The following is a 57,671-nucleotide window of genomic DNA, read 5'->3' as shown; positions in this document are numbered from 1 at the left end:
GACCAGCGGCCCGCACGGCTGGGGCGGCTACGAGACGCCGTACAGCTCGATCGACCTCGCGGGCGGCGACGAGGTGGTCCGCGCGGCCCGGGCCGGCACGGCGTACACGATGTGCCGGGGGTGGATCCGGGTGATCCACGACCGCGGCTACTCCACCGACTACTACCACCTGTGGAGCAGCATCTCGGTCAACGGCGCCGCCGTCGGCCAGGGCGCCTACCTGGGCTACACGGGCACCGACGTCACCTGCGGCGGGGCCGCCTACGGCCGGCACGTCCACTTCGGGCTGCGGCAGAACAGCGCCTACGTGCCCATCGCCGGCCACGGCCTCGGCAAGTGGGTGTTCGAAAACGGTGCCTCGGCCTACCAAGGCGGCGCGCGGCACGGCTCGACCTGGCGGGGCGCCGGTAGCGCGATCTACAACTACGGCGCGCTGGGCTTCAACCAGGCGGTCGTCGACGCCAACGGCGGAGGCTCGCTGACCAAGCGGTCCGGCCCCGGCACCGGCTACGCCGTGCTCGGCTCGGTGGGTGACGGCGCGACGGTCACCGTCTCCTGCTCCGCCAACGGCACCTCCCACACCGGGCGGTACGGCACCACGTCGCTGTGGAACCGGCTCAGCGACGGCACCTGGGTCTCCGACGCCTACCTGTGGACCGGCGTGAACGGCCCGATCAGCGGCTGGTGCTGACCGGCCCGGTCTGACGGCAGTAAACGGGGCCTCCGCCATGTCGGGCGGAGGCCCCGCGCGTGTGCGGGGGCGGGAGTGCGACGCACACCCGCCCCCGCGTTCAGCGGGTCACGCCGCGCGGCACGAGGCGAGCACGCCGACCACGCCGACGCCCGGTTCGCGCAGCGGCAGCCGGGTCGACGCCGCCGGGCACCGCGGCACGGTGAGGTCGTGGACACCCCGTCCGAACGTCGCGGCGGTGAGCTGCCGGGTCGGCTCGTGGTAGCGCAGGTACATCACGGCCGCCGCCGGCAGTTCCCCGCCGAGGGAGGCCCACTCGCCGCCGTTCCACGCCGACACGAACACCCCGACGTCGGTGCCGACCAGCAACAGGCCGTCGGCGGTCGGCACCACGGAGTTGACCGGCGCGTCGGGCAGCCCCCCGCCGATGTCCGTCCAGGTGCGGCCGCCGTCGCGGGTCATCATGACGTGCGCGCGGTCGCTGCCGGAGCGGAACGCGGAGAACGTGGCGTAGGCGATGTTGGCGTCCGTGGGGTGCGCCGCCACCCGGGTCACCCACGTCCCGGGCAGTTGCGCGGGGTCGACCTGGGTCCAGGTGCCCCCGAGGTCGTCGGTCCACCACAGCCTGCCGTCGTCCGTGCCGACGTAGAGCTTGTCGCCGTCGGTGGGGGCCGCCGCGATCGTGGTGATCGTGCCCCACGGGTAGCCCGACGGGTCGTTCGGCCCGCCGCCGGTGAGGTCCGGGCTGATCGCCGTCCAGGTGCGGCCGTTGTCCGTCGACCGGTTGACGACGTTGCCCGCGTAGTACATGACGTCCGGGTCGCTCGGGTCGAACTGCAGCGGGGTGAGCCAGTTGCGCCGGTCCGAGGTCGTCTGGCCGGGGCCGATGGACTGGCGCGGCGCGGCGCCGGCGTTCTCCGAGCGGTAGCAGGAGCCGTACTGGCTGCAGCCGAAGACGATGTTCGGGTTCTCCGGATGGATGATCACCTGGAGGCCGTCGCCGCAGCCGATGGCGTTCCACGGGCCGCCCACGCCGTTGTAGCCACGGTTGCAGCCGTTGTCCTGGGCGCCGCCGACCTTCAGCGCCGGGTCGGTCTGCGCGACGTCCACCGTGTAGAACTGGGTGTACGGCTCGTACGTGGACTTGACCCAGCCGCTCACCCCGTTGGCGTCGGAGCGGTAGAAGCCGCCGTCGTTGCCGAGGTAGGCCCGGCCCGGCACCTTGGGATCCCAGCGCAGCACGTGCTGGTCGGCGTGCACGCCGCCGACGTTGCCGAAGCTCTGCCCGCCGTCGGTGGAGCGGCGCAGGTTGACCCCGGTGAGGAACACGTGGTCGGCGTCGGCCGGGTCGACGAACAGCTTGCCGAACCACCAGCTGAAGGTGGACTGGGACGCCTGGTTGGCGTTGACCGGGGTCTGCGTCCAGGTGTCGCCGCCGTCGTCGGAGCGGTAGAAGGCGCGGAACGGGCCGAGGGCGGTGCCGACGTACGCGTACAGCCGGTCCGGGTCGCTCGGGGCGAGGGCGAGACCCCAGCGGCCCTGGTCGGCGTCGGTCGGCAGCCCGGTGGTCATCCGCTCCCACGTCCGTCCGCCGTCGTCGGAGCGCCACAGGCTGGAGCCGGGCCCGCCGTAGGTGCGCTGGTGCGGCTCGCGCAGGTGGTCCCACATCGCCGCGTACACCCGGTTCGGGTTCCGCGGATCGATGAGGACCTCCGTCGCGCCGGTGGTGGCGTTCGGCGGGGCGAGGGCCTGCCGCCAGGTGTCGCCGCCGTCCTCGGAGAGGTAGACGCCCCGCTCGCCGCCCGGCACGAACAGGTTGCCGGCGGCCGCGGCGAAGATCCGGTCCTGGTTGCCCGGGTCGATGGCGAACCGGGCGATGGCGTGGCTGTTCGCCAGGCCGACGCGCTGCCACGTCCGGCCCCGGTCCCGCGACCGGTAGACGCCGTCGCCGCCGAAGGTGATCGAACCGCCGCCCGGCTGCGCCTCGCCCGTGCCGGCGAAGAGCACACCGTCGGTGGTCATCGCGACCGCGCCCATGCTCTGCATCCCACCGTCGGGCCAGGCCGGCTCGAAGGTGGCACCCGCGTCGGCGGAGCGCCAGATGCCGCCGGAGGCGGCGGCGATGAAGATCTGGTCGGCGACCTGCGGATCGACGGCGATGTCGACCACCCGGCCGCCGATGTTGCTCGGGCCGAAGAAGCGCCACTGCTCCCCGGCGAGGTCGCGGTAGGCGCTGCGGGTGCGGGCGGCGAGCTGGTTCGCCTCGCCGCGGGCCTTCGCGTACTTGGCGGCGGACAGGTCTGTGCTGCCGTCGCTGAGCCGCTGGGCGGTCATCCACTCGGCGGGCAGCTCCATCGGCCCGGTGGGGCTGCTGGTGGCCAGCGACTCCTCGCCGCGGGCCGACGGTATCGAGGTCGTCAACGCGGCCGCCGTCAGCAGCGCCAGGGCTGCTGCCACCGGCAGGACGCGTCTACCTCGGACGAGGGTGGGACTCATGCGGATCTCCCGTCCGTGTGCGGGTGCGACCGAGATCCGGTCGTGCGTCGCACGGTAGACAGCACGGTGACCGGCGTCACCCGGCAACTGTTGGGATTCCGGTCGTCGGGTTAGGACACCTGTCGAGCGCCGTCGCTATCCGCGCTGGAACTCCGGCAGTCCCGCGTCCTCCGAGTCCGGCCCCACCACCGCGGTCAGCGTGGTGCCGTCGGCGCAGAGCGCGCCGGCCCGCAGGTACATCCGCCGCTGCTGCGCCCGGGTCAGCACCTCGGCCTCGAAGACCTCGTCCTCGACGCGCAGCAGCTCGACGTCGGTGCGGCCCTCGTATTGGGCGCGTACGTCCAGCGGGGTCATCCGGACGGTGGCCTCGACCGTCGTCAGGGCGCCCTGCGCCACCACCGAGGTGACGCGCGCGCCGTCGGGCAGCACCAGGCCGGTGACCCGGGCGTCGACCTCCGGCTCGGTGTCCAGCGGCACCCGGTCGCAACTGGGCAGGTTCGCCAGCATCCCGGGGCCCCGCCCCGTCGCCTGCGGGGCGTCCGTCCCGCCGCAGGCGACGAGCAGCGGGATCGTGGCGGCGACCGCGAACACCCGGAGTCTCATCGCAGCAGGATGCCACCTCACCGCAGCACCCGCCAGCGGCGCACCATCAGCAGCAGGGCGGCGATGACGACCGCCGTGAGCGCCATCAGCGCCGTCGAGATGAGCGCGCCGTACGCGAAGCCGGAGAACTCGAAGGCCTGGTCGAAGATGTAGACGGGCAGGTAGAGCGTGGCGTTGGCGGGCCGGCCGTCGGTGAGCACGTACGCCGGGACGAAGTTCACCTGGAGGGTGAGGATCGTGTCCCGGACCGCCAGCAGCACCAGCACGGGAGCCAGCAGCGGCAGCGTGAGCCGGCGTAGCTGGCCGAGCGGGCCGCAGCCCTCCAGCGCCGCCGCCTCGTAGAGCCGGCCGTCGAGCATCCGGCGGGCGGCGAGGACGACGACGAAGCCCTCGCCGATCGGGAACGCCAGCATCAGGACCACCGCCACCCGTGCCGTGGTCGGGTCCGACAGCCAGGTGAAGCCGGGATGGCCGAACAGCCCGAGCACCTGGTTGAGCGGGCCGTAGAGCGGGTTGAGCACCCACAGGAACAGCACGGCCAGGGCGACGTCGGGGACGACCGTCGGCAGGTAGACCGCGACCCGGAACCATCGGCCGCCCGGCCGGGGGGCGGCGAGCAGCAGGCCGAGCCCCACGGCGGCGAGCAGCCGGACCGGCACGGCCAGCGCCACGTGCGTCAGGGACGCCTGCACGCTGTCGAGCAGGAAACCGTCGGCCAGCATCCGGCGTACGTTGGCCAGGCCCACGAACTGCGGGTCCCGGGTGAGCCCGGTGTGGTCGGTGAACGCGTACCCGACGTTGAGCAGCGCGGGCAGGGCGACCAGCAGCGCGACCGCTACGGCGTACGGGGCGAGGAACGCCCAGGCGGTGAGCTGCCGGCCGGCCCGGACCGCCTTCACCGGCGCCGCCCGGTGGCGGTGTCGAAGCGGTGGATCCGGTCCGGGTCGGGGCGTAGCCGCACCGGGTCGCCCGGCCGTACGCCCGGCCGCGGCCCGGTCCGCACGACGAGGCGGGTGCCGTCGGGGCACCGGGTCAGCAGGACGGCCTCGCTGCCGAGCGCCTCCACCGCCTCGACGGTCGCCTCGACCGGGCCCTCGGTGTCGAGCGCCAGGTCCTCCGGCCGTACGCCGAGGGTCACGCCGGGCTGGCCGCCCAGCGTGCCGCCGCCGGGCACCAGGTTCATCGGCGGGCTGCCGAGGAAGCCGGCCACGAAGGTGTCGGCGGGCTCGTCGTAGACCTGCTGCGGCGGCCCGACCTGCCGGATCCGGCCGCCGTCGAGGACGACCACCCGGTCGCCGAGGGTCATCGCCTCGGCCTGGTCGTGCGTGACGTGGACGGTCGTGGTGCCGAGGTCACGGTGCAGGGCGAGCAGGTCGGCCCGGGTGGCGAAGCGCAGCGGCGCGTCCAGGCTGGCCAGCGGCTCGTCGAGCAGGTAGACGCTGGGCTCGCGCAGCAGGGCGCGGGCCAGGGCGACGCGCTGGCGCTGCCCGCCGGACATCTCGTCGGGGTGCCGGTCGAGCAGGTCGGCGATCCCCAGCCGCTCGGCGGCGGCGTGGGCCCGCCGGTCGGCCTCGGCGCGGGGGACCCGGCGCACCCGCAGGCCGAACGTCAGGTTGCCGAGCGTGGTGAGGTGTGGGTAGAGGGCGTAGTCCTGGAAGACCATCGCCACGGCCCGCCGGTGCGGCGGCACCAGGGCGACGTCCCGGCCGTCGACCACGACCCGGCCGCGGTCCGGCCGGTCCAGCCCGGCGATCAGCCGCAGGACGGTGGACTTCCCGGAGCCCGACGGCCCGACCAGGGTGATCATCTCGCCGGCCCGCACGTCCAGGTCGATCCCGTCGACGGCGATGGTCCGCCCGTACACCTTGGTCAGCGACTCCAGCCGGATCGCCCCGCGTCCGGTCACCCGCCCGCTCCCGTCGGCAGGGCGAACAACGGCCGGCTCTGCTCCTCCAGCCGGCGCAGCCCCTCCTCGCGCCCGACCCGGCCGTAGAACACCTCCTCCAGCAGCGTGCCGGCCTCCCGTTCCACGCGGGACCAGGTGGCGGTGCGTGGGGTGGCGCGCAGGTGCGGCGCGGCGTCGAGGTAGACCCGCGACGACTTCGGCGGCGCGGCCGGGTCGAGGAACGCCGGTGAGTTGGCGACGTCGAGCCGGGACGGCACGGTGCGGCCGGACTCGGCCAGGATCCGCTGGCCGGCCGGGCCCATCGCGAACTCGATGAACCGCCAGGCGTCGCCGTGGTCGGGCAGGCCGGCGGCCATGCAGTAGGCGTCGCTGTGCAGGATCGACGCGGGCACGCCGCCCGGCGCGACCGGCAGCGGCGCCACGTCCCAGGTGAAGCCGTCGATGGTGCGCAGCGTCGGCACGGCCACCCGGCTGTTGAGGTACATGCCCAGGGTGCCGCGCAGGAACCGGGCCTCGCTCGACTCGCTCTGCTCCTCGGCGTCCGGCGGCACGACGTGGTGCGTGAGTTGCAGGTCGAGGAACCAGTCGACGGCCCTGCGGGTGGCCGGGTCCCGGGTGAGGGTCAGGGTGGTGGGGCGGGCCGGGTCGTCGACGAGCTCGCCGCGGTTGGACCAGACGAACGGCGCGAGCCGGGGCACGGACGGCTCCACGCCCACCCCGTAGCGGCCGTCGCGGGTCAGCGCGCGGGCGGCGCCCAGGAAGTCGTCCCAGGTCCAGCCGGCCTTCGGCAGCGGCACGCCGGCGGCGGCGAACAGGCCGGCGTTGTAGTAGACGACCAGCGAGGAGAGGTTCTGCGGCAGGCAGGTCAGGGCCTTGCCGTCGAAGCGGAAGGCGTCCAGCGCCTGGGGGCTGAAGTCGCTCTCCTTGAGCACGGTGCTGCGCTCCAGGTAGGACTGCGCCGGCTCGATCGCTCCCTGCGCGGCGAACTGCCCGTAGCGGCGGTAGTTGAGCAGGAACACGTCCGGCGGCCTGCCCCCGGCGAACGAGGTGGTCAGCCGGGCCATCAGCTCGTCCTGGCCGGCGACGGGGGAGAGGTTGACGTCGACGTCGCGGTGGGCCTCCTCGAACGCGGCCACCATGCGGCGGTAGCCGGCGACCTCCTCGGCGTCGCCGAACAGCACGACGGTGATGCCCGACGCGTCGTCGGCGCGGTCCCCGCCGCCGCAGCCGGCGGCGTAGCCGGCCAACAGGACGGCCATGACCAGGCCGATCCACCGTCGTGCCCGGGTGTTCGTCACCTGCGTCCTCCAGATCTCAGCGCGGCCAGGGGGTCGTCGTGCAGCAGGATCCGCTGGGCCAGCAGGAACACCAGCACGCACGGGACGGTCGCGACCACGCAGCCGGCCATCAGCAGTGGCCAGTCCGTGGGGTTCAACAGCCGCAGGAACTGCAGGCCGAGCGGATAGGTGTACCGGTCGCCGCTGTGCAGGTACAACAGCGGGTCGATGAAGTTGGACCAGTGGAACGTGAAGGCCAGCACGGCCACCGCGAGGGTCGCCGGGCGCACCTGGGGCATCGCGACGCGCCGCCAGACCGTCAGCCACCCGGCGCCCTCCAGGCGGGCCGCCTGGAGCTGGGTCTCCGGCACCCCGCCGAAGCTCCAGGCGTAGAGCAGCACCAGGAACGGGCTGCCGGCGAGCACCGCCGGGGCCAGCAGCGGGACGTACGTGTCGACCACGCCGGCCAGGCGGAACAGCTCGAAGCGGGTCGCCCAGACGGCGGTGGCCGGGACGAGCAGCACCGCCAGCAGGCCGAGGACCACCCGCCGACGGGCCGTCGGCGCGAGCAGCCGCAGCCCGAAACCGGTCAGCGACGCCACGGCGACGGTCAACGGCACGGCGAGCGCCACGACCAGCGCCGAGTTCGCCAGGTAGCGGAACAGCGGGATCAGCTCGGGCAGCCGGGCGTAGGCGGCCACCGTCGGCTCGGGCGGGAGGAGTTCGAGGGTACGCGGCGGGGGCAGGCCGGCGGGGCGCAGCGAGCCGACCACCATGAACCACAGCGGGGCGGCGAACAGCGCCGCGAACAGGGCCGGTACCACGAAACGCCCGATGATCCGCGGGATCGTGGCGCGACCCGACAACCGCACGTCGCCGAACCTATGGCCGGCGCGCCGTCCGGTCATCGGGCACCTGTTGGAATCGCGTGCCGCCGCCTCCTACGCCTGTCGTACGCCGACGGCGGCCGGCGGGGGCCGGGGTGCCTGCGACAGACGTAGGAGCCGGGGAGGCGCACCTGCCACACGTGTCCGATGACCGGCCGCGTTCCCATTCGTACGCTTCGATCAAGCTGATGGCCCGGCGACCTCCTGGTCCTCCCGCCGGAGCGCGGCGGGCCGACGGCGGGTGCCGGAACGGGAGGAGCGCGATGCGAACCACGAGAACCTGGTGGCGGGCGGCGGTGGTGGTCGTGGCGACCGTGGCCGTCGGCCTGCCGGCGGCCACCGCGACGGCGCGGCCCGCCGCGGAGAGCATCGGGCCGGTCGTCGAGGCCGGGGTCACCCAGCCGGTGTTCGGCTACGGCGACGCGATCCGCGAGCGGGTCTTCGTCACCTCCGACGTCGACACCGACGCCGACGGCGCGCGCGACGTCGTCGCGATGGACATCATCCGGCCCCGGGCCGGCGACGGGCTGCGCGTGCCGGTGGTGATGGACGCCAGCCCCTACTACTCGACGGTGTGCCGGGGCAACGAGGGGGAGTGCAAGGCCGACCTCGACGGCGACGGCCTCAACGACCGCTGGCCGCTGTACTACGACAACTACTTCGTCCCGCGCGGGTACGCGGTGGTGCTGCTGGACATGATCGGCACCAACAACTCGACGGGCTGCCCGGTCACCGGCGGCCGCGCCGACAACGTCAGCGCGCCGACGGCGATCGACTGGCTCAACGGCCGCCGCCCCGGCCGGGACGCCGCCGGCCGCGCCGTCGTCGCCGACTGGCACAACGGCCGGACCGGCATGATCGGCAAGTCGTACGACGGCACGCTGGCCAACGCGGCCGCGGCCAGCGGGGTGGACGGGTTGGCCACCATCGTGCCGATCTCGGCCATCTCCAGCTGGTACGACTACTCGCGCAGCAACGGCCTGGTCACCCGGGCCAACAACTACTCGGGCAGCCTCGCCAACACCGTCACCGACCCCGACCGCAGGGCGCACTGCGCGCCGGTGCGGGACCGGCTCGGGGACGGCGTCGACGACGTCACGGGCGACTACAACGACTTCTGGGCCGAGCGGGACTACGTGCCGCACGCCGGCCAGGTGCGTGCCAGCGTCTTCGTCGTGCACGGCCTCAACGACAACAACGTCCGGCCGGACCACTTCAGCACCTGGTGGAACGCCCTGGCGGCGCACGACGTCCCCCGCAAGCTGTGGCTGACCGGCACCGGCCACGTCGACCCGTTCGACTTCCGCCGCGCCAGGTGGGTGGACACGCTGCACCGGTGGTTCGACTACTGGCTGTACGGCATCGACAACGGCATCATGGCCGAGCCCGCGGTCGACGTCGAGCGCGCACCGGACGTCTGGGAGTCCCACGCCACCTGGCCGCTGCCGGGCGCCCAGCCGACCCAGGTGTTCCTGCGGCCCGGTGTCGACGGCGCGGCCGGGGGCCTGTCGGCGGGTCCGCACCCCGGCAACGCCTCGGCGACGTTCCAGGACACGCCCTCGATGAGCCAGACGAACGCCATCCGGCACCCGTCGGATCCGCTGGCGAACACGGAGAACCGGCTGGTGTTCCTGTCCGCGCCGCTGCGGGCGCCGCTGCACGTCTCCGGCTCGCCCGTGGTGAAGATCAACGCGTCGGTCGACGGCACGGACACCAGCTTCGCCGGCCTGCTCGTCGACTACGGGACGCGGCCGAGGTTCAGCACCTCCGGCGACGGCATCCGTACCCTGGCCGGGGAGGACTGCTGGGGCGGCGAGGCCACCTGGGGCGGGCACGCCGAGGAGGCCTGCTACCGGCAGACGGAGAAGACCGTGGCCAGCAACCCGCAGGAACTGGTCACCAAGGGCATCCTCGACGGCCACAACCTGACCTCGCTGACCGCGTCGACACCGCTGGTGCCCGGCGTCAAGACGGCGGTCGACGTGCGGCTGCTCCCCGAGGACTACGTCTTCGACGCCGGTCACCAGATCGGCGTGGTCCTGCTCGGCTCGTACTCGGGCTACAGCAGCCGGGCGAAGCAGAACCGGGCCGACATCACCGTGCACTTCGACCGCAGCCGGATCGAGCTGCCCGTCGTCGGCGGCCGGCCGGCGGCGGTGCGGGCCGGCCTGTAGGAGGCCCGGGGACGGGACGCGCGGTGCGCCGGGCGTCCCGTTCCGCCCGTCGCCACCGGGCCCGCGTCCCGGCGGGCCGCTCGGCCGCAGCCCTCCGCCCGGCCTTGGCGCGGCCTCGGCCTTCCGGCCGGTCTCAGCGGGGCCTCAGCCCTCCGGCCGGTAGTGGCCGGTGAGTCGGCCCAGCTTCAACGCCAGGTGCAGGCAGAGTCGCTCGTTGCCGTCCTTCAGGTCGGTCTCGGCGAGTTCCTCGATCCGCTGCAGCCGGTAGTACAGGGTGGTGCGGTGCAGCCGCAGCTGCTCGGCGGTGGCGTGGGCGTTGCCGGCCAGGTCCAGATAGCGTTCCAGGGTGTCCAACAGCACCGGGTTCGCCTGCTCGCGGAGCAGCCGCTCCAGCCCCGGGTGCACGTCGGCGATGTCGAGGTGCCGGTCGTCCAGTCGCGACAGCACCCGGTAGATGCCCAGGGCGGACCAGGAGACCACGCGGCCCAGGGCGGGCAGCCGGACGCCCACCCGGGCGGACTGCAGCGCCTCCGCGTACGACCCGACGGCGTCGGCCAGGCCCGAGCGTGCCTGCCCGACGCCGACGACGGTGCGCTCGACCGAGGCGAGCCCACGGATCGCCTGCTGGAGGTTGTCGTCCAGGAGTTTGGCGGCGACCTCGGGGGAGGGGCGGCCGGCCCCCCGGTCGCCGCAGAGCAGCAGCACGCCGTGGTCGTCGCGCACCACGTGCAGCGCCTCCCGGGTGCCGATCCAGCGCCGGGTGCTGACCAGCGCCTGCTCCAGCGCGAAGCGGGCCGTCTCGTCGGGCGCCTGGCCGCCGGGCGTGACGAGCTGCGCGACGAGGGCGGTCGCCGGCCCGTCCCCGACGATGAGTCCGGCCTCCCGCAGCGCCCGCACCGACCGGTCACGGGTCGTCTCGTTGTCGGACAGCAGCGTGCGCGCCGCCTCCGTCTCGCGTCGGGAGGCCAGCTCGCCGAGCAGGTTCTCCCGGTAGAGCGCCAGCGACAGCTCGCTCACCAGCCCGGTGGCCTCGATGTCCGCGCCGGTCATGGTGCCGTCCGGGTCGATGAACCACACGAAGCCCAGGAGCAGGTCGTGGTGCCGGACGGGCACGCAGACCCGGGGCAGGAGGTCGAGTTCCTTCGACGGCGGCGTGCGCACCGGCTCCCGGGCCTCCAGGATGCCGACATCGCGGAACCAGGCCATCACCTCGGGCGTGGTCTGCCGGCGCAGGATCGACGCCTTGCGGACGTCGTCCATCAACCCGGTGTGTTCGCTGTAGACGACCAGGCGCTGACGCCGGTCCTCGATCAACGCCGGACGCCCGACGTGGGCGGCGAGAGCGTCGACGATGCGCTGCAGCTCACCCTGCATGTGCTCCTCCGGTCGCCCGACCCGCGCCACCGGTGCCCCGCACGGGCGTGCGCCCTGTCCGTGGTGTCTCCGTGCCGCCTCGAATCGTTTCCTCGTCGACCGGACTCGATCATGATCTGACCAGCTCGTCAATGGATGAGCGCGGTCGGTGGTCCTTCTCGTTACAACGGCCGCTGTGCGGCGTCCCGGCGGCGGTGTCGATCACCTTGTGCAGGTGCTGCCCCCGGTCCGCGGACCGGGCGAGGAGCGCCGCCGCGTCGGCCTGGCCGCCGAGCAGGACCGTCCGTCGGGGCCGTGCGGCCGGCGCGGCCGATCGGGCGCGGGATCGGGGTGCCCGGAGCGGGGATGCCCGCGGACGAAGGCCAGTGCGTCGGTCACCGAGGCGGTGGCAGCCGCCACCCCATGCCCCACCAGCGCGTGCAGCGGCGTGAACGGCGGACGCGGCCGGCCGGGCGGCGCGTCGGCGACGAAGACCGCCCACAGTCGATCGCCGGTGCGGCTCCACGCTGACACCTGGACCACCTCCCGGTGCACGTCCCCCACCCGGAACGGACCCTCGGACGACACGCTGCAGTCCCAGTCGGCCTCGTCGATCGCGCCGACCACCGCCCGGAACAGGCCGGGCAGCCGGGCGGCGGGGTCAGGGTGCGGGTCAGGCAACAACAGGATCACCCCATCCTCGGTAGTGCGCAGTGATCGAGGGCCGCCATCGAACGAGGGCGCTCCCATGTTGTTGTCGGCACGGCGCCGCGATTCGTAACAGCCTTCGGGTATGACGAATCACACAGAAACCGGTCCCTGCCCTTGCTGGCTCGGGAGATCGACGGCGGCAGCGCACGCTGACCGGAGCCCGCCATCCCCGGCTGCTGCCTGAGCCCGGCAGCCGGCGTGGGCGAGCGGCCATGCCGCCGCTCGGGCCGGCGCCTAGCCCAGGATTCGGCCGGTGGGGAGGGGCAGCTCGGGCAGGGGTGGCAGGCGCGTGGGCGGACCCGGGTCCGGCCGCAGTGTGGGCAGCCCCGGCAGGGGGACGACGAGGCCGGGGGCGGGGGATCCGTCAGGGGTGGGTTTCTCGGGCTGCGACGGGGCGGGCCGGGTGGGTGTCGTCGGCCCACCGTCACCTGTGGGCGCCGGGGGCGAGGCGGCCGTCGACGGCGCGGCGGGCGTCGCCACCGGTTCGGGCAGTGCGTGTTGCAGGGAGTCGAGTTCCGCACTCAGACGGCGGACGGCGGTCGGGTCGTCGATCGCGGCGAGCTCTGTCCGCGCCTCCTCGATCAGGGCCCGGGCCTCGTCCACCCGTCCTGCGGTGGCGGCGGTACGGGCGCGCTGGATGGTGCGTTCGACCAGGCGCACGTCCGCCTGTTCCGGATAGAGCAGCTTGGTCAGGGACCACAGGGGGCTGGTCGGTCCGGCGTGCCTGCTCCCCACTCCGAGTCCGGTGGAGATGACGACGACCGCGATGACGGCGGCGGCGAGGCGCAGCACGCCCTGGCCCAACATGGCCGGCCGGGCCCTCCTCGTCGGCGCGGCGTCGACGGCGGGCCGGAGGGCGTGGTTGTCTTCGGCGGCGGGCCGGGGGCGGTCGTCATCGTCGTCGACGGCGTAGACCTCGGTGCGCCAGGCAGCCAGCATTGCGGCGAGGTCGTCGCCGGCCGGCCCCGGCTCGCCCCGGCCGAGGGCGTCGAGCAGTTGGTCGTCCCGGGCGATCGTCGCCAGGTCCAGCTCCTCGCGGCCGTCGCCGCTGTGCTCGCTCATGCCGCCACCTCGTCGAGTGTGTCGCCTGCCAGGGTACGGAGGCGGGCCAGGGCCCGGGACTGGCTCACCCTGACGGCGGCGGCGGACATGCCGACGATGGTGCCGACCTCCTCGGCGGAGAGACCGACCGCCACCCGGAGGAGGACGATCTCCCGCTGCGCGTCGGGCAGGCGGTCGAGCAGCACTGACAGTCGGCGGGCGAGGTCGGTCGCCACGGCCTGCTGCTCCGGCCCGGGCTCGGCGTCCGGACGGTCGAGAGGCGTGTCGGTGACGGTGACGGAGGCTGCCCGTACGGCCGCGCGCTGCGCGTCGGTCACCTTGTGCCCCGCGATGGCGTAGACGAACGCCGCGAAGGGCGTGCCCTGCTCCCGGTAGCGGGGCAGCGCCCGCAGCACCGCGAGGCAGATCTCCTGGGCGACGTCGTCGGCGGTCACGTACGCGCCGCCGATCCGGCCCAGCCGCGCGCGGCAGTATCGCACCAGCCCCGGACGGACGTCGCTGAGCAGCGTCGCGACGGCTGCCCGGTCGCCCTGGGCAGCCCGGCGGACGAGCTCGGGCTCGATCGTTGTGGTCATCGCGTCGCGGAACACCTTCGTTACCTGCGGATTACGGCACGCTATCGAGCCCGACGCTGTTTGCCTAGCGCACGTTCCGTGCCCGGGGCCCGTCGGAAAGTAGTTGTTACGGTCGGGTCGGTCGCGGCGATGTCCCCAGTAGGCAGTCAGGGGAGGCAACCGTGGGCGTCGAGGTGACGGTGCAGGGGCTGACGAAGTCCTTCGGCAGCCAGCCGGTCTGGTCCGACATCAGCCTGACGCTGCCCGCCGGAGAGATCTCGGTGCTGCTCGGCCCGTCCGGCACCGGCAAGTCGGTCTTCCTCAAGACCCTGGTGGGGCTGCTGCGACCGGACCGCGGGGACGTCTGGATCGAGGGCAACAACCTTCCCCGGCTCTCCGAGCGGGATCTGTACGAGGTGCGCAAGCTGTTCGGGGTGCTGTTCCAGGACGGCGCACTGTTCGGCTCGATGACCATCTACGACAACGTCGCGTTTCCGCTGCGCGAGCACACCCGCAAGTCCGAGTCCGAGATCCGTGCGGTGGTCGACGAGAAGCTCGACATGGTCGGTCTGGTCGGCGCGGAGAAGAAGCTGCCCGGCGAGATATCGGGCGGGATGCGCAAACGGGCCGGGCTGGCCCGGGCGCTCGTCCTCGACCCGCAGATCGTCCTGTTCGACGAGCCGGACTCCGGGCTCGACCCGGTCCGCACCGCCTATCTGAACCAGCTCATCGTCGACCTCAACCAGCGGACCGAGGCGACGTTCCTGATCGTCACGCACGACATCAACACCGCGCGTACCGTGCCGGACAACATCGGCCTGATCTACCACGGGCACCTGGCCATGTTCGGGCCCCGGGAGATGCTGCTGTCCAGCACCGAACCGGTGGTGCGGCAGTTCCTCAACGCCCAACGGATCGGCCCGATCGGCATGGCCGAGGAGAAGGACGCCGAGGAACTCCAGGCCGAGGCCCGCTCCGGTGCGGAGCTGCCGCCGCTGCCACCGATTCCCGCCCAGCTGCAACCCTCCGACGGCCGGCCGCGCCGCGCGGAACGGCCACCCGGGCAATGGTGCCGGGAGCACGGCGTCGCCCCGCCGCCCGGGTCCTTCGAGGACCGGTCTGTCGCCGATCCCTCGCCGGCCGGGCGGTTCGCGCGCTGGCGCGAGCAGGACCGGCAGGCGCCGCGATGAGGACCGTCATGCGCGAGTCCGGGCACTTCTTCGCGTTCTGCCTGGACACCCTGCGCGGCATCGGACGGCGGCCCGTGCAGGTCCGGGAGTTCGTCCAGCAGGCGTGGTTCATCAGTTCCGTGTCGATCCTGCCGGCGGCGCTCGTCTCGATCCCGTTCGGCGCGGTCATCGCCCTGCAGCTCGGCTCGCTCGTCCGTCAGCTCGGCGCGCAGTCGTTCACCGGGGCCGCGTCGGTGCTCGCCGTCGTCCGCGAGGCCGGGCCGATCGTGACCGCGCTGATCATCGCCGGCGCCGGCGGCTCAGCGATCTGCGCCGACCTTGGCTCCCGCAAGATCCGCGAGGAGCTGGACGCGATGCGGGTGCTCGGCATCGATCCGATCCAGCGGCTGGTGGTGCCCCGGGTGCTCGCCTCGATGCTGGTCGCCGTCCTGCTCAACGGGCTGGTCAGCGTCGTCGGCGTGAGCGGCGGCTACCTGTTCAACGTGGTCATGCAGGGCGGCACCCCCGGCGCCTACCTGGCCAGCTTCCAGGCCCTGGGTCAACTGCCCGACCTGCTGGTGGGGGAGGTGAAGGCGCTGCTGTTCGGCGCCGCCGCCGCGCTGGTCGCCGCGTACAAGGGGATGACCGCCAAGGGCGGCCCGAAGGGGGTCGGCGACGCCGTCAACCAGAGCGTCGTCCTCACGTTCATGCTGCTGTTCGCGCTGAACTTCGTCGTCACGGCCGTCTACTTCCAGGTCGTACCGCAGAAGGGGACGTGACGTGTCGGTGCTGCGACATCTCGACGACCTGGGCGGGCAGCTCGCCTTCTACGCGCGGGCCGTGGTCTGGGCGCCGCGCACCGTCCGGCGCTACAAGCGCGAGGTGGTGCGGCTGCTGGCCGAGGTCAGCTTCGGCAGCGGCGCCCTCGCCGTGCTCGGCGGCACCGTCGGCGTGATCTGCTTCCTGACCTTCTTCACCGGCACCGAGGTCGGCCTGCAGGGCTACCAGGCGCTGAACCAGATCGGCAGCAGTGCCTTCACCGGCTTCATCTCGGCGTACTTCAACACCCGGGAGATCTCACCGCTGGTGGCGGCGCTGGCGCTGTCGGCCACCGTGGGGTGCGGGTTCACCGCCCAGCTCGGTGCGATGCGCATCTCCGAGGAGGTGGACGCCCTGGAGGTGATGGCGGTGCCGTCGCTGCCGTTCCTGGTCACCACCCGGATGATCGCCGGGTTCGTCGCGGTCGTCCCGCTGTACGTGGTGGGCCTGCTCTCCAGCTACCTGGCCACCCGCACCATCGCGGTGTACTACTTCGGACAGTCGGCCGGCACGTACGACTACTACTTCCATCTGTTCCTGCCGCCCGAGGACGTCCTCTGGTCCTTCGGGAAGGTGCTGGTCTTCAGCGTGATCGTGGTGCTGGTGCACTGCTACTACGGCTACACCGCCAGCGGCGGACCGGCCGGCGTCGGCATCGCGGTCGGCCGGGCCGTCCGGCTGGCCATCGTCGCCGTCAACATCGTCGACTTCTTCCTGTCGCTGGCCATCTGGGGCGCCACGACCACCGTCCGGATCGCGGGGTGAGCATGAGACATCGCATCCTCGGCATCGTCTTCGTCGTCGTGGTGGCCACGGCGCTGACCGCCGCCGTCCTGCAGTACCGCCGGGCCTTCACCCCGACCGCCTGGGTCACCCTGCACACCGACCGCGCCGGGTTGCAGCTCGGCGACGGCGCCGACGTGAAGGTACGGGGGGTGCTCGTCGGCGACGTGCGCTCGGTACGCAGCGACGGGGCGGGCGCGACCCTCCGGCTCGCGCTGGACCCCGCCCGGACCGCCCGGATCCCCGCCGACGTCAGCGCGCGCCTGCTGCCCAAGACGCTCTTCGGCGAACGCTACGTCGAACTCGTCCCGCCGGCGGCGAGCACCGCAGGGCCGATCCGCGACGGCGCGGTCATCGGCCAGGACCGCAGCCACACGGCGGTGGAGCTGGAACGGGTCCTCGACGAGGCGCTGCCCCTGCTCCAGTCGATCCGCCCCGACCAGCTGGCGGCCACCCTCGGGGCCCTGGCCACGGCGCTGGAGGGGCGGGGCGAGCAGCTCGGGGCGAACCTGACCCGACTGGACGCCTACCTGCGGCAGCTCAACCCGGCCATGCCGGCCATCGCGGAGGACGTCCGCGCCCTCGCCGTCGTGGTGGACAGCTACGACGCGGCACTGCCCGACCTGCTGGCGCTGCTGCGGGACGTGACGGTCACCGCCCGGACCGTCACCGACCAGCGCACCCAGCTGGCCGCGTTCCTGGCCCAGAGCACGGACACCGCCGAGGTCACCCGGGGTTTCCTCGGCCGGCACGGCGACCAGCTCATCCGGCTCGGCGCGGTCAGCCGGCCGGTGCTCGAACTGCTCGCCACCTACGCGCCCGGGTATCCGTGCCTGATGAGCGGCCTGGTCGCCCTGCAACCCCGCGTCGAGGAGGTCTTCGCCGGCGGGCGGATGCACATCACCCTCGAGGTCACCCGCGACGGCGGCAAGTACGAGCGCGGCCGCGACGAGCCGGTCTACGGCGCGGACGGCGGCCCGCACTGCCACGGGCTGCCCCGGCCCGCCCGGCCGGCGCCGGAGGTGCCGGTCGACGACGGGTACGACTACTCGGGCGCCCGGAACCCCGTCCCGCTGCCCGTCGGCGTGGCGGCCCCGCCCCCGGCGGCCGCGGCGTCCCCGGCGATGGGGCGGGCCGCCACCGGCGAGGAACGGGCCCTCGTCAAGCCCCTCGTCGGCGCCGTCACCGGCACCCCGCCCGCCGAGGTGCCCGACATCGCGGTCCTGCTGTGGGGGCCGCTGCTGCGCGGAGCGGTGGTGAACGCCCGATGACCGGAAAGACGACGCTGCCGCTGGTCAAGCTGGCCGTCTTCGCCGCCGTGACGCTGCTGCTGACCGGGCTGCTCGCGCAGACCCTCGGCGCCTTCCCGACCGACGGCGTGACCTACCGCGCCCGCTTCACCGACGCCACCGGCCTGCTGCCCGGCGACGACGTGCGTATCGCCGGGGTCCGCGTCGGTAGGGTCAGCGACATCCGGGTCGTCGACGACACGGTCGCCGAGGTGTCCTTCACCGTCCGCGACGAGGTGCCGCTGGCCACCAGCGTCCGTGCCAAGATCCGGTACCGCAACCTGGTCGGCCAGCGCTACCTGGCGCTCGCCGAGGGGCCGGGGGACCGCCGCCCGCTGCGGCCGGACGGCCTCATCCCCGTCGGCCAGACCACCCCGGCGCTGGACCTGACGGTGCTGTTCAACGGCTTCCGGCCGTTGTTCACCGCGCTCGACCCGGCGGACGTCAACAAGCTCGCGTACGAGATCATCCAGGTGCTCCAGGGCGAGGGCGGCACGGTGGCCAGCCTGCTGCGGCGCACCGCCTCGCTCACCAACACCCTCGCCGACCGCGACGCCGTCATCGGCCGGGTCATCACCAACCTCAACACCGTCCTGGCGACCCTCGCCACCCGGGACCGCGACCTCGACCGCGCGATCCAGCAGTTGCAGCAGTTCGTCTCCGGGCTGGCCACCGACCGCACCGCCATCGGCGAGGCGCTGGTCAACCTCGGCGACCTCACCGGCGCGACATCTTCACTGCTGCGGGAGGTGCGGCCGCCGCTCGCCGCGGACGTCCGCGCCCTCGACCAGCTCGCCGGCACCCTCAACCGCAACTCGGCTGTCATCGACAGCACCCTCGGCCGGCTCCCCCAGCGCTACGAGTCCCTGACCCGGGTCGCGTCGTACGGGTCCTGGTTCAACTTCTACCTCTGCGATTTCGACGGGCGGGTGGCCGCCGCCGGCCAGACGCTCGACCCCGTGACGTTCAGCGCGCCGGCCGCCCGGTGCGCCACCGGAGGCACCCGATGAAACCCTTCCGCGAACGCAACCCGGTGGTCACCGGCACCGTCGGGTTGACCCTGATCGCCGCGACGCTGCTCGGCGCCTTCCAACTCGACCGGCTGGCCGCGCTGACCGGCCGCGCCTACCAGGCGGCCTTCTCCGACGCCAGCGGTCTCGCCGTGGGCAACGAGGTGCGGGTCGCCGGCGTACGGGTGGGCAAGGTGACCGCCGTGGAACTCGCCCGCGACAGCCGGCCGTACGTGCGGATCCGGTTCCGGGTCGACGACGACGGCGTACGCATCGGCGACCGCACGGGCGCGACGATCCGGATCAAGACCGTCCTCGGCCAGAAGTACCTGGCGCTGTCCCCCGCCGGGGCCGGCCGGCTGCCCGAGGGCGGGCAGATCCCCCTGGACCGCACCGCCGCGCCGTTCGACGTGGTGCAGGCGGTCACCGGGCTCGCCGACACCCTCGACAAGGTCGACACCGACCAGCTGGCCGCCGCCTTCGCGACCCTGTCCGAGACGTTCGCCGACACCCCCGCCAGCGTCAGCTCCTCCCTGGTCGGACTGTCCCGGCTCTCCCGGACCGTCGCCGAGCGCGATGCCGAACTCCGGTCGCTGCTGACCCGGGCGCGGCAGGTCACCGGCGTGCTCGCCACCCGAGACGAGGAGTTCCGCAAGCTGGTCACCGACGGCGGGGCGTTGCTGGCCGAGGTGAAGCGCCGCCGCGACGCCATCCACAAGCTGCTCGTCGGCACCGACCAACTCGCCACTCAGCTGTCCGGTCTCGTCGCCGACAACCGGGCCAGGCTCAACCCCGCGCTCAACCAGCTGCGCAAGGCGGTCGCCATCCTGCAGCTCAACCGCGACGACCTGGAGCTGACCATCGAACGGATGGGTCCCTTCGTCACCGCGTTCGCCAACGTGGTCGGCAACGGCCGGTGGTTCGACTCCTACGTGCACGGGCTGGTGCAGCCCTACCAACCCACGACCGGAGGCCGATGATGCCGGGGCCCGTACGGCGATGGCGACGCCCTATCGCCGCCGCGACCGTCCTGCTGACCGCCGTCGCCGCCGCCGTGGTGACCGTGCGGTCCGACCCACCGCACCGCCGGCTGGTCGCCCACTTCACCCGCGCCGTCGGCGTGTACCCGGGCTCCGACGTGCGGGTGCTCGGCGTCCGGGTGGGCGAGGTGGTCTCGGTGGCCCCGCAGGGGCGCACGGTGCGGGTGACGATGGCGTACGACCCGGAGGTGGACGTCCCCGCCGACGCGCAGGCGGTGATCGTCCCTCCCAGCGTCGTCAGCGACCGCTACGTGCAGCTCACCCCCGCCTACACCGGCGGGCCCGCCATCGCCGACGGCGCGGAGATCCCGCTGGCACGCACCGCCGCGCCGATGGAGATCGACGACATCTACCAGGCGCTGGACGAGTTCAACCGCGCCCTCGGACCGCAGGGGGCGAACGCCGACGGCGCCCTGTCCGGCCTCGTCGCCACCGGCCGCGCCAACCTCGAAGGCAACGGCGCCCACCTGAACGAGACCCTCACCGGGCTGTCGCGCGCCCTGTCGACACTCGCCGACGGGCGGCAGGACCTGTTCGGCTCGGTGGTCAACCTACAACGGTTCACCACCACCCTGGCCCGCAGCGACCAGCAGGTGCGCGCCTTCAACCAGCAACTGGCCGACGTGGCGCAGCAGCTCGCCGGGGACCGCGACGAACTCACCGCCGCCCTGCGCAACCTCTCCGTCGCGCTGGCCGACGTCACCACCTTCGTCCGGCAGAACCGCACCGTGCTCACCGCCGACGTGGCCGCGCTGGCCGACATCACCCGCGTGCTCGTTCGCCAGCAGCAGGCGGTCATCCAGATCCTCGACGTCGCGCCGCTCGCGCTGAACAACCTCGCGCTCGCGTACAACCCCCGCTCGGGCACCCTCGACACCCGCGCCAACGCGACCGGCCCGTACGACCCCGCCGGCTTCGTCTGCTCGCTGCTGGTGGACCAGTTGCCGGCGGCGAAGGTGCCCGCGAAGTGCCACGCCCTCGCCCAGACCCTGCACGCGCGCAAGCTGCCGATGACCGACCAGCTACGCAAGCTGCTCAAGCTGCCGCCCGGCGCCCCGGTGGCCGGCCCGGTCCCACCGGGTGGCCCGCCCTCCCCGGCACCCGGCGCGCCGGTCACCCACCCGGCGCCGGGCGGCCCCGACCTCGCCCCCGACCTGACCCTCGGCGGGATCCTGCGGGGGCCGGCGTGAGCGCCCCGCTGCGCCGCGCCCTGGCCGCCGCCGTCGTCGCGGTGCTGCTGCCCGCCGGGTGCGGCCTGCCCGAGGTGACCGACCTGCCGCTGCCCGGCGGGGCCCCCGATGGGACCGGCTACCGGGTGACGGCCGAGTTCACCGACGTGCTCGACCTGGTGCCGCAGGCCGCCGTCAAGGTCGACGACGTCACCGTCGGCAGCGTCGAGAGGATCTCGCTGGCCGGGTGGACCGCCCAGGTGACCCTCCGCATCGACCGCGAGGTCAGGCTGCCCGCCAACGCCACCGCCGCCGTCCGGCAGAGCAGCCTGCTGGGCGAGAAGTACGTGACCGTCGCGACGCCGTCCACCGAACCGGCCCGCGGCCGGCTCGCCGACGGCGACGTCATCCCGCTGGCACGCACCGCGCGCGGCGCCGAGGTCGAAGAGGTGCTGGCCGCCCTCGGGTTGCTGCTCAACGGCGGCGGACTGGCCCAGCTGCGCACCATCAACCAGGAGTTGGCGAAGGCGCTCGAAGGCCGCGAACCGGCCGTCCGCGACTCACTGCGCCGGCTCGACACCTTCATCGGCGGGCTGGAACGGCAGAAGACCGACATCGTCCGGGCAGTCGAGGCGCTCGACCGGCTGACCGGGCGGTTGGCCCGACAGCGACAGGTGGTCGGCGACGCCGTCGAGTCGCTCGCTCCCGGCCTGACCGTCCTCAACCGGCAACGCGCCCAGCTGACCAAGGCGCTGACCGCCCTCGGCGAACTCGGGCGGGTCGGCACCCGCGTCGTCGAGCGCAGCCGCGACGACACGCTGGCCAGCGTACGGGCGCTGCAACCGATCCTGGAGCAGTTGGTCCGCGCCGGTGACGACCTGCCGAAGTCACTGGACTTCATGCTGTCCTACCCGTTCCCGCCCAACGTCACCGGCGCGATCGTCGGGGACTTCGTCAACCTCTCCGTCACCGCCGACCTGGACGTGGCGAGCATCCTGGCCAACCTGCTCGCCGCCGCGCCCGCGCCGGGCGGCCCGGCGGCCCCGCCGACCGGCCCCGCCGCCCCGCGGCCACCCTCGGCCGGTGGACCGGCGACGCCCGGAGCGCAGCCAGGCGCGAATCCGCTGCCCGAACTCCCGCTGACGAAATGCCTGCCCGACCCGAAGAACTTCCCGGCGACCTGGACGCCGCCGAAGGACTGTCTGCTGCCGGAGGGCTGCGTCCTGCTCAGGCCCGGCTCGCGGGTGCCCGTCGGCGGGCTGATCCTGCCGAAGGGGCTGGTGCCGCCCGGCACCGCCTTCCCCGCCGGGACCGAACTGCCCGCCGGCACGGTCCTGACCGCGCAGTGCGTGCTGCCGGCGACCGGGGCGATCACCGGCCAGATCGGTGACCTGCCGGACGTGCTCGGAGGGGGACTGCTGCCGTGATCGGACGTGGCACGACACTCAAGGTCCTCGCGTTCGTGGTGGTCAGCCTGCTCGGCATCGCCTACGTCGGCGTGCGCTACGTCGGCCTCGGCGACCGACTGCTCGGTAGCGGGTACGTCGTCCACCTCGACCTCGCCCGCGCCGGCGGCATCTTCCCCAACGCCCCGGTCACCTACCGCGGGGTGCCCGTCGGCCGGGTCACCGCGGTCGCCCTGCACGGTGACGGCGTCCGGGCGGACCTGCGCATCGAGCGGGGCGTGCGGGTGCCCGAGGACCTGCGAGCCGTCGTCGCCCAACGCTCCGCCGTCGGTGAGCAGTACGTCGACCTGCGCCCGGACCGCGACACCGGCCCGTACCTGCGCGACGGCTCGGTGATCCCCACCCATCGCACCGGCGTCCCGCTGGCACCCGAGGTGCTGCTGACCAACCTGGACGCCCTGGTCCGGTCGGTCGGGCCCGAGGACCTGACCGTCCTGATCACCGAACTGGGCGCCGCGTTCGAGGGCAACGAGCGCGCGTTGGCGCGCATCCTCGACGCCGGCGACGCGCTGCTCGCCGACGCCACGGCCGCCCTGCCCCAGACACTGCGGCTGATCGAGGACGGCCGTACCGTCCTCGCCACGCAGGCCCGGTCTGCCGAGGCGCTGCGGCGGTGGGCGGCAGGGCTCGCCCAGCTCGCCGACGCCGTCCGGTCCGCCGACCCCGACCTGCGCCGCCTGCTCGCCAACGGGCCGCCCGCCGGCGAGGAGCTGGAGGCGCTGCTGCGCGGGCTGGAACCCACCGTGGGCACCCTGCTCGGCAACCTGGTCACCGTCAACGGCATCGCCGTCCGGCGGCTCGCCGGCATCGAGCAGCTACTGGTGGTCTATCCGATCGCCGTCGCGGGCGGCTTCACGGTCACACCCGGCGACGGCACCGCCCACCTCGGCCTGGCCGTGAACGTCAACGACCCGCCGTCCTGCGTGTACCGGGGCGGCGGGCGGCAGTGCAGCCCGCAGGACCGGGCGGCCGGCGCGGGGGTCCGTGGGTCCGCCAACGCGCCGCGGCCCTCCGGCGCCGATCCCGCCCCGGCGCCCGCCCCCGACTCCGCCGGCTACGACCCGGCGACTGGCCTGGTGCTCGGCGCCGACGGCCGGCCGCTGCAGTTCGGCGGCACCGGCGGCCAGTACCGGACGGCGGGAGACCAGTCGTGGAAGCAGTTGCTGCTCGCCGGGGTGACCCGGTGACCGGCGGACGGAGGAAGGTGACCGTGCAGACACGTAGGGACCGCACCCTGAGAGTGATCAAGGGTGCCAGGTCGGGCACCCCCGACCGGCCCGCCCAGCGCCGGCTCGTCGTCCGGGCCGTACCGACGCCGATCGAGGAGGTGCTGGGGCGGCTCGACCAGGAGCCGGTCGAGGATCCGACGGCGACCGGTGACCTGACGGTGGTCGGCGATCCGGCGCAGGCGGAGGACCTGCCGAATCCCGACGACGCCGCCGGGGCGAGCGACGACGACCCCACCAACGGCGACGACCCCACCGCCGGCGACGACCCGGCGGGCGAACGCCCCACAACCGGACGGAAGGGGGCAGGCCGGCACGGGACCCGGGACGGCTCGGCCGCGCCGCCAGCCCGCCGAGCCCTGACCGGTCTGCTCGTGGCGCTGCTCGCCGGCACGCTCGCCCTGGCCGGCGTCTACGCCCATCGCTGGTACGGCCACCAGGAGCTGGAGAAGGCCCGGCAGGGGGCGGTAGCCGCGGCCAAGCAGGCCAGCGTCGACTTCGTGTCGGTCAGCGCCGCCAGCGTCGACCGGGACCTGCAACGGATCTCCGCCGGAGCGACCGGCGACTTCAAGGAGGAGTTCACCCGTGGCCAGTCACAGGTGCGCGCCGCCGTCGTGGAGAACAAGGTCGAATCGCACGGGTCCGCGCTACGGGCCGCGCTCGTCTCCGGGGACCGACGCCGGGCCGTCGTCCTGGTGGCGGTGGACGCCACGGTGAAGAACGTGAAGGCGCCCGAGGGGCGGCCCTCGCACTACCGGATCCAGATGGACATGGTGCGGGACGAGGACTCGGGCGCGTGGCTCGTGTCCCGCCTGCAGTTCGCCGGTTGACGCCCCGGCCCGAGCCGACAAAAGGAGGACCTATGCGTACCCTCGACCGTCTTCGGTGGCGACCCCGTCTCGCGCGCCCGCGCCCGCGCCTGCGCCGTCCCCGGCCGGTCCCGGCGCTGATCGTGGCGATCCTGCTGACGGCGGGCCTCGCCGGCCTCGCCTGGCACGGCGAGCGCGGCGCCGCGCGGACCGACGCCGCGGTCCGCCAGGCGCTGGCCACCGCTCCGGCGGCCGCCAAGGCCATTTTCTCCTACGATCACCGCACTTTCGACGACAGCGTGGCGAACGGGCGGACCTTCGTCACCGGTCCCTTCGCCGACGAGTACGCGCAGACCACGGCCGCGCTCAAGCAGACAGCCGTGCAGCAGCAGGCGGTTGTCCTGGCGGAGGTCTCCTCGACGGGGGTGGTGACAGCCAGCGCGCACCGGGTCGAGCTGCTGGTCTACCTGAACCAGTACCGGCGCAACGTCAACACCGCGGGGGAGAAGGTGGACCAGAACCGGGTGGTGTTGACCCTGGTCGAGGTGGACGACGAGTGGAAGGTCTCGGCGGCGGTCGCCGTCTGAGCGTCCCACGGGCACTCGCCGGTGGGCCGCCGATCGCCCCGCCACAGCATTCGGTGCCCGTGCTGGCGCGCCGACCGGCCCCGGGGCGACCACCGGTGAGGAGGCCACCACCGTGGCCGACCTGCTGCGCGACGGAGACGCCGACGGCGTGCTGCGCCAGGTGCACGAGGCCGCCGCGCCCTACCTGGCGTCCCTGCCGGATCGTTGGTGCACGACCCGGGCACGGAGCCGCTGCTACGCGAGCTGTGGCAGCCGGCCGGCGACGGTTGGTTGCCGGATCGGGGCGAGGGCGCGCCGCGGTGCGCCGGCTGCTGCACGTGGCTACAGCCGCCGCCACGCACTCGGCCAGGCCACGGTTCTTCCACTTCTTGGCCTCCTACCCACGGCTGAAGCCGGGGACTCCCGTGGCTGAGGCGCGTTCACGCCGCGAGCCGTTCGGGTGGTTGGCGTTTCACGGACCGCCCGACGGCGAGGTCTCCACGCCCTGTCACCGCCAGCCCGGCGGCGAGGATGTTCTTGGCCGCGTTCACGTCGGCGTTGTCCTGGTGCCCGCAGGCGACGCACCGGAAGACCGCTTGGCTTTCGCGGGACTCCCGGGCGATGTGCCTGCAGGCGTTGCAGGTTTGCGACGTGTACGCGGGGTTGACCTTGACGACGATCGCGCCGTGATAGCGGCTGGTGTGCTCTAGAGCGAGCAGGAACTTGCCCCAGCCTTTGGCGAGGATGGCCCGGTTCAGGCCAGCCTTCTGCCGAACATTACGGCCGGGTTGCTCGCTGGTGCCTTTGGCGCTGGCGGTCATGTTCCTGATACGCAGGTCCTCCACGACGACCGTGCCGTGATGGCGGACGAGCCGCGCGGCGGTCCGCGCGGCGAAGTCGACACGCCGGTCGCGGATGCGGGCGTGGAGGCGGGCGAGTTGCGCACGCACCGCGTCACGGCGGCCCGACCGACGGTTACGGCCATGAACGCGCAGCGACCGCGACAACTGCTGCTGCAACCGCTTGAGCCTCACCGCCTCGCCGGGCGTGACGAACTCCTGGTCCCACATGTCGCCGTCGGAGGTGGCGACCGCCACGGCCACACCCCGATCGACTCCGACCGGCGGCTTGCCGTTCGGCGCCGCCTCACTCACGCCGTCCTCGACGCAGAACGAGATGTGCCAACGACCACCGGACCGGCTGACCGTGGCGTTGCGGATCGTGCCGCCGAGCGGGCGGGTCCAGCGGAACCGCACCGCACCGAACTTCGGCAGCCGTAACTCACCCCACCGCCGATTGAGCCGCCGCACCGCAATGTGCTTAGGGTCGGGAAACCGGAACGACGGTGCCGTACGCGACTTCGACCGCCACCGCACCTTCCACGTGCCATGCGTCTTACAGGCCCGTTCCAGGTCCCGCAACGTCTGCTGCAACGTGTGCGACGGGGCATCGGCCAACCACGCGCAGTGCGGGTCCTTCTTCGCTACGGCCATCTGCCGAGCCTGCTCGACATAGCCGACGAACCCGCCACGCCGACGGTACTCACGGCGCTGCTCCAGGCCGGTGTTCCACACCGCCCGACACACCGCCCCCACCTGCTCGGCATAGGCGACCTGCTCATCGGTGAACGCAAGCAGGTAACGACGGCCGGTCAGCATTCAACGGCCACTCGGCAGCTCGACATACCGCACCACCACCGCCAATGGCGTACCTCCCGTAACCGCCACAAGTACGAGTTGATGCGGAACATCGGCAGCCGCGAGCACAACCCAAACTCCTTTGCAGTAACCGCGAAATGCGCCCCTTGATCACCACGAACGCCCAGCCAACATACAGCTCGGCACTATCGATGTCTGTCCAAAATCGACGTGTTATCTCCACGGTTATCACCGTGGGGTCTGCGTGTTACGCAGTTCGATCATCGGCGGGGGTGACCCCGGCGGCGCTGGCCGGCGACTGGACTGTCGCACTGCTGGACCAGAACGTCGCGTTCCGCGCCTCGTCCCCGTTCGCCGCCGAGACGGAGACGATCGCGCTGACCTGGCTGCGGGAGCTGTTCGGCCTGCCGGAGCGGTTCGGCGGTGCGCTGGTCGCCAGCGCCACCTTCGCCAACGTCACCGGGCTCGCCGCCGCCACCCACTGGTGGGCCGAACGGCACGGGGTGGACGTGGCGGCGCGGGGGCTGGCCGGGCTGCCGCGGATGCCGGTGCTCTCCGGCGGGTACGTGCACGCCAGCGACCGCAAGGCCCTGCAACTGCTCGGGCACGGGCGGGACTCGGTCGAGGTCCTCGCCCGCGACGGCGTGGGCCGGATCGACCTCGCCGCGCTGGAGCGCCGGCTCGCCGAGATCGACGCCCCGGCGGTGCTGATCGCCAGCGCGGGTGAGGTGAACGCCGGTGACTTCGACCCGGTGGTGGAGCTGGCCGACGTCGCCGAGCGGCACGGCGCGTGGCTGCACGTCGACGGCGCGTTCGGCAACTTCGCCGCCCTGTCTCCGCGCACCCGTCACCTGGTGGAGGGGATCGAGCGGGCGGACTCGATCGCCGGCGACGGCCACAAGTGGCTCAACGTGCCCTACGAGAGCGGATTCGCGTTCCTGAAGGACCCGGCGCGGTTGCCGGCGGCGTTCGGCATGCCCGGCGCGGCGTACCTGCCGGGGGAGGGCAGCGCTCTGCCGTCAGCGTCCGGTGGGCCGGACTACGCGCTGCTCGGGCCGGAGTCGTCGCGCCGGGCCCGGTCGCTGCCGATCTGGGCGACCCTGGCCGCGTACGGCCGGGACGGGCACCGGGCGATGGTCGAGCGGCACCTCGACCTGGCGCAGCGACTGGCCGGGCTGGTCGACGAGGCGCCGGAGCTTGAGCGGCTCGCCGACGTGCCGCTGAACATCGTCTGCTTCCGCGCCAACCCGCCCGGTATGCCCGGGGAGGCTCTCGACGACCTCAACCGGCGGCTGGGCGCCGCGCTGCTGGCGGACGGCCGGGTCTACGCCGGCACCACCGTCTACGACGGGCGGGTGGCGCTGCGGCCGGCGATCGTCAACTGGCGCACCACCGAGGGCGACATCGACCTGCTGGTCGACGTGGTCCGCGAGCTGACGGCCAAGCTGACCGGTTGACGGGCCCGGTGGCCCAGTTCGCCGAGTTCGTGGTCGACCCGGTGCGCCGCTAACGGCCGCGCCCGCCGTCGTACCGCGCCGCCGAGTCGGTGAGTTCCCAGAACTCGGCGGGGAGGTGGGTGATGACGTCGTCGTAGTCGCCCGGCGGGATGGCCTCGCGGAGGGTGTCGAACACCGCCCGCATGCCGGCCTTCGCGGTCGTCCCGTCGACCTCGGCCCGTCCGCTGACCTGCTGGACGAACGCGTCGACCCCGAAGCGCTGTGCCTTGTCCCTGGGCGCGAACGCGTAGGCCCGCAACTCGTCGGGAAGCCGGGCGGAGAGGTCCCGTGCCTCGCCCCCGTCGATCCGCTCCGCCAGGGTCGTGAGCGTGGCGCGCGTGATGGCGGTGGCCTGCTCGGGCGACGTGCGCAGGCGTTTCGCCACCGAGTCGATGAACTCGCTGTTGTCCACCTTCCGGCCTCCCTCTCCGACGGGTAGCGCCGTCTACCCGGGTGCCGGCGCGGCAAACGGCCCGGGCCCGGCGCGCCGCCGAACGAGCTGCCGTCGATGCCGGTGTCCACCGAATCCCGGTTGGCAGGCCGGCGGGCTCCTCAGCGTCCGCGGACGGTCGCCTGGATCCAGTCCTGGATGGTCCTGGTCAACGTCGCGTCCCGGGCCGTCCAGGTGGCGACGACGTCGGGGCCGTAGAAGGTCGACGACTGCCGCCACGCCGCCCAGCTGCGCTCACCCTTGGAGCTGTTCGCGGACGCGTCCATGACGACGAGGTTGTCCCTGCGCACGGCCAGGGCGGCGCGTTCGGTGGCCCTGAGCTTGTCGAAGCCCGCCATCTGTGACATCCGGTTCAGCGAGACGACGTGGTCCACCTCGAGCCCTTGGGGCGGCGTCCGCAGGGGGCCGACCTGGTCGGTCTTCACCTTCGCCAGGATGTCGGCGCGTTCCTTCGACGCGCCGAAGACCTGCCGCATACGGATGGTCGGGTCCAGCCGCGCCTGTTCGGCCAGGCGCTCGGCCTTGCCGAGCGCCTCCTCGGCCCGCCGGATCAGGCCCTCGCCGGTCGGCCGGCTGGTCCGCAGGTCGAGGCCGTCGTACTCCGCGAGCTCCTGGTCGATCTCGCGGATCCGCGCCGTGTCCCGGCTGCCCGCCGGCTCCTGGCGCAGGGCAGCACGTTCGGCCTCCAGCTCTGCTCTCGTCCGCCGCAGCGCGGCGAGCTGCTCGCTGGCAGCCGTGAGCCTGGTCTCGGCCAGGGTGGGCGGTCGCCACGCCCTCATGTCCTTCAGCAGCGCCGCGAACGCCTCCTCGTCGGGCCGCTCGGCGGCGAACCGGTCGACGTACCGCATGATCGTCGCCTCGTCCATCCGGCGCCGCTCACCGATGCTGATGATCCGCCGCACCCGGCGGAACGCCGTGGTGATCTCGGCGCGGCCGGCGCGGGTCATCTTCGTCACGTCGCCCATGAGTTCGAGCATCCGGGCGTCCCTGCGCAGGTCGGCGACCGTCTGTACGCCTCTGCGGGCGGCGTGGTACATGACCTTGACCAGGGGCCACGGGTCGACGGCGCCGCCGGAGCCCATCAGCCGACCGGCGGCCTCGCCGAGCGCCTTCCGGAAGCCGAGTTCCGCCGCCGAGCGCGCCTTGAGCGCGTCCTTGAGTTCCCGGTTCAACCCCTCGGCCGCCTCGATCTTCGCGGTGAGCGTCTTGAGCCGGGCGGCGGCCGACTCCGTGTCGGCCGCGGCGGCGAACTCGCGCAGCGGCGCTTCGAGCGACGAGAGGCCCTTCGCCGACATCCTGAGAAGCGTGGCCGTCGTCAGGCCCAACTCGAAGGCCGCGGAGGCGACCGCGATGCCGACCCAGGCCAGCGACGGTTCCTCCTGGATGAACGACAGCCGGTACTCGACGGCCTGCCGCTGGTACTCCCGGACCGCCTCCAGGGCCTGGTACGCGCTGAGCGTGGTGCCCCCGATCAGCGCTGCCGCGGCGACCCACCCGCCGCCGGGCACGAGGGCGGCGAGCACGAGGGCGATGACGCCCAGGACGACCGTGGAGAACAGGTGCGCCGACTGCGCCGCCGCGACGGTGTCCCGGACGATCCAGGCGTAGATCGTGCCGTCGCCGATCCCCTGGCTCTTCTTCGTGGCCTCGACGAGATCGGGCAGGCTGAAGATCCGCTCGGGGTCGGCGGTGAACTCTCCGCGGGCCTTCGCCGTGTCGGCCAGCCGTTCCTCGACGACGTCGAGCAGGTACTGCTGTGCGGCGGGGGCGTCGAGTCCCGCGAGCTTCTCCCGGTCGGTGCCGCGGCCCAGCTTCTCGGGGTCGACGAGCGGGTCTCCGCCGGAGCCGGTGACCACCGCGGCGCCGGCCGACGCCCGCAGCGTCTGGGCCTCTGCCTGGTACCGCTGCGCCTCCGTCCGGGCCCGGTTCCGTTCGGTGGCGGACTCCGCACCGGCCCGGGTCGTCCGGGCCAGCGACTCCTTGGCGGCCGCGGCACGGTAGTCGGTGCGCGCCGTCGTCCTGGCGATGCCGGCGACCATCGTCTGGACGTAGCCGGTGGTCCGAAGCTTCTGGCGTTCCTCGCGGAGCTGATGGTCGTACCGGGTCAGCACGTCCAGCGCGATGGCGACCGCTTCGGCCCGGAACCGCACCCGGTAGGCCTCCGCGGCGGCGGCGAACTCCGCCTCGTCGGCGAAGCCGTGCCGGGCCAGGGCGGCGTCGAACTCCGCGTTGAGCCAGTCCAGTTCGGCGATCGGCCCGCTCTGGTGCGCGGCGCCGGCCGACGCCTGGATGACCCTCTTGCGCAGGTCGTTGCGGCGTTCCCGGAGCCGGTACAGGTCCTCGCACCCGAAGAGGGTGGCCTCGGCGGCCTCGGTCCGCGCCGTCTCGGCCTCGCGGACCTGCTGGTCCAGCAGGTACCGCTCGATCGAGGCGTCGAGTTCCGCCCAGGTGGTCGCCGCGGCGGCGGTGCTCCGGTAGTCCGCCCGCTGGGCCTTCGTCAGCCCGCTCAACTTGTGCGCCAGCGCGAGGGCCGTGGCGTAGTCCTCCGGGGCCAGCGGCCGGTCGCCCGAGAGGAGGATCTGCCGGACGTCCTCGGGCAGCTCGGCGATCTGGCGGCGCTGCTCGCGTTCCCGTACGACGTCGGCCCGCACCCCCAGCCACCGCCGGCGCAGGACGGCGTCGCCGGGGCCGGTGCCGAGCTTCGTGCCGGGCGCGATCTCGTTCTCCCGCCAGAACCGCACGTCCGTCTCCGTGTCGACCTCGGCCCGCTCGGCCTCGGAGAGCTGTTCCATCGCCGCCTGCGTCACGTCGACCACGGACAGCACGATGAAGCCACGGCGGACGTCTGCGGTCGTCGCCGCCCGCCCGCCCGCGGTGTCGAAGTGCCACAGCGGAAGGCGTCGGTCAACCTCCTGTTCGTTGCTGGTGCCGTAGTACTGCCGAACGAACTCGCGGAGCAGTTCCGGCGGCGACATGACCCGGGTCACCCGGAGCCGGAACGGACGCGCGGTGCGCCGGCCGGCCGGTTGCGGCGTCTCGGGCTTGAGCTGGAGCCGGCCCTGGCCGTCGCCCCGGGCCTGCTGCGCCACGTGCGCCAACTCGTGCGCGAGAAGACGCCGCCCGGCGTCCGACCCGGGCGGTGCCCCGTCGCCGAGGACGACGTGCCGGCCGGTGGTGTACGCCGCGGCGCCCAGCGCCGCCGCCGACGCGGCGGCCTCCCGCCCGGCGTGCACCCGGATCTGGCCCAGGTCCCAGCCCAGCCGCGGTTCCATCGTCGCCCGTGTCGCGGCGTCCAGCGCGGCGCCGGTGGAACCGAGCGGGACCGCCGATCCGTCGAGGTGCCGCATCGGACGGACCGGGCCGGCGGCCTCGGTGGACCGCCGGTCGGCGAACCGGTCGGCCTCCGACTCCAGGCACGGGTCGGGTGTCACGGCCGGCGGGACGGGACGGCGCCGCACCGTCGGTGCCTCGGTGCGGTCGGGGCCGTCGTGCGTGCGCATCCGTCAGGCATCCCCGGTGCGGTCGGCCGCCCCGGTCCCGGTCGGCACGGTGGCGGACGCCGATATCCGGGAGACCATGGCGCGGTGGTGCGCCATGATCCGGGTGTCCGGCAGCGCGGCGTAGACGGCCAGCTTCCCGATCGCGCCCCGGAAGTACGACCGGTGGTCCCTGGTCGCGATCCGCAGCGGGGCGGGGCCGCCGCTGGGGATGACGTGGTACGGGGGCCCGAGGGTGTCGCTGTCCATCGGTACCCCGTTGCGGTAGAGGCGGACGGTGCCCCACCCGTCCCGGCACACGTCGACGGTGTCGATCTTCAGGACGTAGTGGAACCATTCGCCGGCCCGCAGCGGCGGGACCGTCCCGCCGCCGGACCGCATCCCGCCCTGCCAGTACGAACCGGCGCCCAGCCCGCCAGCGGAGTTGAAGACGTATCCCGAGACGCGGTTGGGGCGTGCCGCCGCGGACCGTGAGTACATCCGGGCGGCGTACTCGTGGCTGCCGGTGGTGCCCTTGCCGATGAAGTGGACGTACGGGCCGTCGGGGGAGGGCTGCGCCCCGGGCTGCTCGAGCGCGTCCGGCCGCACCCAGGCCTCGAGGACCAGGATGCCGCCGAGACCGGGCACGGAGAGGTCGTCGGCGTCGGCGATCTCGGCGTACTGCGCCACGCCGTCGAACACGGCCACGGTGTCGCCGTTGGGCAGGGCGCCGGTGGCGGGCGCGCCGACGTAGCGGAGCGCGTGGCCCCGGCCGGCGAGGTCGGTGCCCGAAACGCCGTCGACGCCGACGTAGACGACGGGGTCGTCGGCGAGGACCGCGTCGTCGTACGTGGAGCGGGCGCCGGATGTCATCGGTGGACGGTGTCGGGTGTGCCCGAGGCTCAGGTCGACGGCTGGTCGAGGCAGGCCAGCATCTCGACCAGCACGCTCCGCTCTCCCCGGTTGGCCAGCGCGAGCGTGCGGGGTCCCCCGTCAACCAGGGCGTCGAGGGCGGTGGCGTTGGCGACCAGCAGGTGACCGGAGACGGTGAGCTTGTCCCCGGTGGCTTCGCCGCTCTTGGGCGTGACCTCGACGACGGCGCTCTTGCCGGCTCCGTCAATGGCCCGGACGGCCAGCAGCAGGGGTGTCCCGCCCGCCGGCAGCAGTGCGACCTCCTGGCTGTCGCCGGGCTCCAGGTCCACCGTGGCGAAGGCGTACGACGCCGGATCCACCGTCGTCGCGACGGACACCGCGGGCCCGCCACGGACCTGCACCGATGTCGACACCGCCACCTTGACCATCCGGGAACCCCTCGACTCGATCCGACCTCGTACGACCACCGTGGCGTGTCCCCATCACCCGGGCGTCACCGCGTGGTCACCGAGACGGGCGCCGGCCCCGGCCAGGTTTCCTGACGAGCCGTTGACGACGTGGTGACGGTGTTCGGGCAGCGTGTCGGGCGACGGCGTTCGTCGAGACGAAGGAGCGGGCCATGCTGTTGCCGGCCATGCCGTACCCCGGGGTGCACCTGGTCGAGCTGCCTGGCGGCAGCCGTACCATCACCGGGGTCGCGACGGCGATCACCGCTTTCGTCGGCAGCGCCGACCGGGGGCCGGTCGACGAGCCGGTGCTGGTGCAGAGCTGGTCCGAGTTCGAGCGGACGTTCGGTGGCATCCGGCGCCACCGCGGCCTGGGGTACGCGGTTCGCGACTTCTTCCGCAACGGCGGCGGCAACGCCCTGGTGGTGCGTCTCGCCGGCGGCGCCCGACCGGCGATCGTCCGGGCCGACACCCTGTTGCTGGCGGCGTACGGGCCCGGCGTGTGGGGCAACGACCTGACGGTCGAGATCACGCATCCGGACCCGGCCGACGCCCAGGACGTGGCCGCCGGCCAGGGGGTCGAGCCCGGCGGCCTGTTCCACCTGACGATCCGAGAGGTACGGGCGGGCACCGAACGGGCCGTGGAGCGCTTTCTCAACGTGACGACGACCGACGGCCCGCGTCAGGTCGGCCTGGTCCTGGAGGGGTCCCGTTTGATGCGGGCGGGCACGCAGCTGCCGGCGGATCGACCGGCACCCGGCACCTACGAGGTGGAGGCGGCCAACCAGGGAACGGACAGCGGGACCCTGACGGCGGACGACTATCTCCCCGGCCCGGACGACGCCGGGTCGGGCATCTACGCGTTGCGGGCGGCGGACCTGTTCAACCTGCTGTGTCTGCCACCTCCGACGCCGGCCGGGTCGCTGCCCGTCCGGGTCTGGGCCGACGCGCTCGCGTTCTGCGTCGAACGGGACGCGGTGCTGCTGGTGGACCCGCCCGCCGACAGGACCGTCGACACGGTGGCCGACTGGGCGTCCACCGCGCTCCCGCAGGGCGTGCAGAACCGCAACGCCGCGCTGTACTTCCCGCGGCTGCGGCAGCCCGACCCGGCCAGGGGCGGCACGGTCGCGGAGTTCGCCGCGTGCGGTGCGGTCGCCGGGGTGATGGCCCGCACCGACGCTACCCGGGGTGTGTGGAAGGCGCCGGCGGGCATCGACGCCGGCCTGGCGGCGAGCGGGCTGGCCGTGCCGCTGACCGACGGGGAGAACGGTCGGCTCAACCCGCTCGGAATCAATTGCCTGCGGACCTTCCGGGACGTCGGCACCGTGGTGTGGGGGGCGCGGACGATGCGCGGCGCGGACGCCCTGGCCGACGAGTACCGCTACCTGCCGGTGCGACGGCTGGCGCTGTTCCTGAAAGCCAGCCTGTACCGGGGCACGCAGTGGGTCGTGTTCGAGCCGAACGACGCGCCGCTGTGGGGACAGATCCGGATGTCCGTCGGCGCCTTCATGCAGGACCTGTTCCGGCAGGGCGCGTTCCAGGGCGGCAGCCCGCGGGACGCGTACTTCGTCAAGTGCGACGCGGAAACCACCACGCAGTACGACATCGACCGCGGGATGGTCAACATCCTGGTCGGGTTCGCGCCGGTGAAGCCGGCGGAGTTCGTGATCATCGGTCTTCAGCAGAAGACGTCGGACGCGGCGGCCTAGGAGGAGAAGGATGGCCGAGTTCACGGTCAACCCCACCCGCTTCGACCCGTACAAGAACTTCAAGTTCCGGGTGCGCTGGGAGGGGCGGTATGTGGCCGGGGTGAGCAAGGTGGGCGCCCTCAAACGCACGACGGAGGTCGTGCGCCACCGACACGGGGGCGACCCCAGCAGCAGCCGTAAGTCGCCCGGCCGCACCGAGTACGAGGCGATCGTGCTCGAGCGGGGGGTCACGCACGACACCGACTTCGAGCAGTGGGCGAACAAGGTCTGGAACTGGGGCTCCGGGCCGGGCTCCGAGACGTCCCTCAAGGACTTCCGACGCGACATGATCATCGAGGTCTACAACGAGGCAGGACAGTTGGCGATCGCCTACAAGGTGTACCGCTGCTGGGTCTCGGAGTTCCAGGCCCTGCCCGACCTGGACGCCAACGCCAACGCGGTGGCCATCCAGACGATCCGGCTGGAGAACGAGGGCTGGGAACGTGACCAGGCCGTCAGTGAACCCGTCGAGCCGACCCTCGCCGTGTCGTGACAGGCCCCGCGGGCTGCCAACCCTGTCGGGCGAGGGAGGTGTGGTGAGGGTCCTCGCCGAGCCCACAGTCCTGCTGACCGCGTGGGAGGAGGCCGCCGCCGTCCCGGCCGCCGCGCGTGCCGCCGTACTCGTCCACCGGGCCGGGCTCGCCCCGGACCTGGACGCCGCGCTGGATCTCAGCATCGGGCGGTGCGCCGCCCTCGCGCTGGCCGCCCACACGGCGGCGTTCGGCCGGGACGTGGATGTCGTGTTCCCCTGCACGTCCTGTGGGGCGCGGCTGGAGGCCGAGCTCCACCTCCCGGATCCGGCCGAGACGGATCCCGAGGCACTCGTCGGCGCCGTCCACCCCGACCGGGTCGACGACCTCACCGTGCACCCCCTGACCATCCGCGACCTGCTCGCCGCCGCCACCGGCGTCGACGGTCGCGCCCTGCTGTTCTCCCGGTGCGTCCGTCGCGCCGACGGCACCTCCGCCGTGCCGGCCGACCTGTCGCCCGCACAGCGGGAGGCCGTCGACGCCGCCGCCGACCGGCTGGCCGGCTTCGCGGCGCTCGCGCTGCGCATGACGTGCCCGTCGTGCGGGGACGACGTCCGGGTCGCCCTCGATCCGGACGCGCTGCTGTGGGACCAGGTCGACGCCGCCGCGCCCGCGCTCCTGGACGAGGTGGCCACCCTCGCCCGCGCCTTCGGCTGGGACGAGGCCACCGTGCTGGCCCTTTCCCCGGCCCGGCGCGGCGCCTACCTGGAGCGCGCGGCGCGATGAGCGGGTTCTTCGACCGGATGGCCGCCCGGGCCCGGGGCCACGAACCACGGGTGACGCTGCGCCGCCGGTCCCGGTTCGAATGCTCTGACACCGCCACGGGGATCGACTGGCTGTCGCCGGCCGTGGCGGAGACCTCGACGGCCGGCCCCGGACCGGGCGGCCCCGCCCGGCCCGCGCCGGCCGGGGAGCGCGTTCCGCGGGTGGAGCCACCGCCACCCCCGGTCGACCGGCCGGGCCCCGGGCCCCCGGACCCGGCGGTCGACCCGCGCAGAACGGCCGACGAGGTGCCGGCTCCGGCCGGCCCGGCGGCGGGGCAGGCCGCCGACCGGGCCGGGTCGCCGCCGCCCGCCGCGCCGGCCCCGGCGGTGGTGGGCGAGGCGGCGGCAGTGGCGCTGCCACCCGCCCGGCCCGGCCCCCGACGCCCGGTACCCCGGTCACCGGCACCGCGGGTCGCGGCGGACGGGCCGGACGGCTCCCCGGGAGACCCGACCCCTGCCGAGAACACGACCGGTGCCGCCGCCGGCCTTTCCGACGAGGGCGACGACCACCGGCCGCAGGCCGGCCCCGCCCGCGCGGTCGGCACCCCGCCCGCCGCGGAGCCCGAGCCGCCGCTCTCCGCCGTCGGCTCCCCCGGCGGTCCGCCCTGGCGGGAGCCGGGGGACGCGGCGGACCTGGTGGTCGCGCGCCCGGCGGTCACGCCGCCCGCCGGCACCGGTCGGGCCGTCCCCGCCGCGCCGGCCGCACCGGCCGGTCTCGCCCCGGTGCCCGGTGACACACCGGCGGCCGGTGCCGTCGCCCGGCCGGCCCGGCGCACCTGGCATGGACCGGCCGACCTCGGCGGTGGGGCTGGCGCCGCGCCGGCCGGTCCGGGTGGGCCGCCGGCGCGCCGCGACCCACCGGCGGCCAACGGCGCCCCGGCCGCGGGCGCGGTGCGGGACGACACCGTCCCGGACCTGCTCGACCTCGTCCGCGACCACGTCGTGCCGGCACTGCGCGAGCGGGGCGTCGTCGCCGCCGGCGAACGCGTCGACGTCCGGGCCGCCCACCAGCCCGGGACGTCGCCGCCCCCGCCGGGCCGGGTGCAGGTCGTAACGGACCACCGCCGGGTCACTCCCGCCGCCCCCGCGCTGCCCCCCGACGCGGGGGCCGGCGCCACCGCGGCCGGGGGCGCCCCGGACGGCGCGGAGAGCCACCGCCAGGCGTACGGCGACGGGCGGGCGGCCCGCCGCGACGTCCATGTGCACATCGACCGGGTGGAGGTGATCCGGTCCGCGCCGGCCGTCCCGCCCACGCCGCCCGCCACCCCCCGAGCCGACCTCGACAGGTATCTCGCCCGCCGACGGGAGGACCCGTCCCGATGAGCAACGGCCTAGCGATCGCCGCCGTCACCTCGACCCTGCGGTACGTCCTCGATCGCGCGCTGCAACGCCCGCATCCCGGGCCGGTCGGCGGGGCCAGGGTCACCACCCTGCGTCCGGACCGCCTCGGCAGCTCGGCGCTCGTCCAACCCAAGGGCATCAACCTCTTCCTGTACCAGGTGACGCCGAACCCCGCCGGCGCCGTCGCGAACCTGCCCACCCGGCGTCCCGACGGGTCACTGCACCGCCGCCCGGTGTCCGCGGTGAACCTGCACTACCTCGTCACCTGCCACGGGGAGGACCCGTCCCTGGACGGACAGCGGCTGCTCGGCACGGCCGTTACGGCGCTCTCCCTGACCCCGGTCCTGACCCGGGAGGTCATCAGGGCGGCGGTCGACGCCTACCACGGCGCCGACGAGACCGCCTTCCTCGTGGACACCGACCTCGCTGACCAGATCGAGCCGGTGAAGGTGTCGCCCGCGCCGCTCTCCGTGGAGGAGATGGCCCGGCTGTGGTCGGTCTTCCCCCAGACGCCCTACCAGCTGTCCGTGGCCTACCAGGCGACCGTCGTCCTGCTGGAGGCGGTGGCGACGCCGCGCACCGCGCTGCCGGTGGACCGGCGCACCGTGTCCCTGTCCGCCGGGGGCTCACCGCGTCTGGTCACCGTCGCCCCCGAGGTGCCGGGGAGCGCGGTGACCACCGGCAGCGGCATCGTCCTGTACGGCGTACGCCTGTTGGGCCCGACCACCCGGGTCCGGATCGGCCCGGCCCGGCTCGCCCCGGCGGACGACGCCACGCCCTCGACGCTGCGGGTGGTGCTGGACCGGACCGTGCCCGCCGGACGGCACGCCGTGCGGGTGCTGCACCTGAGCCGGCCCGACGCGTCGGGCGAGCCGTCCCGGGTCGTCGCGTCCTCCAACGCCGGACCGGTCACGGTGGTGCCGGTCGTACGGAACGTCACGGTCGGCGCCGAGCGGATCACTCTCGCGGTCGATCCGCCGCTGGTCGCCGGGCAGCGCGCGACCGTGTTGTTGTCGCGCGTGGCGGGCGCCCCCGCACCCGCCCCGGACGCGGTGAGCGTCGCGCTGCCGCCGGTGGCCGCGGACGCGGCGCCCGCCGCCAGGCTGGACGTGCCCCGGCGGGACGTCCCGGACGGACAGTGGCTGGTGCGCGTCCGGGTGGACGACGTGGAGAGCCTGCCGGAACGCGTCGACGGCGTCTACCGCGCGCCCTCGATCACCCTGCCGGTCCCGTGAGCGCGCCCGACGGCGGGTGGGCGGACGCCAACCGCGACCACCTGCTCGCCGAACTCGACGTGCTGCGACTGGCGGTACGTCCCGACGCCACCCCGGCCGACCACCGGCAGGCCGAGGAGAGGCTGGCCGAGGCGGGCCGGCGGCTGGGCGGACCCGGCACGCTGGACCAGGTGGCGGTCGGGTTCGGCCTGACGCCGTTCGAGCGCGCGGTCCTGCTGCTGGCCGCCGGCCCGGAGTTGGTCTCGGCGGTCGCCGACGAACTCACCACGGCCTGCGGCCGGCCGGCGTTGACCTTCGGCGCGGCGCTGTCCCGGCTGCCCCAGCCGCACTGGAGCGCCCTGGTGCCCTCCGCGCCGTTGCGGGCGTGGGGGCTGCTGCGGCTCGCCGACCCCTCGTCGCCGACCCGCAGCCCGCTGGTGGTCGACGAACGGATCCTGCACCACCTGGCCGGCGCCGGTGACCTCGACGCCGACCTCGCCCGGGTGGCCCGCACCGTCGAGGCCCGTCCGGAGCTACCGGGCCCGTGGCAGGCAGTCGTCGAGCGCCTCGTGGACGCCTGGGGCCGACGCCGGTCGGTGCTGTTGTGCGGCCCGCAACCGGCGAACCTACGGGTAGTGGCCGCGGCGGCGGCCACGCGTGCCGGGTCGCGGCTGCTGCTGGTGCCCGCCGTCGACCTGCCGGCGGAGGCGACCGAGCGGTGGCGGACCCTGCGGCTGATGGCGCGCGAAACGGTGTTGACCGGCTGCGCCTGGGCCGTCGACCTCACCGACGCCGGCCTCCCGGCGGGGGAGGACGTCGCCCGCGTGCTGCCGGGACTGGGCGCGCCGGTCGTGCTGCTCGCCGGTGAGGAGACGATGTTGCCCGACCACGACCTCGTCCGGGTGACCCTCACCCGGCTGGACGTCGCCGACCGCCGTCGCGTGTTCGCCGCCGCGCTGCGTCGGGTCGGCGCGCCCGCCGAGGCGGCGGCCGAGGCGGCCGGCGTCTTCGACCTCTCCCTGGCCGACGTCGACGTCGCGGCGTCCGACGCCGCCCGGGGGACCCCGCTGTGGCAGGCGTGCCGGGCCCGGGTACGACCGTCCTTCGGCGTGCTGACCCAGCTCCGCCAGCCGCGGGCCACCTGGGACGACCTGGTGCTACCGCCGACCCAACTCGCGCAGTTGCGGGCGCTGACCGCGTCGGTCAGGTTCCGCACCCTGGTCTTCGACGACTGGGGCTTCGCGCGGCGGACGGCCCGGGATCTGGGCACGACCGCGCTCTTTGTCGGCCCGAGCGGGACGGGAAAGAGCCTGGCGGCCGAGGTGGTCGCGGGCGACCTCGGGCTCGACCTGGTCACCGTGGACCTCAGCCAGGTGGTCAGCAAGTACGTCGGCGAGACTGAGAAGAACCTGCGGCGGCTCTTCGCCGCCGCGGAGGACAGCGCGGCGGTACTACTCTTCGACGAGGCCGACACGCTCTTCGGCAAGCGCACCGAGGTACGCGACAGCCACGACCGGTACGCCAACCTGGAGGTCGGCTACCTGCTGCACCGGTTGGAGTCCTTCCGGGGACTGGCCGTCCTGACCAGCAACGCCCGTTCCGCGATCGACCACGCGTTCGTCCGGCGGCTCAGGACCGTGGTGACCTTCCCGTACCCGGACGCCGGCATGCGGGAGGCGTTGTGGCGCGCCGCGTTTCCCACGGCGACCCCGGTGGCCGACCTCGATCCGGCGGACCTGGCGCGCGCGGACCTGACCGGCGGCGGCATCGCGGCCGTCGCCCTGTCCGCCGCCTACCTCGCGGCGGGCGAGCAGAGCGCGATCACGCCCGCGCACGTACGCCTGGCCACCAGATGGGAGCTGGCCAAGTCGGGCCGGTCCGCCGTCGACGGATGACGGATCTCCCGACGGGTCGGTGTCGGGCCCGGGGCTATCCCCGGTCAGCCGAACTGGACGGCGTCGAGATCGAAGACCCGGGTGGCCTCACCGGAACCCGTCTGGTTGTTGGCGGTGTACCGGGCCGCGAGATGACGGCCGTCCACACTCCACGACATCGCCAGCGCGGGTGCCGTGCCGAGCCGGAGACGGGGGGCACCCGTCGCGGCCTCGACAACCTGCACCTCCCTGTGCACCACTGCCAGCCACCTGCCGTCGGGGCTGAACACCCCGGGGCCGGACGCCTCCACCCGGTACCGCTCGCTGCCGGTGGCGGCGTCGAACACGATTCCTCCGATCGCGATCAAACGCGAGTCGTGGCTCCACGCGGCGTGGGAGACGGGGTTGCCCTCGATCAGCGTGGTGACCCGGTCCCCGGTGGCGGCGTCGAACAGGTACCCACCGTTGTCGGTGCCCACCAGCATCCGCTCGCCGTCCGGGCTCAGCGCGGACGCCCGGGTGCTGAACACCTCGGCGCTGGACCGGATGTCGCCCGTGCGGCCGTCGTGGATCGACAGGCCGTGCGCCAGCCAACGGTCATCGGCACTCCAGTCGAGACGGCGGTACCAGGGGGCGGCGCTGCTCCAGCGCACCTGCCCGTCCTTGGCGCTGCGGACGCTGATGGACGCGTATTCGTAGCCGCCCGGCGTCCGTATGTACGTCATCAACGCGACCCACTGGCTGCTCGGGCTCCAGGCGTAGGTCACGACGCCGTCGCCGAGATTGGTGAATCGGCAGCGTTCGGACCCGTCATCGACCTTGACGACAACCGTGCCGTCGGTGAGCCACCGCCCGTTGGGGGAGAACGTCCCGCGGGGCAACCGGCACCGGTTGCCGGTGAACGTCTCGTAGACCGCTGCGTCGCTCCACGAACCGGTCGCCACCCACTGCCCGTCCGGGCTGAGGTTGAGCAGTTCCGTTTCGGTGCCGACCTGATGCAGGTCGATGTGGCAGACCTCCCGCACGGTTTCCATGCTGTAGACGCACACCTGTCCACCGTCACCGGCGGCGACGACCCGTGATCCGACCCGGCTGAACACCACCTCCCGTACCGGCTTGTGCTGCTCGAGTTCGCAGCGTTCGGTCCCGGTCGCGGGGTCGAACATCACCGCCCGGTCGGCGCCCGTGGCCACCCACTTGCCGTCTCTGCTCCAAGCCACGGCGAAGGCCGGTCCGCCGTGGGTGTATCCGAACAGACCGGCGCCGGTGGCCGTCTGGAACACCTGGGTGATGCCGTCCTCGCCGGCGGTGGCCACCCACTGTCCGTCAGGGCTGAAGGCGACGGCGTTGACGGGGCTTGCGTGGGTGGCGCGGCTGACCTCGCGGCCGTCCGCCATGTCGAAGACCCTGGCTGTCGCGTCATCACTGCCGGTCGCCAGCCACCTGCCGTCCTCGCTCCAGAGGACCATGTTCACCGCGTCGTCAAGCGTCAGGCGGTGCCGCTCGGCTCCGGTCGACGCGTCGTGCACCCGCACCGTGCCGTCGTCGCCCGCGGTGGCGATCCACCGATCGTCGAGACTGAGGGCGACGTCGGCGACCGGGCCGTTGTGCGTGACCCGGAAGCGCTCGGCACCCGTCGCCACCTCGAAGACCCGGGCGGTCTCGTCTTCGCTGGCGGTGGCCATCCACCGGCCGTCGCGGCTGACGACGACGGCATTCACCGCCTTCTCGTGCCTGACCTGGCCGCGCCGGTCACCCGACGCCGCATCGAACACCTCTGCCGCACCGCGGCCGGCAACGGCGACGAATCTGCCGTCACCGCTCACCGCCACGTCGTTCACCGCGGCGATCGCTGTTCCCGCGCGGTCGAGACGTGTGAGTGTCCGTCCCGTCCCGGCGTCGACGATGTCCGTGAACCCACCCTCGTGCGCCGCGACGAACCAACGCCCGTCCGGGCTGCACGCCACGGCACGCACCGGGAACCCCGTTTCGTGTACCGCCACCGTCTTGGCAAACCATCTCATCGAACAAACTCCTGATCTCTGCTGCCGGGCAGTCGTCGTCTGCTCACACGTCTCGCCAGGCCACTGCGGACACGACTCGACGGGTCACTTCGTCACCATGAACCACTGGGAGTGCTGCTGGCCGTTGTTGACGTGTCGAACCGGGTTGCCCCCGCTGGTGATCGCCCAGCCCTCGACGACCAGCCTTCCGGGGAGCTTGGGGGGACCGGAGGCCGAGCTCAGCTTGCTGGGCAGCTCATTCGTCAGCCATGTGCGCAGCTGGGTGTCGGGGGACCACTGGATCACCCTGGCGCCGGCGGTGGTGATGGTCGCCGCCGTGGTGATTTCGAGGGGCCGCCAGAACCGCAGGTTGGTCACGGTGATCCACGGATGCTGCTCGCCCGTGACGGGGAACGGCAGGTCGAAGTAGATGTGGACGACGGGGTTCCCAGTGACGGTGGCCGTGTCGATGTCGGCGTCGAGTGCGATGTGGATGCCTTTGGCGAACTTGGCGGCCGGCACGTCCTGCCCGTTCTGAAGTTTCTCGGATGTCCCGATGAACGACACGCTGGTGATGGCGATACCGGGCAGGGTCTTCTGCGCGGTGACGGTGACCGGAGCGCGGGTGTCGCCGGGCATGGCCAGGCTCAGGGTGTCGGTGGCCTTGGCGGGGTCGGGTTGCCACCAGAATTCGGCTGCGCCCTTGTCGGTGGTGGTGGCGGTGTCGGTGGCGCCGGGGAGGGTGGCGGGTGGGGTGTCGCCGGTTTTGCGGGCGACGAGGGCGCCGCCGGTGGCGGTGGCGGTGACCTGTTGGTTGGCGACGGGTCCGCAGGGGCTGTCGACGATGACGCGGACGGGTTGGGGGAGGACCTTGTCCTCGGGGCCGAGGTGTTGGCCGTCGCCGCCGAGCAGGCGTAGTTCCTTCCGCTGGGACAGGCGGTTCAGTGCCTCCTTGACGGTGGTGACGCCGTCGAGGGGCGGGCACTGCGCCGGCGACGTCCAGGTGATCGATCCCGCGTCGGTCGCAGCGGGCGGCGGGGTGGGCAGGCGTTGCGCGGTGACGGTGACCGGGGCGCGGGTGTCGCCGGGCATGGCCAGGCTCAGGGTGTCGGTGGCCTTGGCGGGGTCGGGTTGCCACCAGAATTCGGCTGCGCCCTTGTCGGTGGTGGTGGCGGTGTCGGTGGCGCCGGGGAGGGTGGCGGGTGGGGTGTCGCCGGTCTTGCGGGCGACGAGGGCGCCGCCGGTGGCGGTGGCGGTGACCTGTTGGTTGGCGACGGGTCCGCAGGGGCTGTCGACGATGACGCGGACGGGTTGGGGGAGGACCTTGTCGTCGGAGCGGAGGTGTTGGCCGTCGCCGCCGAGCAGGCGTAGTTCCTTCCGCTGGGACAGACGGTCCAGCGCGTCCTTCACGGTGGCGATACCGTCGAGCGTGCCGCAGCTTCCACCTGGTGCCCACCCGACCTCGGACGCCACGCTGAGGCGTCCCGTCGCCACGACGGCGGGCGGGGCCGCGGTGGCGATGTCCGGGTCGAGGGTCGCCGTGAGGGTCTGCGTCGTCGCGCCCTGCCGGTCGAGCTTCCAGGTGACCGCGGCGATCCCGTCCCGGTCGGTGGGCACCGGCCCCGACACCGCCGTGCCGTCGGGCGTGGCGAGGAGCCCGCCGGCCGCCTCGAAGCGCACCCGGGCGCCCTGCACCGGCTGCCCGCTGTTGCGCACCATCACCCGTACCGGTGCGGGAAGCCGCTCACCCGGTCGCGCCTCCTGACCGTCCCCACCCGCCAGGTCGAGGGTGACCACGTCCCGCGCGACCAGGCTGGAGGTGGGCGGGAACAGCCGACGGCAGTCGGCGTCGAGGGTCCACCCGTCGGCGGCCCTGGTGAGGATGGCCAGCGCCACGACGTGGCGGGTCGGGCCGGCCGGCGGGCACGCCTGCGGTGACCCGTCGGCTCCGGTTGGCCAGGTGATGGTGCCGGCGAGGGGGGTCGTCCCGTACACGTGGCGCGCGGCCCGCGCGGGGATCAGCCAGTGGTCACCCGTACGGTAGACGCCGCCGCCGGGGAAACGCACGACGATGCCGCCCTCCAGGTCCAGCGGTCCGGTGTCGACCGGGCGCGCCGGCCCCTCCCACCGGCGGACCAGGGGCGCCCGGCCGAGCGCGGGGAACGACTCGGGTCCGGCGGCGGTGAACCGGACCTGGAGGCGCAACCCCTGCGACGTCGTCACGGTGGCCAGGAATCCCGGGTGGCCGGCGAGTTCCCGCTCGGCGCTGGTGACCTCGACGGTGTCCTCCCGGCGGATCGACAGCTCCTCGTCGCGGCCCTCCCGGTCGACGACGAGTTCCGCCGACGTGCCGTCACCGAGCCAGGTGAGCGCGGTGAGCCCGGCGGCGACGCTGCCGTTCTCCCGGGACCACAGGAACGTCGGCCGGGCCGGCGACCCGTCGTGGATCTGCACCCGGTAGAGCTGGTTGTCCAACCGGCGGTACGTGCCGTCGGGAACGTGCGGATCCGGGTCCTGGTCGGACTGGCTGTTCCGCAGCGCCGCCGACATCGTGCCCCGCGCCTCGGTGAACCGTCCCTGCCGGCGGACGTCGTCGCAGCCCTCGCCGATCCCGATGTCGGCCAGCCGCACCCGCCAGGCGGTCTGGGCGCGGGTGGTGGTGTCCGGGCCGCCCAGCGCCGGTTCACGCAGCGACGGTTCCTCGTCGGCGGTGACGTGGTGGGTCCACGTGTCGAGCAGGGCGGCGTACCGCCCGTTGCCCGTCGGTTCCGGTTGCGCGCCGGCCGGACCCCGGGCGTACGGCTGGTCGTCGAGCGGCCAGCCCTCGGCGGCGGCACGGGCTGACGGCGGTGGAACCGGTGACTCGACCAGTACGCCGTCGACGTAGTACCGGCCGGGGGTGATCCGCAGGTCCGTCCACGGGGTTGCCTTGGGATCGGCGCCGGCCCGGTCGACCACGGCGAACCCGGCCCCGTCGGCCGGGCCGGCGCTGGGACCGACGACGTCGCGGGTGCGGATCTCGTCGTGGTAGGCGGTGATCTCTGCCTGCTCGTTCCAGTCGGCGTCGAGCAGGACGCGCCCCTGCTGCAACAGCACGGAGCGGTAGGCGCGCCGTGGCACGAAGGTCCAGCGGGTGAAATCTCCCTGCATGTGGTTCAGCTCCCGAAGACTCCGAGGTCCAGTCCGGCCGGTGCGTGCGGCGCGAGGTGCCGCCGGGCCGCCGCGCGCCGCAGCGGCCGGCCCAGGTGGTGGTGCACACCCATCTCGGATCCGTCCTCACCACCTTCGGTGAGGGCGGCCGGGCAGTCACGGGCCAGCGCCAGGTACATGGGCGAGCCCGGGTCCTGCACGGCGTACACCGGCGGGCCGGCCGTGCCGGTGTCGTCCGGCGGGTGGCAACGGAACCGTTGCGGACCCCGGGAGCCCGGGCCGGCGTAGCAGTAGCGCAGGCAGCCGACCTGCCGGTGCTCGGCCGTGAGGCGTCCGTCGAACAGGCAGTTGCCGGCGTCGACCGACCGTACCGACACCGTGCCGCGGATGGTGCTCCCCTCGGCCGACAGATGCGCACCCTCCGCGGCGAGTGCCACACCCTCCCCGGTGTCAGCCGCGTCCGTGACGCACTCGCTGACCGCCAGCAGCGGCACGACGGGCGCCAGCCGGACCGACCCGACGACGCTGCGGACCAGGCTCACCCGCAGGTCGCGGTGGCCACCGGCCGGGTCGTCGGCGACCGTGAGGCGCCCGGTGAGGGTGCACTGGGAGACGGTCAGCGCGGTGAGCGCGCCGGGTGCGACGGTGACGTCACCCTCGACCAGGAAGCCGTCCAGCACCAGGCTGCTGCCGGCACCGCCGGTCACCCGCAGACCGCCGCGCAGGTGCGGGCGCAGGCCGTCGGGCACGTAGACGCCCGGCGTCGGGTGCGGCACGCCCTCCGACCGTCCGCTGTCCGGCCACGCCGCCGCGACCAGGATCAGCCGGGTGGCCGCCGGGATCCGAACGTCCAGGTCGCCGAGGTAGGAGGCGTTGTCCCCGACCGACACCACGTACGTCGCGCCCATCGCCTGACCGGCGTCGGTGCTCCACGCCTGCTCCGCGCGGGCCAGCGCGTCGGTGACGGAGGGGACGGCCAGCACGGAGGCGGCGGCGTCCGAGCGTACGGTGACCTGGCCGGCGACCTCCCGGCGACCCCGGTACGGATCGGCGGCGAGCACCCGCGCGTGCACGTCGGAGCGTTCGTAGGTGCCCGCCCCGATGTCGGCCAGGCTTCCGTAGTGGTAGCGGACGAAGACCTCGTCCGGCGCCGTCGCCTGCCCGTCCCGGTAGACCCGCAGCCGGCCCTCGACGGCGTCCACACTCACCTGCGTCCCGGCCACCGGGGCCAGTTCCTCCAGCCCGGCGACCCGTAGCCGCTCGGGCGGCAGCGGATCACCCGTGCGCCCGACCCGCACCCCGATCGGCAGGGTCTCCCGGGCGCCGGTCCCGCCGCGGGCCGCGGCCAGCATGGCCAGCAGCCGGCGGGGCCGCAGCGGCACCGGCAGGTGTTCCTCCCGCGTGAGGTGCTCCGTCCCGTCGCCGGCTGGCGGCGCGGCGAACAACGGGGTCCGGCGGCCGAGCGGGTCGATCCGGTATTCGTCCCCGACGAGCCGGGCCTGCGACCAGAGCGACGGGTGGGTGCTCCGGTCGGGGTCGCCGGAGCCGCCGCCCGCCGGCTCGGCGGGACCGACGCCGTAGGTGCGCAGCGGAAAGAGGAACACCCCGACGCGGGCGAGGCCGTGCCGGCCCCGACCGTCGGCGGTGTTGCGCACCTGCGGGGTACGGGGCAGTGGGTCGAGCGCCCCGCCGGTCGGATCGATCAGTTCCGGGGCGGGTGGTGTCCGGTCGCGCCGCAGATCGTGCCGGGCGCCGACGAGGTCCAACCGGGCCGCGTCGCGCAGCGAGGCGACCGCGGGGCGTTCCGGCCGGGCGTTGACGAGGTGGGCGGTCGTGGTGAGCAGCCGGAAGTACTCGACGGCGACGGCCGGCCAGCCGGTGGCGTCCCGGGCGACCTGCTCCAGCACCGTGAGGGTGCCCTTGCGTCGGTGCCGGGCGACGGCGTTGGCGACCAGGGCCCTGCGGTTGCCGTCGACGCCGGGACCGGCCGGCAGCGGCTCCGCCAGGCCCACCAGGTCGGCGAGGTGGGGCAACGTCCGGTCGGTGCAGGTCTCCGCGAACCAGTCGTCGTAGAGGTCCGTCAGGTCCCCTTCCAGCACGTCCAGGTCGACGGCGACTGCGGACAGCAGCGCCCGCAGGACGCCTCCCCCCTGCTCGTCCAGGCCGCGCAGGTGGTCGGGGAGCAGGGCCAGCAACCGCTCGGTCGTCCGGTTGGCCTCGCCCGCCAGGGCTCCGATGGGTACGTTCAACGCGACATCGCCTCGATCCGTACCTCCTCTGGGGCCAGGTGCGGCAGCTGCGCCGGCCGGATCCTTCGGCCGTCCCAGTGGGCCGGCAGCGGCACCAGCACGTCGTCAGCGGTGCCGGTCGGGTCCGCCGGGCCGACCGGCACCAGCCGCGGCATCGTGCACGCGACGACGCCGGCGACGGCGCGGACCACCACCAGCACCGCCGACGCCGTGACCGGGGCGTCGAAGTCGGTCTGCGCGGCGCCGAACCGCCGTCGCAGCACCGCGGCCACCTCGTCGCGGACCACGGGCCACCGGTGGCCGGGGTCGGGCTGCACCTCGACGCGCACCCCGAACCGCACCACGTCCGCGCGGAGCAGGACCAGCGGCGGTTCCGGCGGGCGGAGCCCGGCCAGCGCGGCGGCGAGGTCGGCCAGCAGGCCGTCGCCGACGGGGGACGCCCCGACGCCGACCAGCGAGAGGACGATCCGGTCCCGGTGACCGTCCGTCACCAGGTCGGCACGGGCACCGCCGACCCCGGCGAAGCCGCGCGCCAGGTCGGCGTGGTCGGCCACGGACACGGCCCGGTCGAGCACACGGGTCCGCACCGGGAGACTGCGCCGGGTCTCGGCGAGCGACTCCGGTGGCCCCCAGTCATGGGACGGGGCCGGGTTGGTCACCTCGCGGATGCCGGGCGGGCGCCGCAGCAGCAGGCTGACCTGCCCGGCGTCCACCGCGCCGTCGGCTCCCATCCCCACCCGGTACGTCGCGACGAGGTTCTCGACCCCGGTCGGCGGTCGCGCCCCCTTGACCCCGTCGCCGAAGACCACGACGGCCGTGCCGTCGGCGTTCTCCCGCACCAGGTAGACCCGGTCCTGCGGCCCGGCCGCCGCCAGCGACGGCACCTGCGTCCACGTCACACCGTTCACCTCGAGGGTGAACGTGCTGACGGTGCCGTGCGCCGTGGGGGCCCGTACGTGGGTGAGCGGGCCCCGCCGGGTGGCCACCTGGGCGAACGGGCTCTGCCCGTCCCCGCTGCCGAGCACCTGGGTGACGGTCTCGCCGTGGTCGGCGGTGACCACATTGCCCCGGACGCGCACGCTGTCCGGGGCGTACGTGCCAACGAGTTCGCGGTCGAGCACGACGCGTATGTGCCGGCCGTCGGGCCGGACCTCGCAGCCGAGGATCGTGGCGGCTTCGACCCGTTCGGTGCCGGTGGCCGTGTCGAAGCCCCGTAGCTGGACGAGGCGGCCGGCGGGCAGCGGTGGGTCGGTGGGCATGAGGTCCACCACCCGGCCGGCGACCGGAGCCGTCCGGGGCCGCCACCGGGCGGGTAGCTCCACCGGAAGGTAGTGCACCAGGGTCCTGCGCCGGTCGAACGACGGCGGCGGTCGGTGACCGGTGGCGATCCGCACCCGGGTGATCCGACCGCTGATGCCGTACCGGGTGGCGGCGGAGGGGACCACGGAGACCGCGCGGTACACCGCGCGGAGCCCGGGCTGCTCCAGCAGCAGCAGGGAGCCGGGCAGCAGCCGGGGGTGGTCGCCGTCGAGTTCGAGCACGTCAGGTTCGTCAGCGAACACCTCGAAGCCGTCCCGCCGGCCGTTGCCGGCCTCCGCCGGCACACCGCCGAGCAGACCCGCGTCCGGCGCGTTCCAGCCGAAGAGCGGGCTGTTCTCGGTGAGGACGTGCACCGTGGCGTCCCCGGCGGGGGCCGGGTCGGCGTCGTCGGGCGGCTCCTCGCGCGGGAGCAGCCCCAGCCGGGTCCAGCCCGGGTGGCCGTCGGGGTCGATGGCGACGGCGGTCACCACCCGGACCTCGTGCTGTGGCGGGCCGGCGTCCGCCGCCGGCCGCCCGCTGTCCGTGACCGGTGGCTCGGCGAGGAGCAGCACCGGGTCGCCCGGGCGTACGCCCGCAGCGGTGCCGGGGATCCACAGCGCGGTCGCCCCGAAGGACGGCTGCTGCGGTTCGGCCGCCACGGCGGGTATCTCGTTCCACCCGGCCCGGGCGTCGATCGTGGCGTCGGTCTCGAAGACCTGCGGCTGCTCGCCCTGGCGGGGCACGGTCTGCACCGGGGTGCCCGGCGGCACCGTGACGACGGGCGGCGCGCCCGGCGCGTCCTCCACCTCGAAGGCCAGCTCGACCTGCGCAGAGACGCCGGGCGCCAGTTCGTGCCCGAAGGCCCGGGCCAGTTCCCGCACCGACCGGGGTTCGGTCGCGGCCCGCAGGAAGCCCTCCCGTGCGATGCGGGCGGTGTAGAAGGCGACAGTGTCCGAGACCACCGCCCAGCTGTCCAGCAACGCGATCAGCGGGTCCTCGGCGGGGCGGCGGGCCAGCGCGCGTACCGGTGCGGGCTGCGACTCGTCCGCCAGCTTGGCGCGCATTCGTGCCAGGGCCGCGGCGTGGCTGGACGAGGGCTGGCGGAGTTCGACCGGGTCGGGCCCTCCGGAGCCCGGCGGGCAGGCGGCCCCGGCCCCGCGTGTTCCGGTCATGAGCCACCCCGCAGCACCACGTCGAGGCAGCCGCCGTCCGGCGCGTCCGGGGTGCTGCCGCAGCGCAGCACCTCCCCGCCGTCGGCGTCGAGGCGGCCCCGGGCGATCGCCGCGAGCATCTCGGCGTCGCCGGCACCGCGCCGGCCGAACCGCTCGACCCGCACCGAGGTGACCGCGGGGACGGACATGGCCGCGGCGACCAGGTCGCTCAGGAACAGGGTCCGCGTCACCGACAGGTTCTCCGGGTGCAGCGGCCCGCGACCGCCGTCGGGAAGCAGCCGGGCGGTCAACATCTCCCGCACCTGCCGTTCGGTCGCCGACCAGGGCTGTCCGGGCGCCAGGCAGCACACGAGACGGATGTCCAGCGGCACCGTCACCACCGGGGCGAGCGCAACGTCCACGCCGGCCATCCGTCTCGTCTCCAGCCTGCGGGCCACCCGGGCGAGGACCGCGCGGTCCGCCGCCGCGGCCGGGACGGGCTGCACGGTGACCTGTTCGACGTACCACGAGCCGACCCATCGCCGACGGGCCACCGCCCGCCGCACCGCGCGGTCCTCGACCGCGCAGGCCGCGTGGTCGGCGGACGTCACGGCGCGGAGCTGCTGGCCGATGGCGTACGGCGCCAGCTCCCGGACCTCCGCCAGGGGTTGCGGGTCGGTGCCGCCGGCGGCCGGCAGGGGATTGGTGACGGCTATCGGCGGCCCCGACCCGGCACCGGGTGCCTGGCGGAGTCTGCGCAGGACGTCGACTCCGACGTTGCCGCGAGTGCCACCACCGAGGCGGTACCGGGCGGCGAAGGCGGTGCCGGGATGGGGGCGCAGCCCGCCGGGACGGCCGCCGAAGCGCAGCCCGGTCCACCCCTCCGGTTCCGGTTCCACCACGAACACCGGGGCGGCCGGGCCGCTGTTGAGCAGGTCGGTGCGCGGCGACCACGCCCGTACGCCGTCGTGCAGGGTCACCTGGGCCACGGCGCGGGTCGGATCGGGTCGCAGCGCGGCCGTGGCGCTCTCCCAGCCGGCGGTCCCGCCGCTGCCGTCGACGGGGACGGGGCCGGTCGGGTCGGCCCAGGCGAGGCCGGTATGCGGTAGCTGCGGCCGGTAGTCGCCGTGTGGCGGCACTCGTGGCGGATCGAGGTCGGCGTGTGTGGTCAGTCCGTGGTCGGCGAGTACGACGTTGGCCAGGGCCACCGCCGTCACCTCCGTCCCGGCCGGGCCGGGCCGGGACACCCGCAGCGGCCCGGGCAGCGCGTCGTCGGTGTGCCAGCGCAGTTCCAGGACGCTCGGGCAGGCCGAGAGGCGATCGGTGTGCGGTACCGGGTCCGCGTTCAGGCGCACCGCGTACCGTCGGGTGGGGTCGGCCGCGGTCAGGCCGGCCAGCGGGTCGGCGGTCAGGCCGGCGGCCGGGTCGGACTCGGCGAGGACGACCACGTCGCCGGCGCGCAGCCCCGGTTCGACGCCGGGTGGCACGCGGACGAAGGCCGAGGTGGCTCCGGCCGGCAGGTGGTGTCCGGGGTCCCCCCAGGCGTGCAGGTCCAGACGGTTGCGGGCCGGCGTGAGGCGGATCGGCGCGCAGGTCTCGAAGACGACCGGTTCGCCGTCGGGCGACTGCTCGGCGGCCGGGTCGACCTCGCTGCCGGCAGCCGCGCTGGCGTCCGTGACGGCGGTGCCGGCCGGCAGCAGGACGGTCGTGCCGGTGGCGAAGGCGAGCCAGGTGCGGGCGGCGCATCCCTCGTGCACGCGGTAGTCGATGAGTCGCGCGTGCCGGCGCACCGAGGTGCGTCGCCGCGCGGTGCCGAGGTACGCCTCGCCGGCGATGGCGTCCTGCCGGTAGGCCAGCCGGTCTCCGAGGTAGGCGAACAGCTCCAGCAGGGTGACCCCGATGTCGGCCGGGGAACGGTCGGCCCAGGCGGGCAGCAGCACCGCCATCCGGTCCAGCAGCCTGGTCCGCAACGCCTGGTAGTCCCGGGCGAGGTAGTCCGGCAGGGGAGATCCGGCGGGTGGTGGCGGGTCGGTGGCGGCGGATGGGCGGCAGTCGACCGTGGCCGGGCCGTCGACGGCGAACCGGAAGGACACCCGCGTGAGCGGTTCGTCGAACTCCGCGGTGGCAGGGCCGAGCAGCCGCAGTACGTACGCCGAGTCGTCACCGCCGGTCGACGTGCGTACGACGAGGACCCTGGGTCGGGACGCCTCCGGTATCGCGGCGGCCACCAGCGCCCGGTCGCCCCGCGTGACGCCGGGGGGCGGGTCGTCCTGTTCCGAGGCGCCGACGACCGCGGTGGCGGGGTAGGCCCACTCGACCCGCACGGGGTCGGCACGCACCCCGCCCGTGATCATCACGTGGGGGTCGCCCGGCCCGGTGCCCAGCCCTCCGGCGACCGGCCCCCGGAGCAGGTGCACCGCGAGGGTCCGGCGCCGGGGGGCGTCGGGAACGTGGTCGCGCGCGTCCGCCCGGTTCGCCAGCACCTCGACGAAGTCGATGCCGTCGAGGGCGGGCGCCTCCCGGCTCTCCACCAGGGCCCGCCGGGCGTCGCGGCCGGCGCGGGCGCCGGGCGGGTCCGTCGCCGCCGACGGCTCGTGCGTGGTGGTCATCCCGCCTCCGAGCGGGTGACGCGGACGATCCGGGGCTCGCCGACGGCGGTCCCGTGGCGCAGCGGGGTGTAGACGATCAGCACCGTCAGGACGGCGTCGACGGTCTCGACCGTGACTTGTTCGACCCGGATGAGGTCGCCGAGCCACCGTTGCAGCGCGGCCTGCACCAGAGCGTGCGTGGTACGCGTCAGTTCGTCGCCGCCGGGGGCGAAGACCAGCCGGTCGACGCCGGCGCCGAAGTCCGGCCGGTTCACCCGTTCCCCGTACCGGGTGAACAGCACCGTCTCGACCAGGCCCCGCAGGTACTCGTCGTCGTCGACGGCGCTGAGCCGGCCGTGCCGGTCGAGGCGCAGGGGGAAACCCAGGTGCACTCAGACCACCCGGACCCGGTTCTGCGCGGCCAGGACCAGCAGCGGCGCGCCGGTGGGGACGCAGGTCGCGGTGCCTCCCTGCACGACCAGCGGCCGGCCGAGGCTGAGTACCCGGGCGCTGCCCGTCGTCCAGACGGCGGTGACGCACGGGCCGCCGGCGCTGGCGGGCAGGGGACAACCAGCGACCGTCCAGGTTCCGGTCAGGGCGTAGGTGACCCGGCCGGAGACGGTGATCCTGGGGTTCGGGGCCGTCGGGCGTGCCTCGCCGCCGTGCGCGCAGCGGACGGTGGCTCCCTGCTGGACGAGGAATCGGAAGGTCATTTCACCTCCAGGGCGCCGTTGTTCACCGAGACCGAGGCCGGGGTCAACTTCACGCTGGCGGCGCCGATCGACAGCTCGATGCCCGCCGCCGTGCAGGAGATCCTCATGGTCGTGGTGGTCACCGGCCGGCCGACCTCGATCGTCAGGCCGCCGAGCCTCGGCACGTCGCTCAGCGTGATCGAGGCCCCCTCGGTCTTCCAGGTCTTGACGAGGGGACTGGCGGGGGCGACCGGCGCTTCCCCCGCCGCCCAGAAGCACCCGGCGAGGATCGGCAGTTCCGGGTCGCCGGCCTCGAACTCGACCCAGACGTGCGCCCCGACCGGCGGCACCGCGAACAGGCCGACGCCTTGGCCGGCGTACGGGACGCAAGGCTCCGCCCAGCTGTGGCGGGTCTCGCCCAGCACCGCCGGCACGCTGACCTGGACACGCCCGCGGCCCAGCGGGTCCTGGTTCGCGGTGACCCGTCCGCGGTACTTGCCGTAGAAAGGGGTCATCGCCGCCCCGCCCACTCGACCCGGCCCGGTGCCCCGGCGGTCACGGGCGCACCGCCGGAGCCAGCGACCCGTAGCCGTCGCGGGCCAGCGTGAACCGTTGTGTGTAGAAGCCTGGCCCCAGCTCGTGGTCGACCCGGCGGACGTACCACAGGCCGTCGTGGGACCAGCCCGCGCCGCGTACCCCCACCACGGCTCGCGGGCGCAGCACGTCGCCGTAGCGCGCCCCGTCCAGCTCGCCCTCGGCGGTGACCGCGTCGACGCCGCGGTCCACCTCCGCTTGGGCGCGGCTCAGGCCGGCGACCGGGCTGACGCCGCTGAGCCGGATCCGTCGCCGCCGGATCGAGCCCTGGTGCGCGGCCCACAAGGGGCGGGCGGCCAGGGGCGGGCGGGTGCTGACAGCGGCGGCCAGTGGCAGTCGCGTTCCGCTGCGGGGTTCCTGGAGGTCGCCGTCCACCGCCACGACCGACAGCGCGTCGGTCCGGAACCGCAGGGACCGTACGTTCGCCTCGGAGCCGGACCCGGCGGTCAGGGCGCGCTGCGGTGCTCCGGGACGTACCGGGCCCCAGTAGAAGGTGCTCGTGCCCGGCACCGGTCCGGGGCGGACGTGCGCGACGTAGCCGTGCTGGCGGGCCAGCGCCGTCAGGTGCGCGAGATCGGTGCCGTGCTGGGTCGGCACCCGCTCGACGGGCAGCGGCGGGTCGGCGGTGCGTGGTGGTACCACGTCGGCGGCGATGCCGTCGACGGCGTAGCGGGCGAGGATCGCGTGCACCTGCTGGTAGTGGTCGAGCCCCGGGTGGTCGGTGTCGACCTCTTCCCGGTCGAGCAGGTAGGAGACGTCCTCGCCGATGACGGTGAGGGTGGTGGTGGCCGTCTCCGCGCCGGGGGTGAAGTCGACGGACGTGACGATCCCGTCGACCAGCACCCGCGACACGGCCCCGAACGTCACGACCACGCTCACCCGGGCGAACGGCGTGATCGGCGCCCGTTGCAGTACGGGCGTGTCCAGGGCGGCGCCCGGGCCGGACCGTCCGGCGTCGAAGGTGAGCGTGAAGCCGGAGCGGTCGTTCTCGCGTTCGCTGACCACGACCGAACGCAGTCGGGAGGTGAGTTCTGGCGGCAGCGGTACGGGTAGGACCGGCCCGGCGAAGACCCGCAGCAGAGTTGATGCCGGCATGTCACATTCCCGGCATGGGGATGACCAGGAGGCGGCCTTCGGCGCCCGGGGCGACCAGCTCGTCGGGATCGAGCGCGGCGTTGGCGTCGGCGATCTGCCAGAAGGCCAGCGGATCACCGAGGTGACGGTGGCTGAGCAGGTCGAGCCGGTCGCCGGAGACCACCTGGTGCACCGCGACGGCGCGGGTGGGCGGCAGGCCCGACAGGAGCCGGGTGCGCAGGCACGCCACCGCGCGCCGACCGAGGGCATCGTCCAGCACCGTGGTCACGGTCGTCTCCACGTCGTCGTACCGACCCGTTCCGCCCAGCACGTCAGGCCCCCGGCAGACCACTCGACGCCGCCGCGGCGCCCGTGCGGCCCACGCCCGCCATGAGCTCCTTCGCCACCTGGTGCACGAGGAACAGCGCGTAGCCGGGGTCCGTCACCGGCAGGTCGTGGTACGAGAGCACCCGGGCGGACAGGTCGACGGAGGCTCTCGTGGGGAACAGTTCGGGGTCGAACGCCTGCTCGACGATGCTGATGCCCTCGATCCGCACCGGGAGGGCCCGGCCCGGGCCCCAGACCAGCAGCGTCAGCGGGCCCTGCGCCGGCAGAATCTCGATCGCGCCGGTGAGCAGCAGCGCCGCGTTCTCGATCATCCGGCTGCTGGGGGGATAGAGCAGCAGTTCCAGTGCGGCGAGGTGCGGCATGACGCCCATCGCCGCGGCGACCTCGTCGCCGTTGGCGAGCTGGTCCGCCGCGTCGACCTCCAGGGTCAGCGAGATGGTTTCCACCGGGGCCCCGGAGAGACGGTGCGGGTCGGCCGGGCCGGCGGAGGGCGAGTCGGGGCCGCCGCGCGGGCGGACCGTCCGCGTGACCTGGTCAGGGTTGTACTGGAAGACGATGGGCCGGGTTGCCGGGGCGCCCAGGTCGACCGCGACGACGGCACCGTGCAGGGTGCGCGGACTCCCCGGAAAGCTGGTCATGGGTGCCAGCATGAGCCCCGGTCATCAACCGCTCGTCACGACCGCGTCACACCGGCGGGTGGAGGCTGGGTGCCGCCCGTGGCGGTGGCGCCGCCGTGCGGGCCGGTCGAGGTTCCGGGTAACCGCCGACCGAAAGGGCACTTTTCGGATATAAAGTGCGTTGTCTACGGTTTGCCCGGAAATAACCCGAGTTGAGGAGTTGGCGCATGTCGCGCAGCCTGGTCGATCGCGCCGTCGGCGGGCCGGGCGCACGGCGGAGCGCCGGGGCTGTTCCGCCGTCACCGGCCTCGGTCACCCTGTTCGGCTGCTTCCGCCTGGTCGTCGGGGGCGAGGATGTCGCGCTGCCCCTCGGGGTACAACGGCTGGTGGCGTTGCTCGCCCTGCGCGGGCGGGCGGGCCGCAGCCGGCTGGCAGGCCAGCTCTGGCCCGACACCGAGGAGGACCGGGCGCTGGCGAGCCTGCGGACCGCCATGTGGCGCGCCAACCGGGCCGTTCCGGGACTCGTGGCGGGCGTCGGGCCGTCCCTGGACCTCGGCCCCGCCCTGACCGTGGACGCCCGTGACCTGGTGCGCGTGGCCCGACGGCTGACCCAGGGGGACCGGCCGGGGCCCGAGGCGATGACCTGCCTGCCGGACAACGACGCGGAACTCCTCCCCGACTGGGACGACGAGTGGCTCGTCGACGAGCGTGAGCGGATGCGGCAGCTGTGCCTGCACGTCCAGGAGGCATTCGCTGACCACCTGGCGGCCGATGGGCACTTCGGTCTGGCGCTGGAGGTGGCGTTCGCCGTGCTCCGCCATGACGCCCTGCGGGAGAGCGCCCACCGGTCGGTGATCCGGATTCATCTGGCCGAGGGCAACGTCAGCGAGGCGCGGCGGGCGTACGCCACCTGCCAACGGGTGCTGCGGCAGGAACTGGGCATCCCGCCGAGCCCGGCGACAGCGCGCATGATGG

The 57,671-nt window shown here is 74.0% G+C and carries 47 protein-coding genes (2 of these 47 only partly in view); 21 read left to right on the top strand and 26 right to left on the bottom strand.

Features of this window, described 5'->3' with window-relative positions; translation table 11 throughout:
• Positions 1-691, top strand: partial view of a peptidoglycan DD-metalloendopeptidase family protein gene (locus ACGFZ2_RS28020; protein WP_393458603.1) — the 3' portion only. It extends 491 nt beyond the left edge of the window; the window shows 691 of its 1,182 coding nt (coding positions 492-1,182); the start codon falls outside the window, past its left edge; the stop codon is at positions 689-691.
• A 108-nt stretch (positions 692-799) separates the two neighbouring features.
• On the opposite strand, the gene ACGFZ2_RS28015 is transcribed toward ACGFZ2_RS28020, so the two are convergent.
• From ACGFZ2_RS28015 to ACGFZ2_RS27990, 6 genes are all read right to left on the bottom strand, one after another.
• Positions 800-3,187, bottom strand: a complete 2,388-nt coding sequence (locus ACGFZ2_RS28015) for a WD40/YVTN/BNR-like repeat-containing protein (protein ID WP_393458600.1) — start codon at positions 3,185-3,187, stop codon at positions 800-802.
• 135 nt (positions 3,188-3,322) lie between these two features.
• Positions 3,323-3,790 (bottom strand): hypothetical protein, encoded by a 468-nt coding sequence (locus tag ACGFZ2_RS28010; RefSeq protein ID WP_393458597.1) that lies wholly within the window; start codon positions 3,788-3,790, stop codon positions 3,323-3,325.
• A 17-nt stretch (positions 3,791-3,807) separates the two neighbouring features.
• Positions 3,808-4,689: a carbohydrate ABC transporter permease gene (locus ACGFZ2_RS28005; RefSeq protein ID WP_393458594.1), complete on the bottom strand. Its 882-nt coding sequence runs from the start codon at positions 4,687-4,689 to the stop codon at positions 3,808-3,810.
• Entirely contained in the window at positions 4,686-5,696 is a 1,011-nt protein-coding gene (locus tag ACGFZ2_RS28000) for an ABC transporter ATP-binding protein (protein WP_393458591.1), read from the bottom strand. Before ACGFZ2_RS28000 ends, ACGFZ2_RS28005 begins: the two co-directional genes overlap by 4 nt.
• Positions 5,693-6,994, bottom strand: a complete 1,302-nt coding sequence (locus ACGFZ2_RS27995) for an ABC transporter substrate-binding protein (RefSeq protein WP_393458588.1) — start codon at positions 6,992-6,994, stop codon at positions 5,693-5,695. The genes ACGFZ2_RS28000 and ACGFZ2_RS27995 overlap by 4 nt, the downstream gene beginning before the upstream one ends.
• On the bottom strand, positions 6,991-7,881 hold the full coding sequence (locus ACGFZ2_RS27990) for a carbohydrate ABC transporter permease (RefSeq protein WP_393458585.1): 891 nt from the start codon (positions 7,879-7,881) through the stop codon (positions 6,991-6,993). Before ACGFZ2_RS27990 ends, ACGFZ2_RS27995 begins: the two co-directional genes overlap by 4 nt.
• A 242-nt stretch (positions 7,882-8,123) precedes the next feature.
• On the opposite strand from ACGFZ2_RS27990, the gene ACGFZ2_RS27985 reads away from it, so the two are divergent.
• Entirely contained in the window at positions 8,124-10,034 is a 1,911-nt protein-coding gene (locus ACGFZ2_RS27985; RefSeq protein WP_393458582.1) for a Xaa-Pro dipeptidyl-peptidase, read from the top strand.
• 144 nt (positions 10,035-10,178) lie between these two features.
• On the opposite strand, the gene ACGFZ2_RS27980 is transcribed toward ACGFZ2_RS27985, so the two are convergent.
• From ACGFZ2_RS27980 to shbA, 4 genes are all read right to left on the bottom strand, one after another.
• Entirely contained in the window at positions 10,179-11,408 is a 1,230-nt protein-coding gene (locus ACGFZ2_RS27980) for a PucR family transcriptional regulator (RefSeq protein WP_393458579.1), read from the bottom strand.
• A gap of 201 nt (positions 11,409-11,609) precedes the next feature.
• Entirely contained in the window at positions 11,610-12,080 is a 471-nt protein-coding gene (locus tag ACGFZ2_RS27975; protein WP_393458576.1) for a hypothetical protein, read from the bottom strand.
• Between the two features lie 252 nt (positions 12,081-12,332).
• Positions 12,333-13,160 (bottom strand): anti-sigma-D factor RsdA, encoded by an 828-nt coding sequence (locus ACGFZ2_RS27970; protein WP_393458573.1) that lies wholly within the window; start codon positions 13,158-13,160, stop codon positions 12,333-12,335.
• Positions 13,157-13,735: an RNA polymerase sigma factor ShbA gene (gene shbA / locus ACGFZ2_RS27965; RefSeq protein ID WP_393458570.1), complete on the bottom strand. Its 579-nt coding sequence runs from the start codon at positions 13,733-13,735 to the stop codon at positions 13,157-13,159. Before shbA ends, ACGFZ2_RS27970 begins: the two co-directional genes overlap by 4 nt.
• 161 nt (positions 13,736-13,896) lie before the next feature.
• Here shbA and ACGFZ2_RS27960 point away from each other — a divergent pair, with 161 nt between their 5' ends.
• From ACGFZ2_RS27960 to ACGFZ2_RS27910, 11 genes are read left to right on the top strand one after another with little or no spacing between them, the layout of a single operon-like run.
• Positions 13,897-14,904, top strand: a complete 1,008-nt coding sequence (locus tag ACGFZ2_RS27960; protein ID WP_393458567.1) for an ABC transporter ATP-binding protein — start codon at positions 13,897-13,899, stop codon at positions 14,902-14,904.
• The gene (locus ACGFZ2_RS27955) at positions 14,901-15,662 is read left to right on the top strand and encodes an MlaE family ABC transporter permease (RefSeq protein ID WP_393458564.1); all 762 of its coding nucleotides are present in this window, start codon (positions 14,901-14,903) and stop codon (positions 15,660-15,662) included. Before ACGFZ2_RS27960 ends, ACGFZ2_RS27955 begins: the two co-directional genes overlap by 4 nt.
• Before the next feature lies 1 nt (position 15,663).
• A complete protein-coding gene (locus ACGFZ2_RS27950) occupies positions 15,664-16,467 on the top strand; it encodes an MlaE family ABC transporter permease (RefSeq protein WP_393458561.1) in 804 nt (267 codons plus the stop codon).
• A gap of 2 nt (positions 16,468-16,469) precedes the next feature.
• On the top strand, positions 16,470-17,756 hold the full coding sequence (locus ACGFZ2_RS27945; RefSeq protein ID WP_393458558.1) for an MCE family protein: 1,287 nt from the start codon (positions 16,470-16,472) through the stop codon (positions 17,754-17,756).
• On the top strand, positions 17,753-18,784 hold the full coding sequence (locus ACGFZ2_RS27940) for an MCE family protein (protein WP_393458555.1): 1,032 nt from the start codon (positions 17,753-17,755) through the stop codon (positions 18,782-18,784). The genes ACGFZ2_RS27945 and ACGFZ2_RS27940 overlap by 4 nt, the downstream gene beginning before the upstream one ends.
• The gene (locus ACGFZ2_RS27935) at positions 18,781-19,764 is read left to right on the top strand and encodes an MCE family protein (protein WP_393458552.1); all 984 of its coding nucleotides are present in this window, start codon (positions 18,781-18,783) and stop codon (positions 19,762-19,764) included. Before ACGFZ2_RS27940 ends, ACGFZ2_RS27935 begins: the two co-directional genes overlap by 4 nt.
• Positions 19,764-21,014, top strand: coding sequence for an MCE family protein (locus ACGFZ2_RS27930; protein WP_393458549.1), 1,251 nt, complete (start codon positions 19,764-19,766; stop codon positions 21,012-21,014). Before ACGFZ2_RS27935 ends, ACGFZ2_RS27930 begins: the two co-directional genes overlap by 1 nt.
• Positions 21,011-22,420 (top strand): MCE family protein, encoded by a 1,410-nt coding sequence (locus ACGFZ2_RS27925; protein WP_393458546.1) that lies wholly within the window; start codon positions 21,011-21,013, stop codon positions 22,418-22,420. The genes ACGFZ2_RS27930 and ACGFZ2_RS27925 overlap by 4 nt, the downstream gene beginning before the upstream one ends.
• Positions 22,417-23,646: an MCE family protein gene (locus tag ACGFZ2_RS27920; RefSeq protein ID WP_393458543.1), complete on the top strand. Its 1,230-nt coding sequence runs from the start codon at positions 22,417-22,419 to the stop codon at positions 23,644-23,646. Before ACGFZ2_RS27925 ends, ACGFZ2_RS27920 begins: the two co-directional genes overlap by 4 nt.
• A gap of 23 nt (positions 23,647-23,669) precedes the next feature.
• Positions 23,670-24,515: a hypothetical protein gene (locus ACGFZ2_RS27915; RefSeq protein WP_393458540.1), complete on the top strand. Its 846-nt coding sequence runs from the start codon at positions 23,670-23,672 to the stop codon at positions 24,513-24,515.
• A gap of 32 nt (positions 24,516-24,547) precedes the next feature.
• Complete coding sequence (locus ACGFZ2_RS27910; RefSeq protein WP_393458537.1) at positions 24,548-25,081, top strand: hypothetical protein; 534 nt, start codon at positions 24,548-24,550, stop codon at positions 25,079-25,081.
• A 419-nt stretch (positions 25,082-25,500) separates the two neighbouring features.
• Here the strand turns inward: ACGFZ2_RS27910 and ACGFZ2_RS27905 are convergent, their stop codons facing one another.
• Positions 25,501-26,718, bottom strand: a complete 1,218-nt coding sequence (locus ACGFZ2_RS27905) for an RNA-guided endonuclease InsQ/TnpB family protein (RefSeq protein ID WP_393458534.1) — start codon at positions 26,716-26,718, stop codon at positions 25,501-25,503.
• A gap of 137 nt (positions 26,719-26,855) precedes the next feature.
• On the opposite strand from ACGFZ2_RS27905, the gene ACGFZ2_RS27900 reads away from it, so the two are divergent.
• The gene (locus ACGFZ2_RS27900) at positions 26,856-28,175 is read left to right on the top strand and encodes a pyridoxal phosphate-dependent decarboxylase family protein (protein ID WP_393458531.1); all 1,320 of its coding nucleotides are present in this window, start codon (positions 26,856-26,858) and stop codon (positions 28,173-28,175) included.
• A gap of 49 nt (positions 28,176-28,224) precedes the next feature.
• Here the strand turns inward: ACGFZ2_RS27900 and ACGFZ2_RS27895 are convergent, their stop codons facing one another.
• The 4 genes from ACGFZ2_RS27895 to ACGFZ2_RS27880 all read right to left on the bottom strand — a co-directional run bounded on the left by ACGFZ2_RS27895 (position 28,225) and on the right by ACGFZ2_RS27880 (position 33,442).
• Entirely contained in the window at positions 28,225-28,626 is a 402-nt protein-coding gene (locus tag ACGFZ2_RS27895) for a DUF2267 domain-containing protein (protein WP_393267124.1), read from the bottom strand.
• A 140-nt stretch (positions 28,627-28,766) separates the two neighbouring features.
• Positions 28,767-32,165 carry a DUF4157 domain-containing protein gene (locus tag ACGFZ2_RS27890; protein ID WP_393458528.1) on the bottom strand — a complete coding sequence of 1,133 codons (3,399 nt, stop codon included), beginning with the start codon at positions 32,163-32,165 and terminating at the stop codon, positions 28,767-28,769.
• A gap of 3 nt (positions 32,166-32,168) precedes the next feature.
• Positions 32,169-33,014: a LamG-like jellyroll fold domain-containing protein gene (locus ACGFZ2_RS27885; RefSeq protein ID WP_393458525.1), complete on the bottom strand. Its 846-nt coding sequence runs from the start codon at positions 33,012-33,014 to the stop codon at positions 32,169-32,171.
• Between the two features lie 29 nt (positions 33,015-33,043).
• Entirely contained in the window at positions 33,044-33,442 is a 399-nt protein-coding gene (locus ACGFZ2_RS27880; protein WP_393458522.1) for a hypothetical protein, read from the bottom strand.
• Positions 33,443-33,633: 191 nt separating this feature from the next.
• Between ACGFZ2_RS27880 and ACGFZ2_RS27875 the strand changes: the two genes are divergently transcribed.
• The 6 genes from ACGFZ2_RS27875 to ACGFZ2_RS27850 are packed head-to-tail and all read left to right on the top strand — an operon-like array spanning position 33,634 to position 40,952.
• Complete coding sequence (locus ACGFZ2_RS27875) at positions 33,634-35,169, top strand: phage tail sheath family protein (protein ID WP_393458519.1); 1,536 nt, start codon at positions 33,634-33,636, stop codon at positions 35,167-35,169.
• 10 nt (positions 35,170-35,179) lie between these two features.
• Positions 35,180-35,701: a phage tail protein gene (locus tag ACGFZ2_RS27870; protein WP_350711759.1), complete on the top strand. Its 522-nt coding sequence runs from the start codon at positions 35,180-35,182 to the stop codon at positions 35,699-35,701.
• A gap of 43 nt (positions 35,702-35,744) precedes the next feature.
• The gene (locus ACGFZ2_RS27865) at positions 35,745-36,464 is read left to right on the top strand and encodes a hypothetical protein (RefSeq protein WP_393458516.1); all 720 of its coding nucleotides are present in this window, start codon (positions 35,745-35,747) and stop codon (positions 36,462-36,464) included.
• Positions 36,461-37,825 carry a hypothetical protein gene (locus tag ACGFZ2_RS27860; RefSeq protein ID WP_393458513.1) on the top strand — a complete coding sequence of 455 codons (1,365 nt, stop codon included), beginning with the start codon at positions 36,461-36,463 and terminating at the stop codon, positions 37,823-37,825. The genes ACGFZ2_RS27865 and ACGFZ2_RS27860 overlap by 4 nt, the downstream gene beginning before the upstream one ends.
• The gene (locus tag ACGFZ2_RS27855; RefSeq protein WP_393458510.1) at positions 37,822-39,078 is read left to right on the top strand and encodes a DUF4255 domain-containing protein; all 1,257 of its coding nucleotides are present in this window, start codon (positions 37,822-37,824) and stop codon (positions 39,076-39,078) included. The genes ACGFZ2_RS27860 and ACGFZ2_RS27855 overlap by 4 nt, the downstream gene beginning before the upstream one ends.
• The gene (locus ACGFZ2_RS27850; RefSeq protein ID WP_393458507.1) at positions 39,075-40,952 is read left to right on the top strand and encodes an ATP-binding protein; all 1,878 of its coding nucleotides are present in this window, start codon (positions 39,075-39,077) and stop codon (positions 40,950-40,952) included. Before ACGFZ2_RS27855 ends, ACGFZ2_RS27850 begins: the two co-directional genes overlap by 4 nt.
• A 44-nt stretch (positions 40,953-40,996) precedes the next feature.
• Here ACGFZ2_RS27850 and ACGFZ2_RS27845 read toward each other — a convergent pair whose 3' ends face one another.
• The 11 genes from ACGFZ2_RS27845 to ACGFZ2_RS27795 form a co-directional block, all read right to left on the bottom strand.
• Positions 40,997-42,955 (bottom strand): hypothetical protein, encoded by a 1,959-nt coding sequence (locus tag ACGFZ2_RS27845; protein ID WP_393458505.1) that lies wholly within the window; start codon positions 42,953-42,955, stop codon positions 40,997-40,999.
• Positions 42,956-43,039: 84 nt separating this feature from the next.
• Positions 43,040-46,084 carry a DUF6519 domain-containing protein gene (locus ACGFZ2_RS27840; RefSeq protein WP_393458503.1) on the bottom strand — a complete coding sequence of 1,015 codons (3,045 nt, stop codon included), beginning with the start codon at positions 46,082-46,084 and terminating at the stop codon, positions 43,040-43,042.
• Between the two features lie 5 nt (positions 46,085-46,089).
• Positions 46,090-48,333, bottom strand: a complete 2,244-nt coding sequence (locus ACGFZ2_RS27835; protein WP_393458500.1) for a phage tail protein — start codon at positions 48,331-48,333, stop codon at positions 46,090-46,092.
• Entirely contained in the window at positions 48,330-50,804 is a 2,475-nt protein-coding gene (locus tag ACGFZ2_RS27830) for a hypothetical protein (RefSeq protein ID WP_393458497.1), read from the bottom strand. The genes ACGFZ2_RS27835 and ACGFZ2_RS27830 overlap by 4 nt, the downstream gene beginning before the upstream one ends.
• Complete coding sequence (locus ACGFZ2_RS27825) at positions 50,801-53,392, bottom strand: hypothetical protein (protein ID WP_393458494.1); 2,592 nt, start codon at positions 53,390-53,392, stop codon at positions 50,801-50,803. The genes ACGFZ2_RS27830 and ACGFZ2_RS27825 overlap by 4 nt, the downstream gene beginning before the upstream one ends.
• Positions 53,389-53,763, bottom strand: coding sequence for a GPW/gp25 family protein (locus tag ACGFZ2_RS27820; protein ID WP_393458491.1), 375 nt, complete (start codon positions 53,761-53,763; stop codon positions 53,389-53,391). The genes ACGFZ2_RS27825 and ACGFZ2_RS27820 overlap by 4 nt, the downstream gene beginning before the upstream one ends.
• Positions 53,764-54,084, bottom strand: a complete 321-nt coding sequence (locus ACGFZ2_RS27815; RefSeq protein ID WP_357460549.1) for a hypothetical protein — start codon at positions 54,082-54,084, stop codon at positions 53,764-53,766.
• On the bottom strand, positions 54,081-54,578 hold the full coding sequence (locus ACGFZ2_RS27810; RefSeq protein WP_393458488.1) for a phage baseplate assembly protein V: 498 nt from the start codon (positions 54,576-54,578) through the stop codon (positions 54,081-54,083). Before ACGFZ2_RS27810 ends, ACGFZ2_RS27815 begins: the two co-directional genes overlap by 4 nt.
• Before the next feature lie 40 nt (positions 54,579-54,618).
• A complete protein-coding gene (locus tag ACGFZ2_RS27805) occupies positions 54,619-55,752 on the bottom strand; it encodes a hypothetical protein (protein ID WP_393458485.1) in 1,134 nt (377 codons plus the stop codon).
• Position 55,753: 1 nt separating this feature from the next.
• Positions 55,754-56,020 carry a hypothetical protein gene (locus ACGFZ2_RS27800; protein WP_393458482.1) on the bottom strand — a complete coding sequence of 89 codons (267 nt, stop codon included), beginning with the start codon at positions 56,018-56,020 and terminating at the stop codon, positions 55,754-55,756.
• A 43-nt stretch (positions 56,021-56,063) separates the two neighbouring features.
• On the bottom strand, positions 56,064-56,717 hold the full coding sequence (locus ACGFZ2_RS27795) for a hypothetical protein (RefSeq protein WP_357460538.1): 654 nt from the start codon (positions 56,715-56,717) through the stop codon (positions 56,064-56,066).
• Between the two features lie 206 nt (positions 56,718-56,923).
• Between ACGFZ2_RS27795 and ACGFZ2_RS27790 the strand changes: the two genes are divergently transcribed.
• Positions 56,924-57,671, top strand: the 5' portion of a protein-coding gene (locus tag ACGFZ2_RS27790; RefSeq protein ID WP_393458478.1) for a BTAD domain-containing putative transcriptional regulator. 35 nt of this gene lie beyond the right edge of the window; the window shows 748 of its 783 coding nt (coding positions 1-748); it begins with the start codon at positions 56,924-56,926; its stop codon lies off the right edge, out of view.

Source organism: Micromonospora sp. NPDC048063 (assembly GCF_043202855.1).
Lineage (GTDB): Bacteria > Actinomycetota > Actinomycetes > Mycobacteriales > Micromonosporaceae > Micromonospora.
The sequence above is the reverse complement of the archived record's forward strand: the minus strand, read 5'-3'. Positions and strand labels throughout refer to the sequence as shown.

Coding starts and splice junctions, on each gene's coding strand:
- ACGFZ2_RS27940 (WP_393458555.1), top strand. CDS start 17,753: ATGACCGGAAAGACGACGCTGCCGCTGGTCAAGCTGGCCGTCTTCGCC.
- ACGFZ2_RS27970 (WP_393458573.1), bottom strand. CDS start 13,160: ATGAGCGAGCACAGCGGCGACGGCCGCGAGGAGCTGGACCTGGCGACG.
- ACGFZ2_RS27955 (WP_393458564.1), top strand. CDS start 14,901: ATGAGGACCGTCATGCGCGAGTCCGGGCACTTCTTCGCGTTCTGCCTG.
- ACGFZ2_RS27840 (WP_393458503.1), bottom strand. CDS start 46,084: ATGCAGGGAGATTTCACCCGCTGGACCTTCGTGCCACGGCGCGCCTAC.
- ACGFZ2_RS27985 (WP_393458582.1), top strand. CDS start 8,124: ATGCGAACCACGAGAACCTGGTGGCGGGCGGCGGTGGTGGTCGTGGCG.
- ACGFZ2_RS27945 (WP_393458558.1), top strand. CDS start 16,470: ATGAGACATCGCATCCTCGGCATCGTCTTCGTCGTCGTGGTGGCCACG.
- ACGFZ2_RS28010 (WP_393458597.1), bottom strand. CDS start 3,790: ATGAGACTCCGGGTGTTCGCGGTCGCCGCCACGATCCCGCTGCTCGTC.
- ACGFZ2_RS27930 (WP_393458549.1), top strand. CDS start 19,764: ATGCCGGGGCCCGTACGGCGATGGCGACGCCCTATCGCCGCCGCGACC.
- ACGFZ2_RS27795 (WP_357460538.1), bottom strand. CDS start 56,717: ATGACCAGCTTTCCGGGGAGTCCGCGCACCCTGCACGGTGCCGTCGTC.
- ACGFZ2_RS27875 (WP_393458519.1), top strand. CDS start 33,634: ATGCTGTTGCCGGCCATGCCGTACCCCGGGGTGCACCTGGTCGAGCTG.
- ACGFZ2_RS27870 (WP_350711759.1), top strand. CDS start 35,180: ATGGCCGAGTTCACGGTCAACCCCACCCGCTTCGACCCGTACAAGAAC.
- ACGFZ2_RS27905 (WP_393458534.1), bottom strand. CDS start 26,718: ATGCTGACCGGCCGTCGTTACCTGCTTGCGTTCACCGATGAGCAGGTC.
- ACGFZ2_RS27810 (WP_393458488.1), bottom strand. CDS start 54,578: ATGACCCCTTTCTACGGCAAGTACCGCGGACGGGTCACCGCGAACCAG.
- shbA (WP_393458570.1), bottom strand. CDS start 13,735: ATGACCACAACGATCGAGCCCGAGCTCGTCCGCCGGGCTGCCCAGGGC.
- ACGFZ2_RS27935 (WP_393458552.1), top strand. CDS start 18,781: ATGAAACCCTTCCGCGAACGCAACCCGGTGGTCACCGGCACCGTCGGG.
- ACGFZ2_RS27880 (WP_393458522.1), bottom strand. CDS start 33,442: ATGGTCAAGGTGGCGGTGTCGACATCGGTGCAGGTCCGTGGCGGGCCC.
- ACGFZ2_RS27980 (WP_393458579.1), bottom strand. CDS start 11,408: ATGCAGGGTGAGCTGCAGCGCATCGTCGACGCTCTCGCCGCCCACGTC.
- ACGFZ2_RS27845 (WP_393458505.1), bottom strand. CDS start 42,955: ATGAGATGGTTTGCCAAGACGGTGGCGGTACACGAAACGGGGTTCCCG.
- ACGFZ2_RS27825 (WP_393458494.1), bottom strand. CDS start 53,392: ATGACCACCACGCACGAGCCGTCGGCGGCGACGGACCCGCCCGGCGCC.
- ACGFZ2_RS27990 (WP_393458585.1), bottom strand. CDS start 7,881: ATGACCGGACGGCGCGCCGGCCATAGGTTCGGCGACGTGCGGTTGTCG.
- ACGFZ2_RS27890 (WP_393458528.1), bottom strand. CDS start 32,165: ATGCGCACGCACGACGGCCCCGACCGCACCGAGGCACCGACGGTGCGG.
- ACGFZ2_RS27860 (WP_393458513.1), top strand. CDS start 36,461: ATGAGCGGGTTCTTCGACCGGATGGCCGCCCGGGCCCGGGGCCACGAA.
- ACGFZ2_RS27885 (WP_393458525.1), bottom strand. CDS start 33,014: ATGACATCCGGCGCCCGCTCCACGTACGACGACGCGGTCCTCGCCGAC.
- ACGFZ2_RS27910 (WP_393458537.1), top strand. CDS start 24,548: ATGCGTACCCTCGACCGTCTTCGGTGGCGACCCCGTCTCGCGCGCCCG.
- ACGFZ2_RS27830 (WP_393458497.1), bottom strand. CDS start 50,804: ATGACCGGAACACGCGGGGCCGGGGCCGCCTGCCCGCCGGGCTCCGGA.
- ACGFZ2_RS27900 (WP_393458531.1), top strand. CDS start 26,856: ATGCGCCCCTTGATCACCACGAACGCCCAGCCAACATACAGCTCGGCA.
- ACGFZ2_RS27805 (WP_393458485.1), bottom strand. CDS start 55,752: ATGCCGGCATCAACTCTGCTGCGGGTCTTCGCCGGGCCGGTCCTACCC.
- ACGFZ2_RS27815 (WP_357460549.1), bottom strand. CDS start 54,084: ATGACCTTCCGATTCCTCGTCCAGCAGGGAGCCACCGTCCGCTGCGCG.
- ACGFZ2_RS28015 (WP_393458600.1), bottom strand. CDS start 3,187: ATGAGTCCCACCCTCGTCCGAGGTAGACGCGTCCTGCCGGTGGCAGCA.
- ACGFZ2_RS27855 (WP_393458510.1), top strand. CDS start 37,822: ATGAGCAACGGCCTAGCGATCGCCGCCGTCACCTCGACCCTGCGGTAC.